Below are 57,671 nucleotides of genomic sequence, written 5' to 3' on the forward strand. Positions count from 1 at the left end.
ATCTTTATTTGGCGAAAACATTTATGTGCCAGCGGAGTCTCTACCGGAATGGGGAACCTGGCTTGCAGTGTTCCTGTTAAGCCTCTCACTAGTAGCTATATTCCGCACGCGACCAAAACACATTCCCTGGGGCGTAGCTGCGGCATTTATCGCTTATGGGGCTTCGGTATGGAGTGCGGAGTTTATGGGGCCTGGCCTGAACACCTTCGTCGGCGCATTTGCTCTAGGTGTATTTGCTAACTTGTTTACCCGTATAGCTCACCAGCCCCACACCATAGTGGGTATGCATGGCTTAATCGTGCTGGTACCGGGTTCTAAAACCTATATCGGATTGAATTCGTTTATTTCCGGTCAGGATTTTGTTGCTGCAGAGCATGTGGGACAGGAAGTGTTCTTGATATTCATGTCTCTTATTGCAGGTTTGATATTTGCGAATGTTGTGGCACCAACGAAGAAGGCTTTGTAATTTATTCAGATTCGGGCGGTAAGGGTAAATACTGCCCCCCTTTTTCTGGCAGGAAAACTGTTAAGCAATACCTCCCCTTACCTTGTCGTTAATTCTATTCGATCTTAAATTCGATTCAATAGCGAATTAATCTTTCGCGGTCGTACCTGTGTATCAACGGATGGTACACATAAGGAATCTCAATATGGATGAGCAGTCAACTTCAACAGAAAACCTCAATTCCCTCCTTACCACCATGGGAACCCATCTGCCGGATGTACTTACCGGCCTTGCTATTTTTATTGCCCTGATATTTCTGGCGGGTCCCCTTTCAGGTTTGATCATTAAACCATTTCGTTATGTGTCTGCCAGTTCTTTGATCCGCTCTGTCACCCGCCGCACTATCAGCGCCCTTATCATGCTGTTCGGCTTGTACATCTTCCTTAAAATGGCAGGCCTTACGGAATTCGCTGTTGCCATTGTCAGCGGTACGGGGTTGATTGGTCTTATTCTTGGTTTTGCGTTTAAGGATATCGCTGAGAATTTTATTTCCAGCTTGCTGCTTACTGTGCAGCGCCCCTTTCGTATTGGCGATGTGGTGCAGATTGAATCTTATACCGGTGTGGTGCAGAAGGTGACATCCCGAGCCACCACGCTGGTCGATTTTGACGGTAATCATATTCAGTTGCCGAATTCTATTGTGTACAAGGGCATTATTAAGAACCTGACGGCTAACCCGAACATGCGCGGACAGTTTGTGATTGGTATTGGCTACGACAATAACATTGGTGAAGTGCGCGACCTCGCCATGGCCCTGTTAACTGAACACCCCAACGTGCTGACTGAACCAGAGCCGCAAGTGCTGATTGATACACTGGGTTCTGCCACCGTAAACCTGAAAGTGTATTTCTGGATTAATGTGGAAACCACCAGCGTGGTGAAAATGGCCTCTTCGCTGATGCGTATTCTGGTTGAGAGCTTTACGCAGGCAGGTATTTCCATGCCAGACGATGCCCGTGAAATTGTTTTTCCTGATGGTGTGCCGGTTCGCCAGATATCCGGGCAGGATCAGTCCGCGCAGGAACAGTCAGGGCAAAAGGAATCTGAGAACAGGCAGTCTGGTTCATCTGTGCCTTCCGTGCGGTCTTCATCATCCGGTTCATCGCCATCCCCTGCTCCGCCTGCGGCTAAACCGGAAAAGGTTGTTGTACCGGCGGCCATTGACCACCGTGAAGACGTGAGCAGTGAGAATGACGATATACGTCGTCAGGCAGAGCAGGCCCGTGATCCTGAAGACGGCAGTAATATTTTATAGAAGGGAATAAAAACCCCGCGCACAGGTCTCAATCGTTCCGGGCGCGGGAAAAGGCCTGAGCGATGAGCTTGTCAGGCCTGAGGGACTGGTGGTGAATTAACGTTTCACTGTATGTGCTTAGCGCAATAACTTAATAAGCGTTCTGCCAAGGCGCACGTTGAGCGCACCGGCGGCCACAGCTTCTGCTGAGTTTTCTACCACTTTGGCGGCCAGAGATCCGCTTATCTGATTGGCCAGTTCATCGGTAGCCATATCAAACAGGCTTTGTGCCGCCAGGTTCTGTGCCAGCACTTTAAATAATCGCCAGCTGCCGGCCGTGCCGGGGCGCAATCCGAATACTCTTGCGATACGCCGGATGGTACGAAAGCTTATCCACGCAATGGCCAGTGTCTGAATAAGATGGTTCGGACTGATAAACGCGAGGCTTCCGCTCACCACAGCTTCTTTACGTAACACTTCTTCGGCTTTTTTGGTTACCGGCACCGCGACCATGCTTTCATACAGGCCGGATACATCCGCTACGGTCATATCTGCATGCAATGCACTCTGGTACTGCTTGTAACATCTGGCGGCGTAGCTGTCTTTGCCGAAACGTTGGGCGTGCTCACGGATGCGTTTTTCAGCAACCGCGCGATCATCAAGTTCTGCCAGTGCGGGCAGATTCAGTGGCGTTTCAATACAGGCCTCTACCGCACGAAAGCCACGCCATTCTTTCACAATGAGCGCGATAAGCGCGGCCACAAAACCGCCGAGTAGTACGCCCAGCCCGGTGGAAATCAGCGGATACTCACTGAATTGTGTGACCAGAGAGTCGATGGCATCGAACACCAGAAAGCCGGTAACGGTAAGCGCACCGAGCACCAGAGTAATGACTTTCAGGGAAATGCCCTGCTGACCGTCGATATCCCATTCGGAGGTATCTATTTTCGCCGGCATCTGCTGGCTGGGAGCCTGCTGCTGCAGCGGCGTTTCGATGGTACGTGACCGGTATTCCGGCGCTTTATAATCGGTTTCACTCATGTTTAAACCTTTAACTAACGGGTTGTCAGTAAAAACTGAAACAGTTTATCCAGTCCCCTGCCGTTTAACATGCGGGGCAGATAGTCTGCGGGCACCGGCGGATACAACGCAGGATAATGCTCGTCTGCCGACATATCTTTAATGCGGGCCGGCAGAGGTTCGAACTGTACTTCCACATACTGTTTATGCTTGTTGGTGTAACGCAGCGCACCGGGCTTGCTACCCTCGTCGGTAGCCTGAATAGCTGACACCAGAAAATGCTCGTAAGGTACGTCTTCCCGTTCGAGCTTGGCGGTGGCTCCGCCGCACACGTCTTTCAGTAACGCCAGTAATTGCGGCTTTTCAGCGTCGGGGACGAGATCGGATTTGGTGGCCACAAACGCTACTTTGCCGATTTCCTGTTTACGTAACACGTGTTTCGAGAACCAGTCCTGCTCACCATACACAAACACATCTGCCAGGTGGCTTAAGGTTTCTTTTAACTGTGCCAGATGCTGTTTGCTGTGATTCAGCCCTTCAAATAAATCCACCAGAATGATTTGCTTATCTGCTTCACGGAAAGTACCGGCGCGGAGTGGTTTCAGCCAGTCTTGCTGAAATTCACTGAACCGTGCGTTGAATGCTTTGCTCCAGGGATGGGTAATATCACTGCTTATTTTTGCAGGCAGCGGCGTGAAGCCGGTTTCCCGCCAGTTAAACCCGCTGCCATCGAGCAAAAAACTGCCCGGTTGCAGCATGGCAATACCGGCCTGTTTCGCCCGCTTTAAATAATCGCGGTAGCTGCTTGTGAGCGTGAGCATGGCTTCGGGTGTGGGGTCGCTATCGAAATCGAACTGTTCCAGGGTGTGATGCCAGTCTTTGGCGTAGAAACGCTGGGGATCGGTCATTTGCTGGGCCAGCGCGGAATCAGACCACTGAGCAAAGGTTTTGCCGGCCATGGGTAAATCGGTGATCCACTCGCCTGGATAATCGATAAACTCAAACACCACATGGGTATGAGGAAACAGATACTTTTTGAACTGACCGGTTTGCTTTAACCGCACCACCATTTTAAACGCATACACGTTCTCGGTGGGCGCTGGCCATTCGCCCTTTTCCAGTGAGGCAATGTGATCGTCGATGGGGAATAACGGAAAGTCGTCTACCGGCTCCAGCCACATGCTGTCTACCAGCTCTGCGGGTAAGTGCTTAAGCAGCGGCAAACACTGATACTGATGTTCACTGCGATACTTCAGGATGGTCATTAAACTGGTGAACAGCATGGATTTACCGCTGCGGCTTAACCCGGTAATGGTAAAACGGTGATTTTCACGTGTGAACCAGTCGCCTGCCGACGTTATGCCATCAAGCAAGGGTTCCAGCGGTGATAACACATTCTTCAGAAAGCTCTTCATTGATACCCGTTATTCGCAACACATACCGGTATGATATGGGGATCACCGGTGAATTTAAAAGCAGTTGTCACATTTGGATACAAATGCACGAACTGTTCTTGCTGCCAGTTTCTGTTCAGGACGTTTCGTTGAATAATAATTAAACACCCTTCAATATGATTGATGCTATTATTGATGCACTAAATCATCAAAATTAGTATTGAGATAGATAATGCGAACTACCGTGACGATCGACGATGAGCTGTACACAACAGCGATGGAACTCGCTGAGCCTGGCATGAACAAGGCTGACTTAGTCCGCGAAGCGATATGCACGTTTATCAGAGTGCGAGCTGCTGAAAGGCTATCGTCTTTAGGCGGTAAAGCACCTGATATGGCGGAAGTGTCGCGGCGAAAGGAAGTGCCGGAGTCTCAATGAAAGTCCTGGTTGATACCTCAGTGTGGGTTTCTCATTTCAAAAAATATAACAGCGACCTGAGCGCTTTATTGCTATCAGACCGGGTAGTCACCCATCCTTTAATTGTTGGTGAACTGGCCTGCGGTACACCGCCAGAGCCAAGAGCTAGAACATTCGCTGATTTGAAAAGATTGAAGTGTTGCCCGGTGGCGAGTTATGAGGAAACGTTGTATATGATTGAACATCACAAACTGTACGGTCGTGGCTGTGGTTGGATAGATTTGTCGCTGCTAGCTTCTACAATGATTACTCCGGAAGTAGCCCTCTGGACGCTTGATAAGCGGCTCAATCTACTCGCAGACCATTTCAACATTTCGTATGATTGATGTAGCTGCCACCTCTTTCCTACCGTAGAATCATTCCCTCCTCCTCATGTTACGTGTAACATCACCGGCATAAGAAACGTAAAGAGAGACGTTATGCCTGCCAAACGCCCCACACTTCAGGATATTGCCGACATTGTTGGTGTGACTAAAATGACGGTAAGCCGCTATCTGCGGGCCCCTGATTCTGTGGCACCGGCTACGCAGGCCAAAATTGCAGAAGCTTTAACGTCGCTGGGGTACATTAAAAACCGTGTACCGGCCATTTTGTCGAAATCCTCCAGTAAGACCATCGGCATTATTATTCCTTCGTTATCGAACCAGGTATTTGCTGATTTGGTGCAGGGCGTTGAGAACGTCACCGCCGCCAACGGCTACGACACCCTGATTGCTCACACGGGTTATAACCCGCAAACCGAAGAAGACAAGATTGATATGATGCTGTCGTATCAGATTGACGGCCTGGTACTCACTGAAACCCAACACACACCGCGCACAAGGCAGATGCTGAAAAAGGCTGCGATTCCGGTGGTGGAAACCATGGAAGTGCCCGGCGAGCCGTTGGATATGGCAGTGGGCATGAACCACGAGCAGGCCGCTTATGAGGTGGTAAAGCGGATGCTGGATTCAGGCAAACAGAATACGGTTTATCTTGCCGCCAGGTTAGACAGCCGTACCCTGCTGCGGCAACAGGGTTACGAACGGGCCATGAAAGAAATGGGCTTACAGCCGGTAACGGTGTCCACTGCGGAGCATTCCAGTTTCACCCGTGGCGCACAATTGATGGCGCAGGCGTTGTCGTTACATCCGCAAACGAACGGCGTGTTCTGTACGAACGATGATATTGCCATTGGCGCGATGCTGCATTGCCGGCAAACAGGCAAACAGATCCCTGCAGACATGGCAGTAGTGGGATACAACGGGCTGGATATCGGCGGCGCAACCACGCCGGTATTAACCAGCGTACTTACTCCACGGGAAGAGATGGGAGAGCAGGCAGCCCGCCTGTTGCTGGCGTCGTTGCAGGGAGAGGCGGTAGCAGAGAAGCTGATCACCTTGCCTCACAGCCTGACGGCAGGGGAAACACTGTAAGTTAGTAAGCGCCAACCAACAATCTGATTAGATGCAGTTTCGCGCTTTTAAACGCTCTGTTACCCGGCTGACAATTTCCTGCGGCGTGCTGTCGATGGTGACTGTTAATACATCCTGTTCGCTGATGTCCGGCCGTTCCAGCGCATCGAACTGACTGTCGAGCATATCCGGCTTCATGAAATGCCCTTTTCTGGCAGCCATCCGCTCTAAAATCACATGCTTAGGCCCGTCGAGAAACACGAACACCAGGTTTTTGTTATCTTTGCGAATTGCGTCGCGGTAGCGCTTTTTCAGTGCCGAGCACACAATCACGCCCTTGCGGCTGCGCTGCTCCAGGTTATATACCGCATCATTGATGCGTTCGAGCCAGGGCGCACGGTCTTCATCGTTAAGCGGGGAGCCCTCTCCCATTTTTTTTACGTTGGCTCTGGGGTGTAAATCGTCGCCGTCGATGAAGGTGGCCTGCATATCTGCCGCCAGCATCTCAGCCACGGTGGTTTTACCTGAACCACTTACGCCCATGACCACCACAGAGAAGCCTGCCGGCGGTTGTTTGCTCTCGCTTTTACTCATAATGTTGCAGCCTGCTCCACGGTTTTGGTGTTAAATAATTGTTTACCTTTTTAGCGTAACATGTACCATGTTACCGGTAACGTTACTGATTGTGAATGGCTTTAAAGCGTAATTTTTTCTGCCGGCTTTCAGTAAACGCTTCTGAACCTGTAAAACGCTGTGAATAAGAGAACGTGCTATGGATGTTGGAACCGACCCTACTCACCTGTTGCTTACCGGCCTTGGCGCGGTGGTGCTGCTGGTACTGCTCATTATAAAAATGCGGGTGCATGCATTTGTGGCATTGATCCTTGTCAGCGTATTGTCGGCTGCCGTAGCCGGTATTCCGGCTGATGACATTGTGCCGGTGATGATGAAAGGGTTTGGTGGCACGCTGGCCTCTGTGGCCTTGCTGGTAGGGCTGGGCTGTATGATTGGCAAATTACTGGAAGTCACCGGTGGTGCCAGAGTGCTGGCCGATGGTCTGATTAACCGCTTCGGTGAGCAAAAAGCGCCGTTTGCGCTGGGTGTTGCGTCATTACTTTTCGGCTTTCCTATCTTTTTTGATGCCGGACTGATTGTGATGTTCCCCATACTGATGAGTGTGGCGGCTAAGTTCGGTGGCTCGACAATCAAATACGCGTTTCCCGCAGCCGGTGCGTTTGCGGTAATGCATGCCTTTGTGCCACCTCATCCCGGCCCGGTAGCAGCCGCTGATTTACTGGGGGCGGATATTGGTCTTCTGTTGCTTATTGGTTTGCTGATTGCCATTCCCACCTGGTATCTGGGCGCGTATTGCTTTGCCCTGTATGCGGGCAAGAAAACCGTACTCTCCCTGCCGCCGCTGTATAAGAACACTGATTCTTCCACGTTAACCACCCCACCGGCATTCAGTACGGTGCTGGCTGTTCTGCTAACACCGGTGCTGCTGATATTTATGGATACCGGTTTGAACACGTTGCAGGTATCCGGCGTGATAAGCGGCGATGCTTTATGGATTGATATTCTGCGTATGCTGGGTAAAACCCCGGTCGCGCTGTTGATCACACTGATCCTGTGTTTATTTCTGTTTACCCGGGATCTTGGTCGTGAGAAAACCGAAGCGCTTTGCGGAGAATCGCTGGCGCCCATCTGTGGTGTGATTCTGGTTACCGGTGCCGGAGGCATGTTCGGTGGTGTACTGCGCAGCAGCGGGATTGGTGAAGCGCTGGCAGGCTTATTACAGGACACAGGATTACCGGTGATTGTGGCCGCGTTTGTGATTTCAACCTGTTTACGGGTAGCACAAGGTTCTGCCACAGTCGCACTTACCACCACAGCGGCTCTGATGGCGCCCATCGTATCGGCCACCACCGGCCTTTCGGCGGTAGACATCTGCTGTATTGTGATTGCCATTGCCGGCGGCGCAACGGTGCTGTCGCACTTCAATGATTCCGGCTTCTGGCTGGTATCCCGCTTGCTGGATATGGATGAAAAGACCACCCTGAAAACCTGGACGGTAATGGAAACCCTGCTCGGCAGCATTGCATTCCTGCTGGCCGCGTTAATCAGTGTGGTGTTTTAGAAAGTTGCCCCGCCAGCACATTTTCTGGCATGCTAACCGCTAATTTCTGTCATCAAACTGATGTATTTTCTGCATGAATACAGACCCGTTGCGATTTTGCCCGAACTGCAAGAGCGATGCTTTTTCATTATCTGAAAACCGCTATTTTTGTGAAGACTGTAGCTTTACTTACTTCCTGAATGCTGCCACGGCGGTAGCGGGTATTCTGGTGTGTGACGGCCACTTGCTGTTTACCGTGCGGGCGAAAGCCCCGGGTAAAGGTAAGCTGGGTCTGCCGGGCGGATTTGTAGATTTTCACGAGTCGCTGGAACAGGCACTGATGCGGGAAACCCGCGAGGAACTGGGTATTCATGTTGCTGACTGGCAATATTTGCTGTCTGCACCAAACACCTATGATTATGCCGGTGTGCGTTATCACACCTGCGATGGCTTTTTTATTGCCACGCTGAAAAAGCGCCCGGAATTTTCGCTTCAGGCAAGCGAAATTGCCGGTGTAAAATGGCTGAAACCGGATGATATTAATCCGGATAATATTGCTTTCCCTTCTATGCGCCGCGCGGTGAAGGTATACATTGATTCTGTCAGTTAAACTGCCTGCTCATTTAAGGATAAGAGTATGAAGCGTTTTTTCCTGTCACTGGGTGTCGTGATTGTTCTGTTGATTGGCGTACTGATTTTTAACGCCATGCGTTTCACGCCACAGGAGCCTGCCCCGTCTGCAGACATCACGTTGATTCAGCCTGACGATGAATTGCTGGCTAAACAGCTGGCTGAGGCACTGACCTTTAAAACCGTTTCGTATGAAAACGGCAATCCTGACAACTACGCCAGCTTCACCGCGTTTCAGGAATGGCTGGCCGCCACCTATCCGCTGGTATTCGAAAAAGCAGAACTGGTGCGCCTGAATACTCACACCTTACTGTTCCGCCTGAAAGGTCAGGATGCTGCGTTAAAGCCGGTGCTGTTTTCAGCCCATTACGATGTGGTACCTGTTAACCCGGGTACAGAGCGTACCTGGACGTATCCACCGTTCGGCGGCGTCATTAAAAACGGTGAAGTGTGGGGTCGTGGCGCACTGGATGACAAAAATTCTGTCATCACACTGATGGCTGCTGCCACACACTTGCTGGAAGAGAACATCGCCACACAGCGGGATATTTATATTGCCCTTACCCATGACGAAGAGATTGGCAGCACAGACGGTGCGATTGCAGTCACGCAGTGGTTTAAAAATAAAATGATCACGCCTGCCTGGTCGCTGGATGAAGGCTCTTATGTACTGGACGGCATTGTGCCGGGTATCGATAAAGGCATTGCCAGTATCAACCTGTCGGAAAAAGGGTATTTAACACTGACGCTCACCGCAGAAGGTGAAGGCGGGCACAGCTCCATGCCACCACAGGATACTGCGGTAACCATTCTGGCCGCAGCGCTGATGAAGCTGCACGACGCGCCGTTACCCGGCGGGCTGGAAGGCATTAGTGAAAAGATGTACAGCGACATAGCCCGGCATATGGATTTCACCAAGCGGTTGCTATTTGCCAATATGTGGCTGTTTAAACCCCTGTTGAATTCTGTTGTAGGCAGCAGTACCAGCGGTAATGCCATGCTGCGCACCACCACGGCTCCCACCATGCTGTCAGGCAGCGTGAAATCTAACGTATTACCCGCCACCGCAACGGCCACGATTAATTTCAGGCTGCACCCGCGGGATTCGGTGGAATCTGTGACAGAATGGGTGCGTGAAGCCATTAACGATGACCGGGTAACAGTGGAAGCGGGAGAATTCACCGAGCCTTCACCGGTAGCATCCAGCAGTAACGAAGGTTTTTTACAGATGGTACAGACCACACGGGCTGTTTATCCGGATGCCATTATTACGCCGGGCCTCACCATTGCCGCTACAGACAGCCGCTTTTACAGCGAAATAACCGACAGTTACCGCTTTGCGCCTATGGTGTTACGCTCAGAAGATCTTGGCAGTATTCACGGCACCAATGAAAAGATATCGGCAGCGAACCTGGTAAAAGCCGTGCAGTTTTATACGGCATTGATGGCGCAGCAATAAGATAGGAATACGGAAAGAAAAAGCCCGCCTGCCCAACCACAGGCGGGCAGGCTGTTAACGGGAAACTTCCATCATTAACCCGTTAACGAGCAACACAGGGTTGTCCGGTTTGACCGGCGCGGGAATGGTGGTTTGCTCTGTCCACGCATTCTCCCATTCAATGAGTGCCTGCTGCTGTGCCTCATCATCAAAAGATGACTCAGACACCACTGAAGCACGAAGTGCTGACAAGTACTGCGACCAGCGCGGCAGGTAGAAATCTTTGTACATGCCCTGCCAGGCTTTAGACGCATAGTCTTTCAGTTTAGGACCGCCCCACACGGTAATTTGCTGGCGGGCGTTCTTCACATAAAAGTCAGATTCTGCTTTGTTGTCACCGTAAGCCGCTGCATCTGACAACCAGGTATGCAGAGACTCCTGGTGCCATCCCATCAGCGCGTCCAGTTGTGTAACCAGTCTGGTGATTTGTGCCGTCAGCGCATCGCCTTTTTTAATGTCTTTTGCCTGATAAGCAGATACGGCTTCCTGCAACATTAAATCCACATGTAGTGATACTGACTGCTTTGTCACGTCCACCAGATCGTAGATAAACAGCGGGGAATCTGCGTATTCGTCAGCCAGAGACAGCAGTTCCATGATGGCTGCGTCGAGGCTGGCGAGATCGCCCGGGCTACCTTCGAATTCAGTGATATTTGTTGTCGGTCGCTTGAACAGTAAGTAAGCACCTGCTGACCCTTCCCACCAGCGGGTCGTCCAGTAACGTACCGAGTACACACCGTCGATAAGCTTATCCCAGGCATTCATCAGCGCCGGAGACGATTTACCGTACCGCGCGTTGGCGTAGGTGGCTATCCAGCTTTGCATGTCCGGTTTTGCCTGCCAGGGTAAATCGAACAGGAACTCATAGGCCACAGAGTTATTGTGAATACCTTCAGGGAATACACCGAAACCGGTTAACGCACCTTTATTTTCTGAATGCGTTACCACATCCAGCTGTTCTGTGTAGTCTGCAAAGTCAGCGTAAACAGGGTCTGATCCGCCGTAGTTATGAATGAATCCGAAGATCCACGGCTTACCTTTAAAGCCTTCTGTACGCTGCCACACATGATAACGGTCGTTGCCGATATCGTGGATCATGGCTTTGCTGTCCGGTACATCTTTCAAGAAGGCTTCAATGGATTCCAGATCCCAGAACTCTTCATCAGCACCGAACATCCAGCCCTGCATCACCCAGGTAGCATCCGGCGCAGCCTGTTGAATAGACTGGTAAATACGCTTTCCGTAGGAAGCCAGGTCGGCGTAACGGTTGTCTTCTGACACCGGCGGCAGCATTTCATTAAACGCATCAGATAAATAGTATTCGTGTTCGCCGTAGGTGGCGGTGTAGATTTCAATAAAGCGTTTTGCCACTTTATCGAATAAGGGATCTGCCGGGTCCAGCCAGTAGGTTTCGTGTTCGAACCCTGTCCATTTCGGCATTTCGTAAATTTTTGCATCGGGGAAACGTTCGGTGAACGCTTTGGGTACATACCCGCTGAACGCCGGAACAACAGGCTTCATGCCGAGCTCGTCCATACGTGCCAGAATTTGTTTCTGCAATTTGTGTTTCTTTTCAATCCAGCTTTGCGGTAACGGGCCTTCATGGCCTTCAATGTTACCCATGCGCTGCCAGGGCGTAAACGCAGGTCCTGAAAAATACGTATCCAGTTCGCTGTCTGTTACACCGAACTCTTTCCACAGGGCTTGCCACACAAACTCCTGACCTTCCATTGCCACGGGGTTATTCACACCGTGTAAGGCCATCCAGTCTATTTCCTGCTCCCAGCGCGCCCAGTCCCACCAGGGAGTGGTATAGCCGTAGGCACACACATTCAGATATGCGCGCTGATCAAACGGTGTAGCGATTTTCGCCCCGTCGAAGTCAGCAAAATGGTCGGGCATGGCTACGCGGTTGCCTTCCCAGCTTACCGATAACGCGCCCTGCTCCCGCAGATACTGATATGCACCGTATGCCATGGCAGCATCGCTGTTGCCACTGATTTCCGCCTGTCCGTTTGTTACATTCACTTCGTACCACTCAGGTTCGTTGTCGGTAACTTTACGGGTGGAAATGTGCCCTGCCTGACCACCGGTGACCCGGCTGAGGACGGCCTGCACAGGGGTTTGCACGGCTACGGTTTCACTTTCACTGGCGCGGGGTTGCTCTGCCGGTGTTCCGCAGCCACTTAAGGCAAACGCCACTGCCAGACACAGCGCACTGACCGGCATAGACATAGGTTTACGCATTGATTTTATCCTGTAAAAAACGTGCGCTGCGTTAACAGGCAGCGCACACCGCGTTTTTAAAATGAGTACATTGCACTCAGGTAGTAGCTTGTACCCAGTACACTGGTGGTCTGCCAGACCGGCTTCTCATCGGTGTAGTAGGCTTCTTCATCGTTACCGTTAATATTCAGCGCGCCGAAACGCAGGTTCAGTTCTTCAGTCACGTTGTAGCTCAGTACCACGTCTATCTGATCGCGGCCATCTACCACGCGGCCTTCACGGGCGAAGAACGCATCGTTGCTGTCCTGAATATACGGGCTGCGGTGGTTCAGTGCGACCCGCGCGCTGAACACTTCGTTTTCCCAGTAGCCGATGAAGTTCCAGGTTTCTTCAGAAGAATTGGTCAGTACAAAGTCTTCACCGTCTTCCGCATCAATAAAGGTATAGTTTGCTGAGAAACCGAAACCTTTGATGGGCAGCCATTCGTCCAGTCCCTGGTTCCAGCCAAGCTCATAACCTTTGATGGTGGTACCGGAGTCATCGTTGTAGGTGCTGGTAATCTCATAAATATTACCTTCATTGTCGGTACAGTCTGCTGCCGTGCCGCTCAGCGCCACACCGTCGTAACTGTCCGGACAAACAAACTCGGTGACAGAGCCGTTTTTAATTTCTTTCCAGAACAGGGTTAACGCCAGGCTGTCACCTTCACCGTAGTACCATTCCAGACCTAAATCTGCCTGGTCTGCGGTCATTGCCTTCATTTCCGGCTGACCCAGATCGATGGTGTAGGTAGTCGTACCGAAGGAGTTAGACGCTGAGGTTTCTGATGCAGCAATTTGTGTATTGGACGTCAGAATAGGACGCACCAGCACTTTTGCTGCAGCAAAACGGGCCTGTACTTCATCGGTGAGCTCTAACACCAGGTTCATGCTGGGCAGGAAGTTGGTGTAGTCATAATCGATATCGTATTCACCCACCACCATGCGAATTTCTTCGTTATCCGGATTCTGCTCACCGGTGAGGTAAGTATTGATAGTCCGGTCTGTGGTTTCGTAACGGCCGCCGAAATTACCGCGGAACGGGAAATCACCTAACATGGTGTCGAACTCAAGCTCGGAATAGAACGACAAAATGTCACGTTCGATACCGTAAGACGACTGGGCCGCAAAGAAGGTAGGAATAGTTACGCCTTCTGCCACCAGCGCATCGCGGTAAGCCTGAATATCCGGTGCAATCCAGGCATGCTGAATTGACATCTGATTATCGAGGAAGTCGGTCACCATGAAGTTATATTCAGACATCAGCGGTAAGTCTGCAGGGTCTGCATCACCAATGGCGAAACGGTCTGTACGGTATACTTCGCGGTTAAACTCTTCCTGACGGTACTTCACGCCGAATGCGAAAGACGTGAAAATGTCGCCATCGAGAATGCGTTCAGCATCAAATTGCAGTGCCTTTTCGGAGGTATCCACAATACGTGTTGCACCGTTGGGATATTCGTTACGGGGCATGTCGTAAGGATACAGCGCCGGGTCGGTGAGATCTTCATCCACATCAAAAATAACATTGCTGCTGTCGGAAATATCCATGGTGGCAGACACGGTGGTTGCCAGAATAGCGGCTTCTTCGCTTTCTGTAGCATCACCGGCGGTATAGTGCGCCACGCCTGAGATTATCCAGTTTTCCGTTTCGTATTTAGACTGCAAGGTAAAGGCTTTACTGGTTGCGCCTTTTTCCTCGATTTGACGGTTATTTTCCAGCGTGAAATCATCAATTCTCACATTGGTGTATACGCCGCCAACCGGCTCGCCAAGCAGGGTGATGTCATCACGGTCGAACAGGAATACCTGCTGGTTCAAATCCTGATAAGTATCGTCGTCGGCATAAATGGCAGTAAAGGTGGTTTCAAAGCTGTCAGTCGGACGCCACTGCACGGCACCGTTCATCAGATAACGCTTGGTTTCGCGGTCGATACGACGGTAACGGGGACGGCGTGGATAATCATTGCCTTCGTCGTCCTGGAACCAACGGCCCATCCAGAAGTTATCTACGCGGTCATCCAGTTCCTGATAACCGGCGTTCAGGAAAATACCCACAGTATCGTCAGCAAACTGGTCGATATAGGTAATGTTTCCTTTCGGCGTAACATCGTCAGTAGGTGAAAATTCTGAATACTGACCTTTTACCGATGCCACAATTTTACGCTCGCCGTAAGACAGCGGCTTGGTAGTATCGATGTTGATTGTGCCGGATAACCCACCGGTGTCCATGTCAGCGCTGGGAGATTTGATCACCGAGATGGCTGAAGCCAGTTCTGACTGAATAATGTCGTAACGGAAACCGCCGGTGAAATCGGCGTTTGCCATTGTCTGACCATTAACGGTCGTCCGCGCATATTGCGCACCTAAACCACGAACACTGATCGTGGAGCCGCGACCGTTAATGTTGGAGATCTGTACACCGGGAATACGCTGAATCGCTTCAGCAATGTTCTCGGTAGGGAATTTACCGATATCTTCTGAGGTGATGATATCGGCAACTTTGGTTTCATCCCGCTTGATAGCCGCTGCCTGCACAAGGCTGGAGCGGTAAGTCACGTCGATGCGTTCAATCTGGTCTTCATCAGGCGTTGCAGTTTCCTGCGCAAAAGCAACAGGGTTCAGAGCACAGAGCAGCGCGCTGGCAATGAGGGTTTTCTTCGGAAGTGCATAGTTCATTTGCGTTTCCCATCAGTTCAACACTTTTATCGTTTCAGCTTCAGGCAACGTCGCTGAATATGTTTTCTTTTATTTTTGTTTTACGGTGATTTTTTCATCATCCTGTTTTTGACGCTATCACCGCGTGTCAACGTTGTCAAACATCAAAATGAAAAATTTATGACACGGTTGTTCCGGAATATCAGGAAATTAATTCAGCGGCGCAGCGGAATCCCTGACCACCAGTTCGAGGCTGAAGCCTTTAGATTCCACGGTGTGAACATCTTTCGCCTGCATCATCTTGATCACCATTTCGGCGGCGGAAGCGGCGATATCAAAATTTGGCTGATTGATGGTAGTGAGGTGTGGCCAGGTTTGAATTGAAAACGGACTGTTCTCGAATCCGGCCACGGAAACGTCTTCCGGAACCCGCAACTGATTCAGGCGCACCATGAACACTGCGCCGGCTGCGATTTCGTCGTTACATGCAAAAATAGCGGTGGGTTTATTGTCATTACTGAGAACCTGTTTCGTCATCGCCATACCCGAATCAAAGGTAAATTCGCCGTCTACGATGAGGTTCTTATCCACTGCCAGCCCCCGTGCTTCGTGGGCTTCACGGAAACCACGCAGGCGGCCGAGGCTGGATTCATGAGAGGCATGATAGCCCAGAAACGCAATACGCTTGTGTCCGAGATCAAGCAGGTAGTCTGTCATTTTACGGCTGGCCTCCACATCGTCCACATGAACCACCGGTGCAAGTGTATCCGGCGCTTCTGAACCGGACAGGATGCGTACAACCTTGGCATCCCGGTTCAGCAGAAAAGTAACCAGTTCACGGTTTTCGGATAACGGCGGCGTAAGAATCACCCCGCCTATCTGATTTGAACCAATCATGGCCGCCAGTTCTTTACCCACTTCTTCGGAACGGGAGTCGGTGGGATGAATAACCAGTTCGAACCCGCGCTTGCGGCACTCTGAAATGATGCCGTTCTGCATTTCAATCACATAGTGACTGTTCGGGTTGTCGTACACGAACGCCAGTGAGAAAGGCGCTTTACGCATAGTACGTGCGGTGTGATTAGGCTGATAATTCAGTTTGTGAATACATTCCTGCACTTTGGTGCGTACTTCATCGCTGACGCTGGCTTCGTTGTTGACCACACGGGAAACGGTTTTAAAGGAAACCCCCGCTAACTTGGCCACATCCTTAATTGTCGGCTTCTTCATAGTGACTGCCATGATCAAAAAAATTCCTGTCTTTCAGGAGCATAAAGGCTATGGAGACGGCCCGCAACATTCCTGTCCTGCCATTCCCCTGTCTTATCGTATTTTATTCCACCAAAATAACATTTGACAACGTTGACAAAGCAAGGTTAACGTAAAAACCCTGATTACTAAAGAAGCAGTTGATCATGACAAACACGGCTGATAACACCGAAAAGAAAAACCGTTTATTGTCGCTGGACGTATTCCGCGGCCTGACCATCATGGCCATGATTGTGGCAAACAGTCCGAATACCTATGGTGAGTTGTCCCACGCATTCTGGGATGGCATTCACTTTGCCGACCTGATATTTCCCTTTTTCATCCTCATTGTGGGTGTCGCAATCAGCCTGGGCTTTAAGAATATTCATGCTGATTCCCCCAATCTGAAACCTGTGCTGCAAAAAGTGTGGAAACGCACCTGCATTATGTTCGCACTGGGATTAGTGGTGAACCTGTTCTACACCCACTTCGAGCAGGTTCGTATTCTTGGCGTGTTGCAACGTATCGCACTGGTGTATCTGGTGTGCTGCTATCTGGCGGTTTACTGCTCTGTACGTACGATTATTAAAACCGGCATTGCCCTGCTGGTACTGTACTGGCTGTTTGTGCTGTTTGTGCCGGCTCCGGGTTTACCCGCCGGTCACCTGGAACGGGGCGAGAACATTATTAACTGGTTCGACAGATTCATGCCCGGCATGTTGTGGCGTGGTGAATGGGATCCTGAAGGTTTACTCAGCACCTTCCCTTCTGTGGTTACCGGCATCATGGGTATGCTCATGGGCCGCATTATCATTGCCGCCAAAGGTGAGTTAAGAGACGCCGTGATGCATCTTTTCTTATTCGGCTTTCTCACCTTTTGTGCCGGTTGTGTGTGGAGCCTGGGCTTTCCGTTCATCAAGCAAATCTGGTCCAGTTCTTTCGTGCTGGCCACCGGCGGGATTGGCGCAATGATTCTGGCGGTGATGGTGTGGTATACCGATATTAAAGGCCACCGTGCCGGCACGGCCATTCCGGTCATCTTTGGTGCCAATGCGATTACCGCCTATGTGCTGCACGTCATTATCGAGAAGTGCCTGGACTGGGAAATAGCCGGTACATCCGTTCACGCTTCATGGGTTGAGTGGTCTTTGCAGGCAGGCTTCAGCGAATTTGCCAGTGCCACTACCTGGGTAGTGATGTTTGTGGGTATTTGTTTTATTCCCGTGTACTGGCTCTACCGCAAACAGATTTTTATCAAAATCTGATCTTACAACGTTTTTTATTCTCTATTTTATCTATCCAACAGCAAGGAACCCGTGAGTGATTCAGCAACAGTATTTTCTTGGTATCGATGGCGGCGGCACTAAATGCAAAGCCCGCCTTGAATCCCTGAACGGCGAACTGCTTGGCGAAGGGCTTTCCGGCCCGTCAAATCCTGCACAATCTGCAGAGACCGCGTATAACTCGGTGAATGCCGCTGCCATGCAAGCGGTAAAGGAAGCCGGACTGCCGGCAGATGCACTGTCTCAGGTGCATGCCTGCCTGGGACTGGCCGGGGTGAACATTCCGGCCTACCGGGAAATTGCAGAAAAGTGGCAGCTTCCCTTCGCCAGTACCATGATTACTACCGATTTACACATTGCCTGCACCGGCGCACACGGCGGCAGCGAAGGTGCCATTTTAATTACCGGCACGGGCAGTTCAGCCTTTGCCAGCGTGAATGATGTGCATACCTGTATTGGCGGTCACGGATTCCCGCTGGGCGATAAGGCCGGCGGCGCGTGGCTTGGCTGGCGGGCAATCAGTCACACCCTGGAAGCGATGGATGCGTTACAACCGGTTTGTGATTTCACGGCGGCGGTGTGTCAGCAACTTAACGTAATAACACCGGAAGATATTGTTGCGAAGGCCCTGCACTACCGCTCCGGTGATTACGCCGCACTGGCCCCGCTGATACTGGACTTTGCGAAGCAGAATAACGCCGGTGCGCAGGCCATTATTGACGAAGGTACTGTGTACCTAACCAAAATGCTAACAAGATTACAGGCGCTGGATGCACGGCGTATCACCATGATTGGCGGACTGGCATCGTACTGGAGCAGTCAGATCCCTGATACTATTCAACGGCTGCTGAGCCCCGCATTGTGTTCCCCTGAATACGGTGCGGTTTCGCTGGCACGGCAGGCATTTAAGGAGGCCTGAATGGCACACGCAACAAAAATGGCTGCTGAAGCGTCGCAGACCCCTGACGTTTTCCGCACACAATTACGTGACAACGCGGCGCAAATCACCGCGCTGGCGGCAGCAATTAAGCAAAAAGACCCGGAATTTGTGTACATGATTGGCCGTGGTACATCTGACCACGCCGGTGTCTTCGGTAAATACCTTATTGAAACAGAGCTGGGTTTACCGGTAGCCGCCGCAGCACCGTCGGTGAACAGTGTATTCGGCAAGTCACTGCGTTTACAAAAAGCGTTAGTGTTCGTGATTTCCCAGTCTGGCCGCAGCCCTGACATTCTTGCTCAGGCAAAAATGGCAAAGGAAAAAGGCGCTCTGGTTGTTGCGCTGGTTAACGATGAAAGCTCACCGCTGGCAGATCTGGCCGATTTCTTTGTGCCCCTTAAAGCCGGCCCGGAAGTGGCAGTAGCTGCCACGAAAAGTTATCTCGCCAGTTTATATGCTTTGCTGACCATTGTGGCGGCGTGCTCAGACAACCAGGCACTTCGCGAAGCACTGAGTGCGTTGCCTGACCGGCTTGACGACACCATTGCACAGGCACCTGTACTCACTGCTGAGGTACTTCAGCCTATGGAGCGCTGCGTCGTACTTGGCCGTGCATTTGGTTATGCGGTGTCCCGCGAAATTGCCCTTAAAATGAAAGAAGTACTTGGCGTTCAGGCCGAAGCGTTCAGCAGCGCAGAGTTCCTGCACGGACCGGTAGCCTTGCTGAACCGTGGCGTAGCCATTATTGACGTACACGTGCCGGATGCTTCAGCCAGTTTTCACAGCGGACAAATTGAAGAAGTGAAGCGCCGTGGCGCGCCGGTATTTCCGCTTTTGAAAGTAGATGACGAGGTGCATCCGCTGGTTGCACCGCTGCTGATCATGCAGCGTTTTTATCTGGATATCGAAATTGCAGCGAGAACCCTTAACATGGACCCGGATAATCCGGTAGGCTTGAAGAAAGTCACGGAAACGGTTTAATTCATGGGTTATTTTGCTTCACAATTTTTTGATGGCTACCGCCTGCTAAACAACGTGGCATTCACGGTAGAAGACGGGCGCATTACGTCGGTGACACCTGATGCTGAGCCGGGGCAGCACGACGTGCTGGATGGCCTGATCATGCCGGCCATGGTAGATGTTCAGGTTAACGGCGGCGGCGGTGTGCAGTTTAATGAAGCGCCGGTGGCAGATTCGTTGTTGCAGATGTCCCGTGCATACCTGACTACCGGCACAGGCAGTATTATGCCTACGCTGATCACCGACGATATTGCCGTCATGTCTGCCGGTGCTGATGCTATTGCTGAAGCGCATAAGGCTGACCCTGCCGCCATTCCGGGCGTTCACTTTGAAGGCCCGCACCTGTCTGCGGCGAAAAAGGGCATGCACAGTGCGGCGCATATCCGCCCCCTGAGTGACGATGAGTTTGCCCTTTTTACCCGCAAAGACTTAGGCCGGGTGTTACTTACCGTCGCGCCGGAAACCGTATCTCCTGAAGACATCACCCGTCTGGTGAACGCCGGCGTTATTGTATCAGCCGGTCACACCAACGCAGATGCAGACACCTGCTTTAAAGCCTTTGATGCCGGCGCAACCGGCGCAACACACCTCTACAATGCCATGTCAGCCCTTACCAGCCGGGAACCCGGCGTGGTAGGCAGTGCGTTATACCGTGATGATGTGTACTGCGGACTGATAGTTGATCATCAGCATGTGCATCCGGTAAGTGCCACTCTGGCCATCCGCCTGAAGGGTGACGACAAGCTGATGCTGGTGACCGATGCCATGGCTCCGGCGGCCAGCGATGCTGACCACTTTATGTATCAGGGCATTAAGGTGCTGCGTCAGGGACCAACGCTCAAACTGGCAGACGGCACACTGGCCGGTTCGGTGCTGACCATGGAAGAAGCCATTCAGCATACCCGTTTTGATTTAGACATTGCGCTGGAAAGTACCCTGAAAATGGCCACTTCAACACCGGCAAATTTTCTTGGGCTTTCATCAAGTATCGGCACATTACAAACCGGCTCGCAGGCCAACTGGATTGCGGTAAACGACGCCTTGCAGGTTCAGCGCGTCTGGCGTAACGGAGTTTGCATGTCGTAAGGCTTGCAGGGCCCGTCCCTTTTAATCTGAAGGAAATAATAATGACAACAGGTAAAACCTCTTCTTCCGGCAGTGCAGTATTGCTGCCCATGGCCATTATCGGCACCTTGTTCTTTGTGTTTGGTTTCATTACCTGGCTGAACGGTGCACTGATCCCTTTTCTGCAAATTGTGTGTCAGTTGTCGGGCATGGAAGCGCTGCTGATTGCATTCAGCTTTTACATTGCGTACGTCGTCATGGCTCTGCCCATGTCGTTTGTGTTGAATAAAACCGGTTACCGCAACGCTATGTCGCTGGGTCTGGTGATGATAGCCGCCGGTTGCTTTTTGTTTGTGCCGGCTGCAGAGACCCAAACCTTTGCCCTGTTTATCACCGCACAGTTTATTGTGGGTTCAGGACTGACTATTCTTCAAACGGCATCAAACCCTTATCTGGTAAAAATCGGGCCCTCAGAAACCGCTGCAGCCCGCATATCGATAATGGGCCTGCTGAATAAAGGCGCAGGCTGGCTGGCACCGGTGGTATTTACCGCATTGGTACTGGGTGAATTCTCCGGCGTAACGGCGCAGAGTATTGCTGCTTTGCCGGAAGCAGAAAAGGCTGCGCAAATTCAGTCTCTGGCTGACAGTCTGGTAACGCCTTATATCGGCATGGCCGTTGCGCTGTTGTTACTGGCGGTAGCGCTGCGTTTTTCCGGATTGCCTGAGTTGGATTTAGATAAAGAAGATGAAACCCTTGATGCCAGTGGCATGAAAAACGGCTCTATTTTACAGTTTCCCCAGCTGGTGCTGGGTGTGGCTGCATTGTTTTTCTACGTGGGCGTAGAGGTCATTGCCGGTGACACTATCGGGCTTGCCGGTTCTGAACTTGGCGTAGAAGGCGCATTGGGACTGACCTCCTATACCATGTTCTTTATGGTAATCGGTTACACCCTGGGTCTGGTACTGATCCCGCGGGTACTAACCCAACATCAGTTGCTTACCCTGTCAGCGGTACTGGGCATGTTACTCGCGGTTGCCATTCCTTTTACAGACCCTGCCAGTGACAGTATTTCTGCTGTTATCTGGGGTTGGACCGGTGTCACCACGCTGCCGGATCCGCTTGCGTGTATCGCCCTTCTGGGCCTCGCCAACGCCATTGTCTGGCCGGCGGTGTGGCCCCTGGCACTGGAAGGCCTGGGTAAATTCACTGCACGTGGTTCAGCTCTGTTGATCATGGGTATTGCCGGTGGCGCAGTGTTACCAATGGTTTTCGGCGCGATTGCTGATGCATATGGTGTTCTGAATGCTTACTGGATGACTATACCCTGCTATGGCTTCATACTGTTCTATGCGCTGAAAGGTTGCCGTATAAAGCACTGGTAACTTATTGATGCGGAGCTGGAAGGCTCCGCACTTTTCTCCTGAAAAAGTGTATTTTAACCATTGCTAAATTTGCGAAAAACACGATAATTCAGAGAAAATTTTTGCATATTACGCATAAATGAATTTATTGAATCAAGTCACACTCCGAACTCTTAAGCTATTCATCGCGGTTTATGAAGCCCGCAGTTTGTCAGCCGTCGCCAGGCAGGAAGGGGTTTCACCGTCTCTGGTTTCCAGAGCCATTCAGCAACTGGAAGATGCCACAGGGCAGCCGCTGTTTTATCGTAATACCCGTTCACTGGCTCCCACCGAGCAGGGAAAAATATTCTTCCGCTATACATCAGAAATTGAAAAATCTTTGATGGAGATGCAGCAGCATTTACAGGACTTCGATGGCGAACCCGGTGGCATACTGAGAATAAACGCACCGGTTCAATTCGGACAACATCATGTTGCCCCGTTTCTGGCGGAGTTTTCCGAACTGTTCCCGGATGTGCAGGTGGAGCTTACTTTAACAGATGCGTTTATCGATCCTCATGCAGGTGACGCCGATGTGATTATCCGCATAGGTGCCCTGCCGGACTCTTCCCTGCGGGCAAGAAAAATCTGCGAACAACGTTACTTTCTGGCGGCATCACCGGCTTATCTTAAGAACAATACACCGCTGACATCCCCGGCTGATTTAAAACAACACCGGTGTCTGGTGTATAAAGGTTTCAGCGGGACTAACCCGTGGTTTTTCCACGAGCCTGATTCGGGCTGGACACAACAACAATTTGTACCGCTGATGACGTCTAATAATGCGGAAGCGCTGCTGACGGCTGCGCGGGAAGGAATGGGACTGGTTTTATTTCCTGACTGGCTGGTAGGAGAGAGTGTGCGGGAAGGCAAACTGATCCCTGTGCTGGATGCGTATAAACCGGCTATCCGGAAGTCGCCGCAGGATATTCACTTTGTCTATCCGAAATCACAGCACACGCCGGTAAGCGTGCGCCATTTTATTGATTACATGCTGTCGATATACGGCGATACGCCGTACTGGGCAGTCGACTAGTGCTTTGCATTCATGTAGGACACGGCGCAAATAAGCCCGCGCAGTTCTGCAAGACCTTTCAGACGGCCAAGGTAGGAATAGCCGGGTTTCAAATCCGCTTTGCCCTGCTCATCACTTAATGTGTGGCCATGGTCAGGGCGCATTGGAATTTGACATCCCAGGCTGGACTCGCACTTCAGCAGCGCCTGTACCAGCCCCACCATATCATTGTCGCCGTCGAGATGGGCGGCTTCATAAAACGAACCGTCATCTTCCCGTTTTACATTGCGTAAATGCACAAAGTAAATCCGCTCTGCAAACTCGTTAACCATGGCAATAAGGTCGTTGTCGCCTCTGGCACCGTAGGAGCCGGCACACATGGTGAGTCCGTTTGCAGGGCTAGGCACTGCTTCCAGGATCTTCCTTGCATCCTGTTGGGTAGACACCACTCTGGGCAACCCAAAAAGAGAAAACGGCGGATCGTCAGGATGAATACACATTTTCACCCCGGCTTCTTCTGCTACCGGAATGACAGCTTCAAGGAATTCAAACAGGCTGGCCCGTAAGCCGTCTTCGCCGAGATCGATAAACTGCTGAATGGTATCTCTGATCCCTTCGCGGTTGTAAGAACCTTCACCACCGGGTAATCCGGCAATGATATTTTTCTCCAGCATTTCCCGTTCAGCGTCTGACATGGCATCAAAACGTGCTTTCGCCTTGTTCAGCATATCAGAAGAATAATCATTCTCAGCACCCTGACGCTGCATTACAAACACATCGTATGCAGCGAAGTCTGAATATTCAAAGCGTAGTGCATAGCTTTTATCAGGAAGTTGATAAGTCAGATTCGTGCGGGTCCAGTCCACCACCGGCATAAAGTTGTAGCACACGGTCGTGACACCGGCAGCGCCGGCATTGCGCACCGACGTTTTATAGTTTTCGATAAGCTCACGATAATTGCCGGTACGACTTTTAATGTCGTTATGCACAGGAATACTTTCAATTACATCCCATTGCATGCCGGCATCTTCGATCATCGCTTTACGGGATTTTATCGTTTCGAGTGGCCAGGCCTCACCGGTGGGCACATCATGCAGCGATGTTACGATACCGGTCGCGCCTGCCTGGCGGATTTTTTCAAGCGTAATGCTGTCGCCGGGTCCGAACCAGCGCCATGTTTCAATCATCTGCAACCTCAAATTTGGTCATGCCAATTATAGAGAGATTACTGCATAAGCGAGTAAAAGACAATTAAAAACCCTATTTGGCCTTACCAAAATATTTATATATGAAACTTAATCTGTCACCAGGTTGCGGGACGTGAATTAAGCGCGGGCTTCTTTGATCATGGTTGCCGTGCGGCGAAAAGAATAATGCAGGCGGGTGAAGATACCGTCTATGAGAGCCAGATTTTCTTCCGGCGCACCTTCAGCTTTTAATGTATCGATAATCCGCTTATTTACCGGGGCAAGAAGGTCTGTATCGTCCCCTTTTGATGCAGCCAGAAATGAGGCCGCCAGCGCTTGCTGCCACTCCTGCTCAAGACCAGTTAGTGAGCGCTCACTCAAACCACTCATTAAACGCCGGATCCGCATAGAAGCATGTCCGAGGTTCAGGCCTGTCAAGCCCAGGTCGGTTAGTGTCCGGTAACCTGAGGTTACATTCTGCTCGTAACTGGTGAGCCGCAGAAGCCGGTCACACATCCGCGCATTGAACCAGTCTTCATCATGACCGGGACTGCCAATTTTAAGTAAATCCTGATAGGTCACTGAAAGCAGACGTGACTGGATCCAGTTCGCGCCGGGCCCGGCAAATAACTTAAATATCCAGTATAAAATCATCACGCCGCTGAGGATCGCCAGTGCACTGCTGGTGGTGTAATCCACAGAAAGTGAACGGCTCATGTCGTTGGCCGGTTGCACCAGGATCACAAACGGAATGCAAAAGCCGATGCCGTAGGGCAAAAACGCACGGTGCGACAGCAGCATTAAACCTAAAAACAGCGGGCCGGATAAAATAAGCACCAGAATGGCGAAGTCACCGCTACTGGCGGCTATCAGGTTCAGGGCATAGAAAATGGCGACAGGAATAGCAAAGCAGGCACCGATGAGTACACCACGTATGGCCCTGGTGACCACCACGGGCGCGAGTCTGGCGAACATGATGGAAAATATCACCGGCAAGATCATCAGCATGATGGCTGCCGGTGAACCTGTGCCTACCCATAAAAATGCGCCTGTGCTGAAAACCAGACATGTGCGAAATCCTGTGGTCACCGCTACCAGCCAGTCGCGGTGCGGTTTAATGCCAGAGGCTTTAAGGGTGGATTTTTCTCCCCGCTCCAGTGCCCGGTAAGCACGGAGTATGACCACTAAATCTGCCACCATTTCCTGCGCGGTGCGGCACAAACGGAATTCTAATGTGGTCAACTGGTCAGACTGGAAAAGCTTGCTCCATTTGCGTCTTTGCTTCTGTGCCAGCTCATAGCATTCATCGAAACTTTTCAGGCTGCCAATGAGGCCCACATCGTTTCTCAGTTGAGTGAGCAGCGACATCATATTCTCTGACAGCAATTCCGGATTATTCCGTTGCAGCCGGCCAAATATTTGTACCACGGCAATTAACGACAGGATTTTATTACAGATAACGGTTGCCGCGCGTGATTTCCCCGGCCCGTCCGGACCTTCAAAAACCACGGCACTGGAGTCGTCACTCAGCGCCGTTAAAGACTGTAAGGTATCGTCGATGTGCTTGTGCCGCTCATCGTGAGAACCGTCTGGGTCTAATTCTACCGACAGATAAGCCATCGTCTGATTTATGGTGTTTTTAGCATGATCAACCAGCACCTTCTCTACCCGCTGGGGCCATAAAATCAGCGAAACCAGCATGGCGCACACCGACCCCACGATAAGCTCGCTGACCCGTGACTGGGCGATATCAAAAATGCTCTGGCTGCTTACTGCGGAAGGCGTTGCCATGGTCAGCAGAATAATAATACAGGGCGTGACGCAGGCCATGGCAAAGAAGTAAATAAAGTTCACCCGCCGCACCAGCGATGACAGGCCCGAATTCAGCCAGGTCCACAGCGCCAGGCAAAACAGGGAAATCCCTGAATAGGCATGAAAATAATGCAGCACCACCATGGCGAAGGCACCGCCAATGAGGGTGCCGAGGATCTGACAAACGGTTTTTTCCAGCACCATGCCGGCTTCCGGACGCACCTGCAAAAAAACCGCAGAGACCAGCGCCCAGTAGGGTCGCTCCAGGTCCATCCACATAGCCACGTACATTGCCATCGCCATGGAGATAACCCCTTTGAGGGCAAAAATTAACGAAGCGCGTGAAGGCCTTAAGTAGACAGCCATGAAGGCAGGCAACGAGATTACTCCCCGTCTGTGGCTAACCGGACCGACGCCGACATACCGGCGACCAGACGCGTATTTTCCGGCACCTTGTCCAGTTTAATGTCTACCGGTACTCGCTGGGCCAGTCTTACCCAGTTAAAGGTTTGCTGCACTTCGGGAAGCAACTGGCTGTTTGTGGAGGTATTGGTGTCGGCAATAGCGTGTCCAATACTGGATACTGTGCCCGACAACGCTTTACCGCCGCTCATCAGGTGAATAGTGGCTTTCTGACCTTCATGAATGAGAGGAAGCTTTGTTTCTTCAAAATAACCGGTAACGTACAGGGTATTATCAGCAACCACAGAAAGCACCGGCGTGCCCTGATTCACGTAGTTTCCTTCCCGGAGGGTCAGGTTCACTACCCGCCCGCTCACCGGCGCAGTCACGGTTGCCCGTTCAAGATCGATTTCCGCACTGGCAAGCTGTGCCTTTGCTACATCCAGTGCAGCTTTGGCCATATCGGAACTGATCCGGCTGCTTTCCAGCTCCTCGGCACTGATACTGTTACGCTCTCTGAGTTTTTCACGGCGGGTGAACTCATGCTGCGCGAGATCCAGCGCCAGTTGTTTACTGTGCACCTGCGCGTTTAACTCGTCTACCGCAGCCTGATAGCGTTTCACATCAACGCGAAATATTACATCGCCCTTTTGTACTTTCTGATTATCTTTCACCGGCATGGCTGTTACCCATCCGGACACATCAGGTGCAACAGTGATAATATCAGCCTGAACGCGGCCGTCCCGTGTCCAGGGCGAATAAAGATAATGATCCCACACCCAGCGTCCGGAGAAGACAGCGACGGCGATAACCAGAAGTGTCACAATGATGCTCAGTACTTTTCCCATGTTCAACCCGCCAACATCTTCACCGTCGCCGCGAGGTAGCAAATAAACAGAGCGACCTCGAACCAGGGTGGTTTCCACAATTTTTGATATAAACCGGTGGCATATAACCCGTAACGGGTTAATAACGACAACAGAAAAGCCAGCGGAATCATCACCACCATCGGGCTGAAAAGCATGCCGCCAAGGGAAAGTTCGCTAAGCACTGTTACTCCGGAATATTTGCTATGTCCTTAATCTGATTATTAATTGTAGAGCAGAAAAGATCATTCGCCTATCGTGATTATCCGGTGGTTTGCAGCGGATTAATTTCTTGGGTGCTATAGCCCGTATTGTAATATCATCAGAGTGCCTTTGCTTCGCCCCTCTGCCACTAAGGAGCCTTCGATGTTTTATGTGTTGAAACGCTTGTTGACCGTACTCTTCATTCTGACCGCAGCGCTGAGTTCTGTGACCCGCGCCGCAGAGCCTGTTCCGGTAATTTTTGACACCGACATTGGCAGCGATATTGATGACATGGTAGCGCTGTCGCTTATTTTAAAAAGTCCGGAATTAGATTTAAAACTGGTAACCACGGCATCGGAAGATACACGGTACCGGGCGCAGGTGGCGGCGAAATTTCTGACAAAAGCAGGAAGAACAGATATTCCTGTTGGAATGGGTGAGCGTTTTGAAGGCAAAGCAGAATTTCATAAGCCCTGGGTAGCTGACTTCGCACTGTCTGATTACCAGGGTGACATTATCGAAGACGGTGCCGGTGCAATTATTCAGTTGCTTAAGCAATCTTCAGATCCCGTCACCATTATTGTTGCCGGCCCTATGCATAATATTGCTGCCGTGCTGGAACGTGCGCCGGAACTGGCTTCGAAAATGCGTATTGTGGGCATGCATGGCAGTATTTACAAAGGATACGGTGATGAGCCTTCTGCCGAGTACAACGTGCAAAACAATGTACCGGCCTTCCGGAAAGTGCTTCACGCGCCTTTACACAGTTTCACCATTACGCCTCTTGATACCTGCGGCGATATGATTTTCGACGGTGAACAATATCAGCAACTGAAAAACAGTACAGATAAACAGCTCGAAGTCATTTTTGAGAACTACCCCATCTGGGCGGGCCTCGTTACCTGGGAAAATGCTGATTATCTGGCATCCCGCAGTTCAGTCATGTACGACGCCGTTGCTGTATACCTTGCCCTACCCGACCACAGCTGGCTACCCGCTGAGCCCATGCACTTATCTGTCACCGGAGACGGATTTACTGTACCGGCAGACAGTGGCCCGCAGGTTAACGTCGCCTTAGAATGGGCCAACCGTGACGCATTCAAACAATGGTTCGTAGAAAGGATGCTGACTTCAGCTGATTAAATCATGCATCCAGTTCAGTGACGGTAGCTGTCTGTCGGGTTGATAAAACAAACGGTTCAGGCGTCCGAGCAGATTTACCGTTCTGCTGGGATCGTGATTTTTTACCCGCGACTCACTTTCTGTCAGCATAAACTCCCAGGGTTGCAAATTGATGCTCTCAATTTCTTCTGTGGTTACACCTAAGGATTGTAAGGTGGATAAAATCCGTTCTGTCTTACTTTCATTTACCGGAATAGCATCCTGACCGTACAAATCATTCAGCGGCGCATTTACGGCCTCAAGGGTATGATTGATGGCATTCCACACTGTGTCGTGATCGAATTTCCAGTCCCGTGGCGCGTAGTATCCCTCAATTTCCCATTCCAGTTCAGCATTGCTGACCGCGATAGAGCTTTCCGCTTCCGGCGAATAAGATAAATCAGGCCGTGCGCCGATATTGTAAGCATCGACACTGAGTGCCACGCATATCACTAAGTCACCGCACACCGCCTTATTTTGATAAAGTGCTTCAAAAGCAGCCCGTTTTACTCCCATCCAGCCATGTACGAGGGAAGGTTGTTCAACAAAGTCCCGCACATCATCGGGTAAATCTTCGCCGTAGCGGTCAATTAATAAAGGTAACGGGCTTTGTTCCGGCGCTTCATCAGGCATCCAGACTTCATATTCCTGGCGGTTATCGCCTTTACCCCGGCTTTTAATGCCATAAGACAGGTTTACCGGCCGGCAAATACTGCGATCCTCATCCACCCGGTGAAAATACTCAGAGCGCATCCGCTTAATAAAGGGCGCATCCAGGCCAGCCAGTGCAGCGGTAGGATAGCGGTAGCCGATTTCACTGTGAGTCACCATGCTTAGCCCGGCAACCTGCTCTGCCAGTTTTGTTTTCACCCCTTTGAGGTGATGTACGTTGGGCAATACGATGCTGCGTTCCGGCTCAATGGTAAGCCTGCGACCATCTTCAGTGACAAATTTAGGCGTTTTGTGAAACGCGTAATGGGTTAATCCCAGGGCCTGAACGGCCTGATCACGATACTGCGACATTTCGCTGAAAAGCGCAGAATGATTACGAATATGCTTGAACAACGGGCGATATAGCGTCATTAACTTCTTCCATGCAGCGACATTAACTTCAGTCTGCCACAAAAATGCGATGTGGCGAATCCTTGTTTGCTACGAACGGTTACTCATATGGGGTTTACCCATAATGTAATTTTTCCGGAAATGACTGAAATACGCACTCAGGCTGGCCGCAGCTTGTGGTTCGCCCGCCAGTTTCAGTACTTCGATACCTACTTCTGCCGTGCATAGCTGAAAATCATGAGAGGCTTCGCGGAGGGCGTAATCTGACAGCGCTTCAGGCTGAATGCCCAGTACAGGAAAAGACTGCAAGTAAGCACTTTTACGGAACATGCGGCCGGCTTCACGCCACGTGCCGTCGAGCATGATAAACAAGGGGGTTTTACCTTCCTGCACAGGTACGTCATACAGCCGCCTTTCGGGTGCCGCATTCTCATGAGGAAAGATAATAACCGGCATGTAGCGTTCGTCATTTAACAGCGCCAGCAACGCTGGCTGAGGTTCTGTCCGCGACCAGGTAAAGGCATAATTGTGTTTAGCCACATCCGCGATTAACCGGCCTGTATTCGACGGTTTGTAGCATTCACCTTTATACATCAGAAACAAAAAGGCACTTTCAGCCACAGGCTCCGGTACAGCATCACAAATACAGTGCACCGCCGGCAGCAGACAACCTTCGCAGCGTTTTACGCGACTACCCCGCGTTACAAAAGGCCGCGTTGATTTAGCCAGTTCCTGAATACGCAGTGCCAAAACTGAATTATGCAAAACCAAAATCACTGTTAAGAGGTAAGGCGCGCAGTTTACCCGACCAGCGCGCCGGTTACGATAAGCCATCATGGTAAAAATGCGATATATTCAACCAGGTTTCCAGGCCTGCTTTTCAAAAGGAGTTATTTCATGTCGCACCCGGTTGTTGCGCAACTGCAAGCTGTGCTGAGCCCCGAACATATCGCTACAGATCCTGCCGCTACCGAACACTATCGTTCCGGCTGGCGTTCAGGGCAAGGTAAAGCACTGGCCGTGGTATTTCCGCAAACTCTGGTTGCACTCTGGCGCGTACTGGAAGTGTGCGTAAACAATAACTGCATCATTATTATGCAGGCCGCAAAAACCGGACTGACGGAAGGCTCTACACCGTCCGGCGACGATTACGACCGGGAAATTGTGGTGATAAATACTCTGGCCATGGATGATCTCATCATGCTTGAGGATGGCAAACAGGTCATCAGTTTCCCGGGCGCCACCCTGCACAAGCTTGAAGATCAGTTAAAACCTTTTTCACGCAGTCCCCATTCCGTTATCGGTTCATCCTGTCTGGGCGCGTCCATTGTGGGCGGTGTAGCAAACAACTCTGGCGGCGCGCTGATTAAACGCGGCCCTGCCTACACCCAATATGCCTTGTATGCGCAGGTTAATGAACATGGCGAGCTACACCTGGTTAATCACCTGGGTATTGAATTGGGGTCAGAGCCTGAAGAGATCCTGACAAACCTGGAAAACGGCACATTCGATAAGAACAGTACGGATAACAGTAAGTTTGCCAGCGCGCAGGATTACGCAGACATCATTCGTGATGTGGATGCCTCAACCCCCGCCCGCTACAACGCGGACCCCGGCAAACTTTTTGAGGCCAGTGGATGCGCCGGTAAGCTCGCGGTATTTGCAGTAAGGCTCGATACCTTTGCCAAGCCCGAAAGAGAACAAACCTTTTATATTGGCGTGAATGATCCGGCGCTTCTGGCGAAGTTGCGCCGGCACATGCTGGCAGAGTTTACCCACTTACCGGAAGTCGCAGAGTACATGCACCGTGATATTTTCGATGTCGCTAAAGACTACGGCAAAGACACCTTTCTGGCTGTTAAGCACTTGGGTACCGGCAGGCTGCCTAAAATGTTTGCAGCAAAGGGCCGCATTGATGCGCTGCTGAACAAGCAGTCCTGGCTGCCTTCGTTTCTTTCAGACCGCATTATGCAATCTGCCGCCAGGCTGTTTCCCAATCATCTGCCCGACAGTCTGATGCAGTACCGGAACCAGTATGAGCATCACCTCATTCTGAAGATGAGTGATGAGGGCATTGAAGAAGCAGACGCTTTTCTGAAATCATTTTTTGCCGCAGAACATGGTGGCAACTTTATGGTGTGTTCACCGGACGAAGCGTCTGCCGCATTCCTGCACCGGTTTGCCGCAGCAGGCGCTGCACTGCGCTATCAGTTACTGCACGAAAAAGAGGTGGGCGACATCCTCGCGCTGGATATTGCGCTGCGCCGCAACGACATGGACTGGGTAGAAACCTTACCGCCGGAGCTTGACGCAAAAATTGAGAAGAAACTCTATTACGGACACTTTTTCTGTCATGTATTCCATCAGGACTACATTCTTAAAAAAGGTACTGAGGCAAAGCAGGTAAAAGCAGAGATGCTGGCCCTGCTCGATAACCGCGGAGCCAAATACCCGGCAGAACACAACGTGGGCCATCTATATGATGCAGAAGATACCCTGAAAGCCTTCTACCGCTCATTGGATCCGACCAATACGTTCAACCCCGGCATCGGTCATATGGAGAAAACGAAACGCAACTGTGCATGTTGTTAGGGAAACGGCCCTTTAGTTATAGCAGCGATGCGAGAAATTGTGTAAAAGGCACAATATCCTGCTTAACGCTGGCTGCTTCTAATGCCTGCATGTACTCATCCCGTCGCTCAACCGGCACAATTGTCCATGGGTAACCACCAGACGCCATCATCAGATTCATGATAAATCTTCCCATTCTGCCATTACCATCAAAGTAAGGGTGGATATAGACGAAGATGAAGTGCCCCAGTACAACTCTGACTGCTGCATTTTCCTCCTCTGCAAGCAGGTCAAAGAGTGCCGGCATCATCTCGCGAACCGCTTCACGGCCGGGAGGGATGTGCATACTCTGGCGAATATAGACAGGACCTGAACGATATCCGGCAAGGTCCGCTTGTCTGACGATGCCCGCGGCCACACCCGGGCCAAATAAAGCAAGATACCAATCACTGTGGGCTTGTTCTAACAGGTCCCCCGGATTGTTACCTTCTAACACCGCTAATACTGCTTTTTTAACTTCCTGAAATGCATCCCAGTAGCCTTTAGCAGCCATGGCGTCCAAATGCTTTTTGTGCCCGTCAGATTCATCAGCTCTCCAGCTGCCTGAGCGAACCAGTTCAATTAACTCACGAGTCACCCGATAACCTTCAATGGACAGCGAGTGGTAAGCATCAGAAACGTATTTTTCTTCCACTTCGGCCATATAGGTTTCTATATTGATGCCTTTGCCTGAGGGTGATGGAAAATGCGCTATAACATTTTCACGCATTTGCGCCCACATTAACCGCATGCGATTTACATAGGGTGACATATCACGACGACCAAAACTTACCTGCACTTTCTCTGTAAACGGATCTTCTTCATGGGCTTTCAAATCGGCCGCTTGCATGCCCTTTAATATATTGTCAGCAATCAAATCCCGTCCAATATTTCTAAAAGCGCCTGCTAACCGCCCTGCAATCACACTGTGGTTTCCGGCAAGTAAAACCGACAATACGTCGGAAGAATCAGTCACCATCGACAGAGCTGTACGCATTTGAACAGGCGCATTTTTAAACTGGTTCGCGGAAGAATAGACAAGCGCTGCCGCCAGACTGTATACATTGAGCCCTGCAAGGTTTTCAATGTATTCCGCGGAGGGCAAATTCAATCTGACATCAAAAATTGAAGTGTTGTGAAGGAAGGTGGTGGGTTTGTTATTTCCTTTGGGTGAGCGCACGAGTAATTGTCCAGGCACAGTTCTGTCGCCGGTATGCAAACTTAGAGATTGTTCAGGCGACAGGCACCAGGATTGATCAAACCGTTCCGACAAATAGGCTCCGCAAAAATCCCAGAAAGAGGTATACCACGATGTACTGTCGCCTGGTTTTTCATCTGGCATTGCCGGAATGTACCAGCCCCGGATAACTTCGCGAATAAACCCGTGCTTCAGTAGCCGCTCCCGGTGCAACCTGCTGAGTTGCTTCGATTGGATAGCAACAACCCCTGACTCCTGAAGCTGCTGTAATTGCTCAAGAGAAACAGCCAGTTTTTGTGATATGTCATTCATACTCGCCCCATCAATAACACGTGAAATTCGTCCGCTGCCAAATATCACATCCAGGTTTTAGAGTTATATCACTTATAGGTTTTAATGTCTCACGACTTATAGGTTTTAATGTCTATATTGCAAGAGAGGTAGTGATGAGAAGCATAAGCGGGCTTATAGAACTAAGTACGACAGATTAGCGCTATTTCGGAGAAATCTAAATCAGGCCATCCCCCGGGGATGGCCTGTTAAGACAGGATGAAAAACCCTAAATACGTATTAGTCAGAACTTATACAGAAATGCGGTGTAGGCAAACTGTGAGTCATCAGGGTAATCCCCCTGCTCAAGAGCACCGCCTTTCATCAGGTAGGCACCGCCAAACTCAAGACGCAGTTCCGGCATGACCTGATAACGCCATCTGACTTCTAACTGGTTACCCATGAAGTCCTCTTCGCCCTGCTCTACTTTGTGATACCACAGGGCTTTGTAACCCACCATGATGTTATGCACACCACCGATTTTGGTTACGCTGCGTAACCCCGGCGCAATAATGTTGCTGCGCTGAAAGCCCTGATATACATCCGTTGGACCGAAGTCGAAACGCCGGACACCATAGAGGCCGTCGAAGGCGTTAATCTCATCGTCGGCGCTGTCATTGTCGCCGGTGGCGAAGTCAATCTCCGCCCGTAAGAATGTGCTCTTGGTGACTTGCTGGCCTAAATGGGCGTGTACCATCCATGCATTCACATCTAAATCAGTAAGATCGCTGGCTGATGAGGACGCTCTTGCCGTACCCGTTTGCCCAATCACTTCAATGTTGCTTTTCCAGTCACCGGCAAAGCTTTCTGAATAATCCACAGACAAGGTGTAAAGGTCGCGATTTTTCGTCGCCAGTTCTTCAGAGTCACTTTCTTTGAACCAGTAATTCTGAATCTTCCATTTCTCATCCGGAGACACGGCATACAGACCGAAGTACTTACGCTCACTGAAGCTCTTATCGAATGCACGCTTATTATCTTCTACCAGTTGGGATTGAGTAGGAAAGCGGCTTACCGGCAGAAAATAGAATCCGCGGACATCCCAGTCTTTGACGACGGTATCAACCATCACACCGTCGAAGGCATTGATGGTATTGCGATACACACCCTTCGCCATCAAACGACGGCTGCCATGGTCAACGGCCATACGGCCAACGGTAATGGCTTTTACGTACTCGTTGAAATCTTTGTAGCGGATAAAGTACTGCAGCGGCTCAAGGGTGTTTACCTGAGACGACTTTAGCGTCGGATCGTTATCATCTAAAAATGCCCGTGAATCCTGGATTTCCAAGGTGGCATTCCAGTTTCCGTAATTTGCCTCACCTTTCAACAAAACCCGTGAAGAAATACGGTCGTTGGACTGAGTACGCTGGGCTTCAGTGGCCGGAAAAATCGGGTTTTTCAACGTTTCGTAACGCATTCTCCAGGAACCGCTGAAATCAAATTCAATATCCTGAGCGAGAGCCTGAGGAGTAAGTAAAGACCCCAAAGCTGCGATAAGCGTTGGACGGATAAATTTACGCATTGACAGAACCTTAGTCCTTATTGGTACTAAAAATTGAGTGTTCCGGAAAGTCGAAATGCATCCGGATGTTTTATTGACTACATTATAAATGGTGTGAATATGAGAAAAGCTGCTACTGATTAGTCCAATAATTTATAATTCAGACCTGAAAAAACATTTTGTCAACTGTACATTGCCAATCACCACATAAAGAAGGCGTTATGTTCAACTTCGAAAATATGACCGTTCGTCAAAAGCTGGCAGTACCACTCAGCTTTGTTGCACTGCTTATTCTGGTAGTCAGTTTTATAAGCATATCCAACAGTCGCTCACTGGCGCACAATACTGAAACCCTGTCTGCCACATTCACAGAATCAATCAGTACGGCATTGAACGCAGATCGCGATTTGTATCAGGCGCACTCTGCGCTGCTGGACCTGATGCTGGCTGAAGAACTGGAGATCAGTGGCGCAGCAAGCCTGATAGAAGATTACGAAGAGAATGCTCAGCAGGCTAACGACCGTATGGCCAAAGTGCTTTCACTCACGAAAGATTATCCTGACGTGGTTAGTCAGGCAAAGCAGTTCCGTCGGGATTTTGATAACTGGATCCAGCTGAATCAACAGGTCATGATGTTAATCGGCCAAAAAAACGTGGGGCAAGCGGCCGCAATTTATCATCAGCAAGGGATGCCTCTGTTTGAAGCCTTGCGGGGCAACTATGACCGCATTGGCGAAGCAGTGAAAAATCAGTCGGACAAAATCACCCGTGACAGTCTTGCAGCCAGCAACCAGCAAACCGTGTATCTGATCATTGCCGTGGTGCTGGCCGTTGTTGCCTGTGCGGTGAGTATTATTATCGGTCCGCGCCTTATTACCCGCCGCATCAATATGTTGCGCGATGTGCTTGATTCAATCAGTAAAGGCGAAGGTGATCTGACTCAGCGGTTAAGTACACATGGCCGCGATGAAATCACCGGTGTAGCACTGGCATTTAATGCGTTGATGGACAACCTTCAGCGGCTTATCAAGCTGATTAAAGCTGACGCTGTGTCGCTGAAAGACGCGGAAACCTCTATGCGCTCATCGTCAGACGATGTCAGACATATTTCCCACGAGCAACGTGACAACCTTGATCAGATTGCTACCGCAATTAACGAACTCAGCTATGCGCTGAAGGAAGTTGCCGACAATACTCAGGATGCGCTGAGCGATACCCGCACTGCCAATGAAGATGCAGCTGATAGCCAGGCAGCCGTTTCTACCTCCGCAGCAACGGTATCCAAAACCTCGCAGGCGATCACTCATGCCAGCTCTGTGATCCAGAAGCTGGAAAAAGAAACACAACAAATTTCTTCACTGCTGGATGTGATCAGCGGCATTTCTGAACAAACCAACTTGCTGGCACTGAATGCGGCAATTGAAGCGGCCAGGGCCGGTGAACAGGGTCGCGGTTTCGCTGTGGTTGCTGATGAAGTCCGCTCGCTGGCTAACCGTTCACAGCAGGCCACCACAGACATTAATGAGATGCTGCTGAATCTTAACAAAGGGGTGTCTGAGGCTGTATCGGCCATTGAGTCCGGTTCGTCACAGATGGCGGAAGTGGTAGAAATTTCAGCATCGCTGAATGAAAAACTGAATAAAGTATCGTCGTCGGTCACCGGTGCCAACGACCGTATCTATCAGATTGCCACCGCCACGGAAGAGCAAAGCCAGGTAGTGATGAACCTGAATGAAACCGTATCTGCGCTGAACACGCTGAGTCAGCAGGTTATCGCAACCGTTGAACAGGCCGGTGCCGCCAGTCAGCGGGTCAGTGATGTATCCCGCAATATCGACGGTAACGTAAACCGCTTTAAAGTTTAGGACTGAAAACAGCCCTGTAACTTATCAATGAGTGTGACCAGCTGGCGGGCTTCGTCAGCGGTCATGCCCTGAAATTTACATAACATCTGCGCAGGTACGGCTTCTGCTGTGGTCTTCGCCGCCCTACCCGCTTCTGTCAGCAGGACTTTCTTCACCCGCTTATCTTTTTCATCCTGCTTCACCGTAAGCAAGCCCTTCTGCTCCAGCTTTTTCAGAATTAACGACATGGCGCCGCCGTCTATCAGGGTTTTATTGAGCAGGCCGGCAATCGTCACATCGTCCTGTTCCCACAAAGCCATCATCACCACGTATTGAGGATAGGTGATATCCAGCGCAGCTAAGAGCGGCCGGTACGCACGGGTAAATGCATTCGACAAAGTATAAAAACGGTGACAAAGCTGGTTTTCTAACTTCAGCGCTTCAGACATAACGGCCTCCGGAACAAGATTCAAATATTTTGCATGCAAAACACTTGATCTGCAAACCTGATCTCTGTTAATTTATTTTGCATACAAAGTATTTGATTGTATTACGACAACACTGAGGAGATCTTTATGCACAAATTAGATAACGTGATTTATACAGGTAAAGCCACTGTAACCGGCGGCCGCGAAGGTAAAGCAACCTCTGATGACGGCAACCTGTCTGTCACACTGACTACCCCGAAGGAGCTTGGCGGCGCTGGTGGTGAAGGGACGAACCCTGAGCAAATGTTCGCAGCCGGTTATGCCGCCTGCTACATCGGCGCACTGAAGCATGTAGCCGCAGCAGAGAAAGTGAAGTTGGGCAAAGACATTTCAGTAAAAGGCGAAGTAGGCATTGGCCCGATTGAGGGCGGCTTTGCTATTGCTGTGAAGCTGATTGTTGACCTGGGAGAGCTTGATAAGGCTACTGCGCAATCCATCGCAGACAAAGCACACCAGGTGTGCCCGTACTCCAATGCGACCCGTGGCAACATTGAAGTGGACATCACGGTAGTATAATACGGCTTACGCTGTTTCCGGCGACGCTTTATCACGGGTTTCCTGTCTGAATTTCAGCGGTGACAACCCGGCCTTTTTGGTAAAAAACTTGGTAAAGTGCGCCGGATCTTTAAAGCCAATCCGGTAAGCGATTGAGGTAATGCTGAAATCCGCGAACATCAGATGCCGCTTGGCTTCCACCAGCAGATGCCGGTGGATCATCGATAGTGCATTCACGGACGCATGTTGCTGACAAAGCTGATTTAAGTGCGCCGCTGATACGCCGATTTTTCCTGCATACCATCCAACCTGGTGATGCGTTGTGCCGAACTGAGCGATCAGCGCTTTAAACTGCAGAAACTTTCTTTCCGCCTTGGAATACTGACCGGGCACATCTTCGTGTTGCGATGTACACCTGGCAATATGTACTACCATCTGCCTTAAAAGCGCGATGGTCATTTGCTCTTCAAACTGTCCGTGGCCTTCGGCCTCCCGCTTCAGTTGTTTGCAAATGAGCTGTAAATCTTCGCAGGTTTGCGCCGGAATATCCTGCAAAATAGCGCCTTCCTGAAACGCAGCCTGATAGGCTCCCGGTGAGATTTCAGAAATCGCCGCAGACACAATTGACAGTACAAATCCTTCAGACCCGGGTTCCCACTGAAAACCGTGCATGTGGCCTTCAGGAATAGACAATAATACCGGCGCGGATACAGCTAATTGCTGCTCATCCAGCTGAACTTGCCCGCCACCTTTGACGACGAAAAAAATCTGGTGCAAATCCCTGTGACGGTGAGGCTGAATCATCCAGTCGTGGCGTTCACTGCGTGTGGTCAGCGGCTCACAGTACAGAATGTGTCTGTGTTCCACCTGTTCGTTATCACCATAGAAATCCACCGCGTCCAAAGAATTCAACATAATTTTCACTTTCTACAAAATTGACAATTAAGCACCTTTTTTATGCATTAACTATGCATTCAATCTATATAAAATACAATAAACAATGTTAACAGAGGTTTCACAATGAGCTGGCAACCCAAAGATTATGACGATATTCCGGGCACCTATGTGTTCGACGGACGCGCAGCCAACCCGGCCTATGCGTTAAACAAGTTACTGTTTTCTTTTAATGAAGAAGCCAACCGCCTTGAGTTTGATCAGGACCCGGCCGCTTACTGCGACAAAATGGGTGTGAAAGACAAATATAAAGATGCTGTGGTGAATCAGGATTTTCTCGGCATGCTGCGAATGGGTGCAAACATTTACTTCATGGCCAAAATGGCGATTCCCCGTGGTACATCAGTACAGGATGCCGGCGCGGCGTTTCAGGGCATTACGACTGAAGAATTTATCGCGAATTTACAAAAACGGGCCGAGAAGCTCGATGAACTGATTAAGGCAAAAGGAGACTACTGGAATGGCTAAGCTTTTAGGCGGTATCACCAGCTCACATATTCCGGCAGTGGGCGCTGCAATATCCAACAATTTAACGCAGGAGCCTTACTGGAAACGCTTCTTTGACGGCTACGGTCCGGCCAAAGCCTGGCTGGAAGAGAAGAAGCCCGACATCGTGATTGTGGTTTATAACGATCACGGCCTGAATTTCTTCCTCGACAAAGTGCCCACGTTCGCGCTGGGCTGTGCTGACCAGTACTTCAATGCCGACGAGGGCTGGGGCCTGAAGCCTGTCGCACCTTTCACGGGTAACGCACCTTTCTCATGGCATCTGGCGGAATCACTGGTAGAGCAGGAATTCGACATTTGTACCTGTCAGGAAATGAAAGTCGACCACGGCTTTGTAAACCCTATCCGCGCGCTTTACGGCGACCATGAAATCTGGCCGGTTCAGGCCATTCCTCTGGCGGTAAATACCGTTCAGCACCCTGTACCGACCGCCCGCCGTTGCTACAAACTGGGCCAGGCGTTAGGCAAAGCTATCGCCAGCTTCCCGGACGATCTCAGCGTGGTGATTCTGGGTACCGGCGGTATGTCTCACCAGCTACAAGGTGAGCGCGCCGGCATCATTGATGTGGAATTCGATTTAGAGTGTATGGATAAAATCGCCACTGATCCTGAGTGGTTTGCAGACCTCTCGAACACTGAAATCATGCGCCGCTCAGGCTCTGAAGGTATTGAAACCATTATGTGGATGGTAATGCGCGGCGCATTACGCCACGACGTGGAAGTAGTGCACAAACATTACCATGCCCCGATATCCAATACCGGTGCGGGCGTAATGGTACTGGACAATCATCCTGAATAATCACTTCAGGTATATTTTGCTTTAGTTAATTAACCGGAGGCATCAGGCCTCCGTTTTTTTATGCTCACTCTTACGGACGCGCTGGCTTTTACCTGCAACCGGGGGCAACATAAGCTTACTCACATTAATGCAGGTGTACTATGCGCTTCTTGTTGTCCCGGCATCTCGCCCAGTTTGTAGCAATTTATGATAAAGGCTCGTTGCGGGCGGCATCGGAGGTACTGAATGTGTCCCAGCCTGCGCTGTCGAAGAGTTTGAGTCAGTTTGAAATGCTACTGGATGTGAAGTTATTCGACAGAACCGGAGGCCGTTTAAACCCCACTCCCTTCGCAGATATTCTCAGGACCAAAGCCAATATCATCCTTAAGGAAGCGGAGATAACCACCCGTGAAATTGAGAAAATTAAGCAGAACTATTACAAACCTCTCACAGGCAGCGCCGGCCCCGTCTGGTTGTCTGAGATTTTGCCGGATGTATTGCCTTCGCTGTATCACCAGTTTCCTGGCTTGAACATCGGCATTAAGCTTGAATCCGCAGACGTTGCCATTCCCAAAGTACTCAATGGTGATTCTGACATGTATTTTGGCTTGATCCCCGCCGGGGATCTTGCTCACGGACTCAGCGCCATTCCGCTGTTAAATCTCGAAAGCATGCTGTTCGCCCGCCGCTCACATCCTATCCATGCCCTGCCCGCGAACGAACGCGCAACGTCCCTGTGCGATTATCCCTGGTCTGCATTCGGGATCTGGGAAGGTGCGATAAACATTTCCATGAAAGAGAATCTGCAACGCAAAGGCATTCCTTTTTCCGGCTTCACCTACGGTATCGAATCTTTACTTGGCCTTGCCCGTATCGGCCAGCAAACCGACCATATCATTATGTCTGTGGATGCAGTGTCAGAAACCTTTGCACAGTACGATTTAATTCCTGTAGAGGCAATTTCACTGAATCAGACGTTCTCGTCCGGCATGGTATGCCGCACCAGTCTGACAGATTTCGAACCGGTGAATTATCTGCTGGAAGCGCTGAGAACCCGATATAATCAATCGTAATTTCCCATAAGTTATAGGTTGATAATTTAATATCAATTGTAGTTATCACAAGACGCGTGCAACATTAACCTTAAGTTAACCTCCAGTTAACAAAGAAGAGTAAACAGATCCTGTCTGTTTGTAGTTTCTTTCCGGACAACGACTTTTGATTACTGAGAGCACGATGACACACACAAAAAACAGATGCCTGAAAAGCACATTAGCAATCGCCATTGCCTCCACCTTTTGCAACCCCGGTTTTGCTCAGGACACGCCAACTGATGATATGGAAGTCATCGCTGTTACCGGGATCCGCCAGAGCCTCACTGAGGCCATGGGGATTAAAAAAGAATCCTCCACCGTTGTTGATGCGATTTCTGCCGAAGATGTAGGTAAGTTCCCTGACATTAACGTTGCGGAATCCCTTCAACGTATTACAGGTGTCCAAATCAACCGCTCCCGCGGTGAAGGCTCCTCGATCAATATACGGGGCCTGCCTTCCGATTTCGTGCTTGTCCGCATGAACAATGTGGCGTTACCAAATGCGTTAACGGATACCGGTTCAGATACCAGCCGCAGCTTTGACTTTACTTCTTTACCCAGTGAATTTGTCAGAACCCTGGAAGTACATAAAACGCCCACGGCGTCTCTTGAGGAGGGTGGCCTGGCCGGCTCAGTGGTGATCCGCACTCCCCGCCCCTTCGACTTTACTGAGCGCCAGCTTGCGCTGTCAGTGCAGGGCAGCAAGGAGTCAAACGCGGAAGATATTGGTCCCCGTGTTACTGCTTTCTACAGCGATGTTTATGGCGACGGTGATTTCGGTCTGACACTGGGTGTGTCTTACATGGAGCGGAATTCCGGCACCCAGGATTTTCTAAATTTCGGTTATACCAGCTTTTCTGAAGCTGAAGGTTTCACCAGCGGTTCTCAACAGTTTGGCGCTTTTACTGAAGACGGGATTGCCAATCCGGAGATCTGCGACGGCTCTGTGGCCTCACGGGACTTATGTAGCGGACAGGACTTCAACGGTAATGGCGTACTGGATGATGGCAGTGTAGCCATTCCCTACATTACCTTTCACACGATGTACGACGAAAAACGTACCCGCACCAGCGCAATTTTGTCAGCCCAGTGGGCGGCATCGGACAACCTTGAGCTGACGGCTGACGGCTTTTACACAAAATATGAAGTCGACAGCGCGCGGGCAGAATTCCTCGCTTTCCCCTATAACTCACTGGGGCCGTACTATCCTGACGAGTCTGAAATCCGCGACATTGACGGACGTGCAGTGGCAACGACGTTCCGCGCTGATAATGTGGATACCCGTGCCGGTAACCGGATAGAACAGCGGGAAGGTGATACCTGGTCGATGACGTTGCTGGGTAAATATCTTACTGATAACTGGACAGTTAACGGTCAGGTAAACCGCTCCCGTTCTTCACAGCTGGCAGACAACCTGAATATTGTGAACAGTACGCTGGTGGATTTAACGCTGCAATCTGAACAGGGCGATGCGGTTACCTCAACCACTTATATGAACGGCTCTGAAGACCGTGTGCTGGACCCGCAGAACTATCGCCTCGTCGGTGTTAACGGTGCCTACAATCAGGCATCATCGGAAGATTTACTGGATATAAAACTCGACGCAGAGCGCTATCTGGATTTCGGCAATATTACGAAATTCAAAACAGGCTTCCACTACGCTGACCGTAATAAAGTGGGTCAAAGTGCCCGACTGACGATGAATGTGGCCCAAATTGAGTCACTCTTTGGCGACCAGCCTCCGGTGGAGTTGTTCGAACAACTGGGGATCACAGGTACATCTTCTGCCGCTTTCCTGCTACAACCGGTATCACCACTGAACGGCGCCTATCTTGAAAACTATCCGGGCCTGATTCAGGAGCGGCTGGCCATTGATACCCGCAGAATGCTGAACAGCTTTTCACGGGAAGAGCTGATTGCTGCCGGCAATTACGGTATCGATCCCACCCTGTCGGAGGATGTATCCGAAGAAGCGACAAATGCCTATGCCGAAATAGCGTTTGAAAGTGGCGATGGCAATCTGTCGGGTAACTTTGGCGTTCGTTTCACCCGCACAGAGCAATTGTCCCGTGGTGCCGGCGCTGACTTAAATCAGATTACCTTCAATCCTAACGGCGGGTTAACCACAGTGGCACCGCTGGGGCTAATCGAGGAATCCAACAGTTACAGTGAGTGGCTGCCGAGTCTTAACCTTCGCTATAACCTCACAGATGAGCTGATTGCGAGATTTGGTGCCAGCAGAACCATTGCCCGTCCGCGCTTTACAGACATTTCGCCGGTAACGGTAGCGAACGTGGAAGCCAACAGTATTACAGGCGGTAACCCGACACTGGATCCGTTTAAATCGAATAACATTGATGTGGCTCTGGAGTACTACTACGGTGACACAGATATGGTATCTGCAACGTTGTTTTACAAAGATCTGGTGTCTCTTATCCGCTCCGGCTCTACGGTAATAAACCTGCCTGTGACCAATGCATTGACCGGGGAAGTCTTTACAGCCCAGTTTATCGACCGCAGTCCGTCCAATGGCGAAGGTGCCAAAATTCGTGGTGCAGAGCTGGCCGGTCAGCATAGTTTCGTTTCACTGCCGGGCTTGCTGGCCAATACAGGTGTCAACGCCAACTATACCTTTATTGATAACAGCGACCCGGAAGCCATTACCGCCGGCTCAAAGCACAACTTCAACGTGGGCGGATTTTACGAGGATGATACCTTCGGCGCGCGTATCTCCTATACCTGGCGCGACAAATTTCTGTCTCAGCTTGTAGCATTCGGTGGCAGAGGCGCGGTTACTCAGGCATACGGCACGTTAGATGCATCGGTGAATTATAACGTATCGGAGAATTTCACCGTTGTCGTGGAAGGCGTGAACCTGCTTGATGAAGCGGTAGAAATTAAGTTCACCGACGGCCTGCCCTATCAGGTTGTAGACAATGGTCGCCGGTTGTTTGCGGGATTCCGCGCCACGTTCTGATTTCCAGTGAGTGCCCGGCCAATCCCTCAATACCCCGATATTACGGCCGGGCCTTTTTTCTCCCCTAGTTTAAGGAATTTACCAGTGAGCTATGTAACTACATTGCTGGCAGCTTCTGCCCGCGTTTCACTTATCACCGCATTTTCGCTGGCAGGGCTCAACAGCGCTATGTCAGCCCCGCAACCGGAGCAACCCAATATCATCGTGATGATGGCTGACGATATGGGCTACGGAGATCTAAGCACCTACGGGCATCCCAATATTGTGACTCCCAATTTAGATGCAATGGCCACAGAAGGGATCAAACTCACCTCGTTCTACGCTGGTCAGGCAGTATGTACACCCTCCCGTGCGGCACTGATGACAGGGAGATATGCCATCCGCTCCGGTATGCAGCAGGTATTGATGCCTGATTCAGATCGCGGCCTGCCCCAGTCTGAATTTACGATGGCTGAAATGCTTAAATCTCAGGGCTATCAAACTGCTATGGTAGGAAAATGGCATCTGGGTGATAAAGCCGGATTTTTGCCGGTGGACCATGGCTTCGATCAGTATTTCGGCTTGCTTTACAGCAATGATATGACTGATCCCTGGGTGACAGCAGAATTGATGGGCAGAGAAAGTATGTCTCCGCTGCAAATGTTCCGTAACGACAAGCCTGTGGGCGTGATCAAAGACCAGTCTGTACTCACCACATCATACACCGAAGAAGCTGTTGCCAATATAGGCGCATTTTCTGACGACAAACCTTTCTTTTTATATATGGCCTGGTCCATGCCCCATTTACCGGTGGCAGCACCGGATTTTCAAAAGGGAAAATCCGCAGGCGGATTGTATGGCGATGCGGTATCAACGATTGACTGGAGCGTTGGTGAAGTACTGAACGCACTGGAAGAAAAAGGCGTAGCGGACAACACCATTATTGTATTTTTCAGTGATAACGGCCCGTGGCAAAACCTGCCGGACAGAATGGTTCAGGGCGGTGTGGAACGCTGGCATGTGGGCAGCGCCGGCACGTTAAAAGGTTCAAAAGGCACAACCTATGAAGGCGGTTCCCGTGTCCCTGCCATCATTCACTGGCCTGACAGCAAAATTAACGGCTCGGTCAATTCAGAATTGATTTCTGCACTGGATTTATTCCCGACATTCGCCACATTAAGCGGCGCAACTTTGCCTGAAGATCTCACACTGGACGGCGCGGATCTGTCGGATTTTCTGAAAGGTAATACTCCGCATAGCAAAGACAATTACTTCTATTATTTCCGTGGTGATGTGGCTGAAGCCGTCAGAGATAAAAAATGGAAACTGCGCCTGTCTCCTTTTGATGAATTCAGCGGTGAGATGGCCAGTGCCAGTGATACCCGTGTTCAGCCTGAACTGTATAACCTTAAAGATGACCCGTCAGAGCGCTTCAATGTGGCTGACTCTCATCCTGAGATAGTTGACCGGCTGACGAAACAACTGGCGCGGTTTGCTGAAGAGACACAGTCACAAACTTTTGCCGGTAAATGAGATTTCACAGCCAGGCGATGCAAACCGGATTTCAACATCCGGTTTGCTTATTACAAAATCCGTTGTCTGCGGTGTCTTTTACTACTGACGTGCATGCAAGCCAATGGTGGTGCCTACGAATCCCCCGGCCTTTTGTGTGCTTAACAGAGTTGCATCAAGAGTATCGCCTGCAGAGATCCACTTTCCGTTTTCTTTGTAAGAAAAAGCGATCTTGCTTCCCTTGCCCTCAACTTTCAGGGTTACCGGCTCACCCGCAGAGGTAGTAAGCTGTCGCTCTGAAATAACGCTTACTTTGCCGTCGGCTACTTGCTCAATGAAGGCAGAATACTTGCCATTTTTCCCATGCAAGCCGAAGAAATAGTGGTAGTCCGCACTCTGAAAAGCAGCGAGACCTGCGGTAGCCGTTGAATCAGCGGGTATCGTCACTTCAGTGGTCGCAGAAAAATTTGCCGCAGCCTGATGGGTTCCTATATAGCTTACTTTTTCCTTACTTGAGAGTAAGCCCGGCAACGGTGTGATATTCAGCTCACCATTTCCGGTACTCAACCAGTCGCGGTCGAACTCGCGCAAACCTTGCCAACGGAAACTAAGCTTCTTGTCATCAAAGCTGTCTTTCCATGAATAAAAATCGGTCCCCTGTGCAGCCCGGGTACCAGCCGGACGAGTTACCGTAACCGGTACAGGCGTTTCAGGTGGCAGGATATGGGGCCATTCGTTTAGCCACTCCACAGGTAACAAAAAGGTATCCCTGCCCGTGTTGTACAAGTCGAAATCGTACGGCCGCGTGCCAAGAAACACCGCCCACCATTCGCCCTCTCCGGTTTGGATAAAGTCTGCGTGCCCGGCAGTATCCACAGGGTTGGCACGGGGATAGGTTAAATCCCTCTGTGTCAGAATCGGATTATTTTCATAGGGTATAAAGGGGGCATCCAATGAACGGGAGCGAAATACGACCTGCGAGTGTTGCGGACCTGTACCACCTTCAGCACACGACAAGTAGTACCAGTCACCGATTTTATAAATATGCGGAGCTTCAATCCATATGGGCTTCTTAGATATATCTACACCACCATTCACAAGTAACTGCCGGCTTTCAGCTAATACTTTTTGAGACTGAGGGTCATATTCCCACATCCAGATTGCACGATGCCCCTGATAAAGAGGTTCTCCGGGAGGCGCGTCATTATGGGTGATGTAAACCCGCCCGTCTTCATCGAAGAAAATATCCGGATCAATTCCCCCGACTTCAGGCAACCAGATTGGTTCAGACCATGGCCCTTCCGGGTTTTCAGCTGTAATAATAAAGTTTCCTCCATTATCGACTGACGTAGTGATGATATAAAATAAACCGTTATGGTAGCGAATGGTGGGTGCAAATATTCCCCTTGAGACCGACGCACCTGCAAACTCCATCTGTGACTTGCGATCGAGGGCATAGCCGATAAGGGTCCAGTCTGTAAGGTTCTTACTATGTAATACCGGTAAACCGGGCGTGTAACTGAAAGAAGATGTTGTCAGATAATAGTCCTCCCCCCTTTTGGTGACAGAAGGGTCAGGATAAAAACCTGGTAATACCGGATTCAAAAATTTCCCCTCCGGCGCTTCTCCGGGTCCTCCCGGAGTTGAGTACTCAAACCAGTTAAAAGTTACTTTACCTGAAGTGTGGTCAGCATTTATTGCAGTACCGGATGTGACTGACTGTGAATTACATCCCGCCAATACAAGACCGGCAATAATAGAACAGATGAATGTTTTGCTTTTCATGAAATAGCCCGGGTTGAAGTTTAATTTGCATTACATGTGATAGTAAAAGCGGCTTCAATCCTGAGGAGTTATGAAAAATCTTAAACCCGATTGCGTTTTTGTTAACACAAAGAAACAAACATTACTTTTTAGTTACACCGCAGTTACGTTTATTAGTATTACCCTCGCAATTGCTCTTTTTCTCCCGGAGTATGGGGCTTACCTGGCAAATTGATATTAAGGGAAAGACGGGTGAGTACGGGTAATTGTTACAGATATTTTTTTTCTTATCTGATGTGTGTATTTTCGTCCGTTACACTGGCTGCTCACAATCCTGTAGTTAACATGGATTTACCTGACGTTTCGGTGGTGCAGGCCGGGAATAAATACTACATGAGCAGCACAACAATGCACTTAAGCCCCGGGCTGCCAATTTTAAAATCCGATGACCTGGTCAACTGGGAAATCGTGAGTTATGCCTACGACCGGCTCGTGGAAAACGAAGAAATCAACTTGCAAAACGGTAAAAATGCTTACGGCAAAGGCTCATGGGCAAGTAGTCTTCGCTACCACAATAACCGTTTCTACGTATCAACATTTTCCGCTACTTCAGGAAAAACCCATACTTATTCTACTACTGATGTAGAAACCGGCGACTGGCAGTCACACAGTTTTGAACCGGCATTACATGATAATTCATTATTTTTTGATGATGATGGCCGTGTTTATATGATTTACGGAGGTGGTCAGATAAAACTAATTGAACTGGACGAAGATGCTACTTCGATTAAACCTGAAGGTCTTAATAAAATACTGATAGATAACGCAAACCTTGTATTTGGCGAGCACGATGCTGGCGGCCTTCCTGCTGAAGGTTCACAGATGTTCAAGATTAACGGGAAGTATTATCTGTTCACAATAGCTTCTCCTGAAAGCCACTGGTCACGCACTGTCATCGTTCACAGAGCAGATGAAATAACAGGCCCCTATGAAAGCCGCATAATGATGCAAGACCGTCAGGTCGCTCAGGGGGGACTGATTCAGGCGCCGGATGGCGCATGGTACGCAATGTTATTTGGCGATCGTGGACCTGTAGGACGCATTCCTTTTCTGGTTCCTGTTAGCTGGCAAAACAACTGGCCTGTATTAGGGGTAGAAGGTAAAGTGCCAGATATACTGCCTCACCTTCCTGCCCGCGCAGGATACAAAGGGCTGGTCAGTTCTGATGATTTCGAAAGAAAGGAAGGCGACCGGCTACTCCCGCTGGTATGGCAATGGAACCATAATCCAGATGACAAAAACTGGACTCTACTAAGTGATCCCGGACGCTTAAGAATTTCCACATCACGGATAGATAAAAACGTACTTCACGCCCGAAATACATTGACCCAGCGCACTTTCGGGCCAACCAGCTCTGCGAACACGCAAATAGATGTCAGCAACATGAAAGATGGAGATGTTGCAGGCCTGATTGCCCTGCAAAAGGAATATGGCTTTATTGGTGTGAGAGCAGAAGGCGACAACAAAATTATAATTGTTGAACAGGCTGCTCCCGGTTCAGACAAGCCTGTTCCTCCAAAGTCATCTGTAGGGAGTCAGGCATCAGTGCCCCGGGGTCAGGAAGCAGTTTTTTTACGAATAGACTGCGACTTCCGGACAAACGTCGCCTCTTTCTACTACAAATTCGGCGATGAAGACTGGATACCCCTGGGTTCGAAGTTGCACATGAGGTATACAATCCCCGAGCACTTCATGGGATATCGTTTCGGTCTGTTCAACTACGCGACAAAAACCCCGGGCGGCTCGGTAGACTTCAATTACTATCAGGTTGGGAAACGTTCAGAAATATATTAACCGGAAATACTCAGAAATCTTCTGTATCAATATCTGCCTGTGCACCTGCACCATAGCGGGCACCCTGCACGGTTTGACGGTTGATGATGTCATCAGCCTGTGCAAATACCTGCTTATCAAGAGACACTGCGCTGGCCTTTAAATCTTCCGTTAAATGCGCTTCTGACTTCGTGCCGGGCAAAGCGTGAATATGGTCACCTTGTGCCAGAACCCAGGCGATAGCCAGTTGAGCCGGCGTAACACCGTTTGCTTCAGCAAGGGCTGCAAACTCAGCATAAAGCTTTTGATTCGCTGTCCAGTTATCACCCTGAAAACGTGGCATGCCTTTACGGATATCGCCATTTGCCAGTGCTTCCGGGTTGTCGATACCACCAGCCAGATAACCACGGGCCAGCGGGCTGAAAGCCACAAAATCGATACCCAGTTTCTGGCAGGTTTCCAGCACAGCAATTTCTGCATTGCGGGTCCACAGAGAGTATTCTGTTTGCAGGGCAGCAATGGGGAACTCTTTATGGGCTTTCTGCAAAGAGTCTGCTGACACCTCAGACAAACCAATGGCACCGATTTTACCGGCTTTCACCATGTCACCTAAGGTACCCACACTTTCTTCCACTGGCACATCTTTGTCGATTCTGTGCAGGTAGTACAGGTCGATGTGATCGGTCTGCAGGCTTTGCAGAGCGGTATCCAGAGTTTTTACCAGGGTCTCCGGGCGACCATCGATGACACGTTTGCCGTCAACGCCTGTCATGCCGCATTTACTGGCCAGAAAGATGTCTTTACGAAAACCTTTGGTGGCTTCACCCACCAGCTTTTCGTTGCTGCCAAAACCGTAAAGCGCGGCAGTATCGAAATGGGTAACGCCCTGTTCAAAAGCAGAAGCCAGCAACTTGCTGGCCTCCTGCTGAGAGACTGAAGCGCCGTAAGCGTGGTTGAGGTTCATGCATCCAAGGCCGATTTCGGACACCAGACGACCAGCCAGCTTTCTTTGTTTCATTCTCTCTCTCCCGTTAACTTTTATACCGCTTCCGCATCATGCCGGATACGCTGGCTGTCGTTGCCTGACGTTGTCGACACACGATACGGAAGACTAGCAGCATCAGCTGTTAAGTTGCTGCTCCAGATCGTGAAGCACTTTATAACAGTTAATGACTTTGTGAACACTACTGTTCGGATCGCGGCCTTCTTTGATGGCAGACAGGAACTCGCGGTCCTGAAGCTCGATACCATTCATCGACACATCGACGTTGGACACATCAATGGCATTTTCGCGGCCATCCACCAGGTCATCGTAACGGGCAATGTAAGTGCCGTTATCGCAGATATAGCGGAAGAATGTACCCAGCGGGCCATCGTTATTGAACGACAGTGACAGTGTACAAATTGCACCGTTTTCAGCCTGCAGCTGAATTGACATGTCCAGTGCGATACCCAGTTCAGGATGGATTGGTCCCTGAATCGCATTCGCTTTAACGATAGGAGAACCCGCCTGATATTCGAATAAATCCACAGTGTGGGCAGCATGGTGCCACAGCAGGTGATCGGTCCAGGAACGGGGCTCACCTTTGGCATTAATATTCTTACGACGGAAGAAGTACGTTTGTACATCCATCTGTTGAATATTCAGCTCACCGGCAGTAATTTTGTTATGCACATACTGGTGCGAAGGATTAAAGCGGCGGGTATGACCAACCATGCAGACTTTGCCCGTTTCCTGTTGGGTTTTCACTACCGCTTCTGAATCTTCCCAGCTGTCTGCCAGCGGAATTTCGACCTGTACGTGTTTGCCGGCTTTCATACATTGAATAGATTGCGCAGCATGTTGTTGTGTAGGGGTACAGAGGATTACGGCATCAGCATCGGATTCCAGTGCATCGTCCAGAGACGTATACACATTCGGAATACCGTATTCGTTTGCCACGGCTTGTGTCTTTTCTAAATTACGGCCAACCAGACCAACAACTTCAGCGTCATCGATATTTTTCAGGCCATCAAGGTGTTTGATCCCGAACGCACCGGGACCCACTACGATTACTTTCATTTTATTCTCCCAACTCATTTCTGTTCAGCCAGCCAGACCTGCATCATTCCTGAAGGCACCGGCGGCGATGATTAATCCGCCCAGTAAAGGCGCATGGGGTTATCAATTAATAATTTACGCTGCAATGCTTCCGTGGGGGCGATTTTGGGGATCATATCCACCAGGTGCCCGTCATCCGGCATATGTGTTTTCATGTTCGGATGCGGCCAGTCTGTTCCCCACAGCACGCGGTCTTCAAAACGGGTAACCACTTCCCGGGCGAACGGCACGACGTCTTCGTAGCCACCTTCCGGTCCCACAATGGACAAGCGCTCAGGACAACTTACTTTCGACCAGAAGTTTTTATTCTCTTCCAGCAGTTTCAGAAACAGGGCAAACTCAGGTCCGTCTACCGGTTTTGTTACGTCAGGGCGGCCCATGTGATCAACCACAACAGTGGTAGGCAGGCTGGTGAAAAAATCATACAGCTCAGGCAGTTCCTGAGATTCAAAGTAAATAACGATATGCCAGCCAAGTGGCTTAATTTTCTCAGCAATAGTGCCCAGCGAATCGAAGGGCAGCGCGTCTACTAACCGCTTTACGAAGTTAAATCGAACGCCCCGTACACCAGCGGCATGCAGAGCCTGAAGCTCCTCATCAGTAATATCCGCTTTTACGGTAGCAACGCCGCGGGCGAGACCATCAGAGTGATTTAGTGCGTCAACCAGTGCGCGGTTATCAGCGCCGTGGCAGGTAGCCTGAACAATGACGTTGCGGCTGAAACCCAGATAATCACGTAGCGCCCACAACTGGTCTTTAGACGCATCGCATGGCGTGTACTTGCGCTCCGGCGCGAAGGGGAATTCATTACCGGGACCAAACACATGGCAATGTGCATCAACAGCACCTTCAGGAACCACAAACTTCGGCTTCGACGGTGACTCGCACCAGTGCAGCCAGTCGGCATCAACAGTAAAACCACTCATTAATTCATTCTCCTGCTGACAGTGAAAGGAGCGCAAAATATTTCGGGCACCGGATTTCGCTGTCAGAAACGATTCAGTTGCGGCGTAATAACTACAAGCCGTTTCAGGGCTAACAGTATGCTACCGCGAATCAACAGATGCTGTTAAGAAATGCGACGACAGACATTAGTTTTTTCTATAACGATACGAAAAATACAAGTAAAAAAGCACTATTTACAATTCAGCCTTTTAAATAAGAATTAAAAGGCTTTCGCCCCTTTCATCAGCATTCAAAACAGATTTTACAGCCATAAATAAATTGTCATAAACAGATACCAGTGCAGCAGAACGTTTACAGCTCGCTCCGGCGTCTGAATTCCCCCGCCGTAGTACCTTCCGCCTGTTTAAAGAAACGACAGAAATAGCCGGTATCTTTGAACCCTAACGTATCAGCAATTTCATCCAGCGATTGCCGGGTGTAAATCAGTCGCCGCTTCGCTTCATTTACCAGCCTTTGGTGGATCAGCTTTTTCGGGGTGGTATTAAGATGCTGTTGACATATGCGGCTAAGGGTAGAGACAGAAATGTACAATTTCGATGCATAATCATTCACATTCATATGTTGCTGATAATGCTTGTCGATGAGCTCACGAAAGCCCAACAATACTCTGGAATCCCGGCCCGATGTACCGGCAAGATTACGGGCTGTATTTTGTTGCCTGGCAACCAGCACAAACAGAAGTTTAAGCAACATATGGATGCTCACTGTGGCGCCGGGATCATTGCTGCGCATTTCACCGGCCAGCATATGCAGATAAGCAACGAACCGTTCAGACTGATGCTTGTCCTGAAATTCAATAGCCTGTGAAGACCATACTGCACCGGTAAAGTCCGCGATAGCGCTGTCACTGCGCAATGCATTTACCACATCGGCATTAACGGAAAGCACGTAGCCGTTTGTGTCCGGCGCAAAGGTAAATCCGTGCACTACGCCGGGCGGTAGTGTCACTACCCAGTCTCCCTGAAGCGTCAGCTTTTCATCATCCCGTTGCACTGTCCATTCATCATCAAACACACAAATAAGCTGGAATAATTTGCCGTGGCGGTGAGGCGAGATCTCCCACCCCAATCCCGCACTGCGGGCGCGGATATCTTCCAGATGAACAAAATCAGCGCTTAGCTTTAAAAACGACTCACCATATAAATCATAGAAGGGGATTTCATCTGGCTTCACGGCTAAAAACTGCTTCACGAAGGAAAATTCTGATTAAAAAGTACAACAACTGTTTACAAAACCCAAGGTTTTTTACGTATCGCAAGCCATTCAGGACTCACAAACAATCATTTTCAATCCATAATAATCATATTTGATATTTATATTTTCGATATCACGTAGAGAATTGCCCCACGGGAAAACCTTACTCTGCCTGACCTCACAGGGCATGCATAGTCTGAACTAATACATTATTAAAAATATAGTATTTTACTTTTGTATATGCATTGTTAAATCTTGGTAACAAATTACACACCTGTCGGTTAATACTGAGAGTTATAACGATGAAAACACCCATGCCACTACACAAGCTTTCTCTTGCTGTTATTGCAGGATTAAGCGTTTCAATGAGCGCCACTGCCATTGCACAGGACACACAAACAGAAGACGAGGAAGACGTTGAAGTCATTTCCGTTACCGGTACGTTGATCGAAGGGGTTAATCCCGTCGGTTCCAACGTGATTGGTTTGAATCAGGAAAAAATCATTGAGCAGGGTGTGACCTCTGCGACCGATTTGCTTCGCCGTATTCCACAAATGGCAGACTTCAACGCCGTGCCGGAAAATACCCTCACAGCCTCAATTCCTTTTGAGCCACCACAAATTCGCGGTATTGGCGGCTTGAGCGGAATGGCGACTCTGGTCATGTTGGGCGGTAACCGCCTCGTACCGGTTGGCCCGATGAACTGGGTGGACTCGTCGATGATCCCGGCAAGTTTGCTTGAGCGCGTAGAAGTGATTCCGGACGGCGGCTCGTCTATCTATGGTTCTGATGCTGTTGCCGGTGTCATCAACTTCATTCCTAAGAAAGACATGGAAGGCGGTGAACTTAGCGTACAATATGGTATGGGTGCAGGCGACTACGACCGCATTGATATTTCCGGCGGCTTTGGCACAAGCTGGGATAAAGGCACACTGGTCACTGCATTCTCTTACGGCGACCGTTCACCGATGTACGGTAAAGATCAGGACTTCATTAAAGAAGATCTCACCGGTGTTGGCGGTGCAGATTACCGTTCTACGTCCTGTACGCCCGGTAACATTCTGTTAGACGACACCTTATATGGTTTGCCCGGTGTAGATGCATCATCACCGAACTACTGTTCTACCTACGACGACCAGTCTTATTATCCGGAAGAAGACCGTTATTCACTGTTCGCCAACCTGACTCAGGAACTGTCCAGCCGTTTAAGCCTGGATGTGCTGGCGTACTATTCACGCCGTGAAGCCACAGATTACGACCCTTCAGATATTCGTGCTTCCGCAACGATTACCTCTGACAACCCTTATTTTATCGCTGTGGGTGATGAGACCTCTAACACGGTTTCATTCTCTTACGCGGATGTGTGGGGCAGCGCCGGCGCAAACCCGTCCATGTATGAGCAATGGCAGGTTACGCCCACCCTGACTTATCAGCTCACCGATACGTGGAAAATTAAAGGTACCGTGAACTACGGTAAGAGTACGTCGTACTATCATGACTATTCTATTAACGCTGATGCTCAGCTTGCAGCACTTTCTGCCAGTACCACTGAGACGGCACTTAACCCTTATGACGTGTCACAAACCAGTGCATCAGTACTGGCAGGCATTAATAACTGGCTTGACGACACCAGTACTGATCAGGATTTAACGGAATTCAAAGTCATTGCCAACGGCGACATGTTTGAAATTGCCGGGGGTATGATGCGGGCAGCGGTAGGCTCAGAATACCGAGAAGAATCCTTCTATCAGTCGGTAACGGCTGGCGAAGTGGGTAACCCTTCTACCTCTTCAGTACGCGACATCGACCGTAACGTTAAGTCGGTATTTGGTGAAATTTACATCCCCCTTGTTGGTGATGACAATATGATGCCGGGTATCCAGCATCTGGACGTGTCTATCTCCGGCCGTTACGACAAGTACAACGACGTAGGCTCAAGTTCAAACCCGAAAATTGCGGTGACCTGGAACCCCACCGAAGACGTTACCGTTCGTGGTACCTGGGGCACATCATTCCACGCCCCGGCACTGGCTGACTTAGCGGCACCGCTGCAGTATGAACTGTTCCTGCCAATCAGTCCGCTGCGTTCATCAGACAGCCCCTTCGTCCCTGATTTCTTTAAGCCGTCATTTACTTTAGGCGGTGCGTCAGAAGGCATTAAGCCTGAAACCGCAGAAACTATGTCATTAGGGACTGATTGGTACGTCACCGACTCCACGAAGGTGTCACTGACGTACTGGAGCATTGCGTACGAAGATCGTCTGGATCAGAACGCAGGCTTCTTCTTCGGCCCGGCGTATTATGATGCAGAAGTGAATGAAGACTACTACATTGTAAACCCGTCATCGGTGGAAGAAATCATCGCGAAATTTGGCGACTTCCCGACTCAGGGTTACGAAAGCCTGCAAGCCATGGTCGACATTTACGGCTTACCCTATGTGGTAAGCGACCAGCGTAAATCGAACATGGGCGCTTACGAAGTTGATGGTCTGGACTACTCAGTGCAATGGTTTGGCGATATCGATTTAGGTGAGCTGGACTTCTCATTAAGCGGTACCTACATCATGAACCGTGACAAAGAGAACGTAAAAGGCGCCGGCTTTAACGACACGCTGGCACTGGGTGACTTTAACGAAGCCATTTCAGCGTTCAACAGTGTGGCCACTTTAGGCTTACGTCGTGACGACTGGTACTTCTCCGGTACAGTTTATTACCGTGGCAGTGCTGATGTGGCAGAGGAACATATCGATTCCTACACCACCCTGTCGCTGTTCGCCAGCTATGACTTCAGCATGGATACGCAGGTAACGTTCAACATTGATAACGTGACGGACGAAGATCCTCCGTTCCGTAACATCGATGAGGGTGTGGCTTATAAGAGCATGGGCCGCTTCTTATCTGTTGGCTTCAGAACCCGTTTTTAATTAATCTTCCTACGCGGAGGGCTGCCACGAGAGTGCCAGCCCTCATTATCATTTTTAAGGGGCAAGTTTATGACCAAACCCGTAAAACCGTATCTGTTCACATTATCCAAAGTGGCGCTGGGCCTTTCTCTGCTTTCATTTAACAGCGCTGCAAGCACACTCGAAGATGACTTCATCACCCCGCCTCAATCTGCCAAACCTTTAGTGTGGTGGCACTGGATGAACGGGAACGTTACCCGTGAAGGGATAGAAAAAGATCTCACCTGGATGAACAAAGTAGGCATTGGCGGCGTGCAGAACTTTGATGCCCAGTTAATGACACCGAAGATTGTTGATACCACACTGGAATACATGACACCGGCCTGGAAAGACACCTTTGAATATGCGCTGGGCGAAGCGAATAAACACAATTTTGAATTCGGTATCGCCGCGTCGCCGGGCTGGAGTGAAACCGGGGGTCCCTGGGTGAAGCCGGAACAAGGCATGAAAAAGCTGGCGTGGAGCGAAATTACCATCGACGCCAGACAGAAAAAAGCCGTTCGGGTGCCCCAACCGCCCACCAATACCGGCGTTTTTCAGGATTTTTATGGCTCAGACGAAATCTTTGCTGATCCGGCCCATGGTCACAAAACTTTGCCGGTACATTACGAAGACATCGCCGTACTGGCGGTACCGGTGCACGACCGACGCATTCAACCGGTTTCTGTAAGCACCAACAATGATGACAAGCTAAATTTAGCGGTATTAAGTGACAGTTCTT

At 50.2% G+C, this 57,671-nt stretch carries 47 protein-coding genes (1 of these 47 running past the window's edge); 26 read left to right on the forward strand and 21 right to left on the reverse strand.

Annotated elements, in window-relative coordinates:
• On the forward strand, positions 1–466 hold a 466-nt coding region (locus AC4PME_RS13505; RefSeq protein WP_491529630.1), incomplete at its 5' end, for a threonine/serine exporter family protein.
• Between the two features lie 184 nt (positions 467–650).
• Positions 651–1,760, forward strand: a complete 1,110-nt coding sequence (locus AC4PME_RS13510) for a mechanosensitive ion channel family protein (RefSeq protein WP_491044735.1) — start codon at positions 651–653, stop codon at positions 1,758–1,760.
• A 117-nt stretch (positions 1,761–1,877) separates the two neighbouring features.
• Here AC4PME_RS13510 and AC4PME_RS13515 read toward each other — a convergent pair whose 3' ends face one another.
• Positions 1,878–2,780, reverse strand: a complete 903-nt coding sequence (locus tag AC4PME_RS13515) for a DUF697 domain-containing protein (RefSeq protein WP_491044734.1) — start codon at positions 2,778–2,780, stop codon at positions 1,878–1,880.
• A gap of 14 nt (positions 2,781–2,794) precedes the next feature.
• The gene (locus AC4PME_RS13520; RefSeq protein WP_491044733.1) at positions 2,795–4,174 is read right to left on the reverse strand and encodes a YcjX family protein; all 1,380 of its coding nucleotides are present in this window, start codon (positions 4,172–4,174) and stop codon (positions 2,795–2,797) included.
• 211 nt (positions 4,175–4,385) lie between these two features.
• Between AC4PME_RS13520 and AC4PME_RS13525 the strand changes: the two genes are divergently transcribed.
• The 3 genes from AC4PME_RS13525 (at position 4,386) to AC4PME_RS13535 (ending at position 6,046) form a co-directional block, all read left to right on the forward strand.
• Positions 4,386–4,592 (forward strand): type II toxin-antitoxin system VapB family antitoxin, encoded by a 207-nt coding sequence (locus AC4PME_RS13525; protein WP_119499706.1) that lies wholly within the window; start codon positions 4,386–4,388, stop codon positions 4,590–4,592.
• Complete coding sequence (locus AC4PME_RS13530) at positions 4,589–4,957, forward strand: type II toxin-antitoxin system VapC family toxin (RefSeq protein ID WP_119499705.1); 369 nt, start codon at positions 4,589–4,591, stop codon at positions 4,955–4,957. Before AC4PME_RS13525 ends, AC4PME_RS13530 begins: the two co-directional genes overlap by 4 nt.
• Before the next feature lie 93 nt (positions 4,958–5,050).
• Complete coding sequence (locus tag AC4PME_RS13535) at positions 5,051–6,046, forward strand: substrate-binding domain-containing protein (RefSeq protein WP_119499704.1); 996 nt, start codon at positions 5,051–5,053, stop codon at positions 6,044–6,046.
• Between the two features lie 27 nt (positions 6,047–6,073).
• On the opposite strand, the gene AC4PME_RS13540 is transcribed toward AC4PME_RS13535, so the two are convergent.
• Positions 6,074–6,619: a gluconokinase gene (locus AC4PME_RS13540; protein ID WP_119499703.1), complete on the reverse strand. Its 546-nt coding sequence runs from the start codon at positions 6,617–6,619 to the stop codon at positions 6,074–6,076.
• 178 nt (positions 6,620–6,797) lie between these two features.
• On the opposite strand from AC4PME_RS13540, the gene AC4PME_RS13545 reads away from it, so the two are divergent.
• The 3 genes from AC4PME_RS13545 (at position 6,798) to AC4PME_RS13555 (ending at position 10,230) form a co-directional block, all read left to right on the forward strand.
• Positions 6,798–8,162, forward strand: coding sequence for a GntP family permease (locus AC4PME_RS13545; RefSeq protein WP_119499702.1), 1,365 nt, complete (start codon positions 6,798–6,800; stop codon positions 8,160–8,162).
• A 73-nt stretch (positions 8,163–8,235) separates the two neighbouring features.
• Complete coding sequence (locus AC4PME_RS13550) at positions 8,236–8,751, forward strand: NUDIX hydrolase (protein WP_491044732.1); 516 nt, start codon at positions 8,236–8,238, stop codon at positions 8,749–8,751.
• Between the two features lie 27 nt (positions 8,752–8,778).
• Positions 8,779–10,230, forward strand: coding sequence for a M20 family peptidase (locus tag AC4PME_RS13555; protein ID WP_491044731.1), 1,452 nt, complete (start codon positions 8,779–8,781; stop codon positions 10,228–10,230).
• Positions 10,231–10,284: 54 nt separating this feature from the next.
• Here the strand turns inward: AC4PME_RS13555 and AC4PME_RS13560 are convergent, their stop codons facing one another.
• From AC4PME_RS13560 to AC4PME_RS13570, 3 genes are all read right to left on the reverse strand, one after another.
• Positions 10,285–12,516: an alpha-N-acetylglucosaminidase gene (locus tag AC4PME_RS13560; RefSeq protein ID WP_491044730.1), complete on the reverse strand. Its 2,232-nt coding sequence runs from the start codon at positions 12,514–12,516 to the stop codon at positions 10,285–10,287.
• Between the two features lie 56 nt (positions 12,517–12,572).
• Positions 12,573–15,212 (reverse strand): TonB-dependent receptor, encoded by a 2,640-nt coding sequence (locus AC4PME_RS13565; RefSeq protein WP_490709353.1) that lies wholly within the window; start codon positions 15,210–15,212, stop codon positions 12,573–12,575.
• A gap of 189 nt (positions 15,213–15,401) precedes the next feature.
• A complete protein-coding gene (locus AC4PME_RS13570) occupies positions 15,402–16,433 on the reverse strand; it encodes a LacI family DNA-binding transcriptional regulator (RefSeq protein WP_491044729.1) in 1,032 nt (343 codons plus the stop codon).
• Between the two features lie 173 nt (positions 16,434–16,606).
• Here AC4PME_RS13570 and AC4PME_RS13575 point away from each other — a divergent pair, with 173 nt between their 5' ends.
• The 6 genes from AC4PME_RS13575 (at position 16,607) to AC4PME_RS13600 (ending at position 23,186) form a co-directional block, all read left to right on the forward strand.
• Positions 16,607–17,704, forward strand: coding sequence for an acyltransferase family protein (locus tag AC4PME_RS13575; RefSeq protein WP_491044728.1), 1,098 nt, complete (start codon positions 16,607–16,609; stop codon positions 17,702–17,704).
• A 55-nt stretch (positions 17,705–17,759) separates the two neighbouring features.
• Positions 17,760–18,641 carry a glucosamine kinase nucleotide-binding domain-containing protein gene (locus AC4PME_RS13580; protein WP_491044727.1) on the forward strand — a complete coding sequence of 294 codons (882 nt, stop codon included), beginning with the start codon at positions 17,760–17,762 and terminating at the stop codon, positions 18,639–18,641.
• Positions 18,642–19,643 carry a glucosamine-6-phosphate deaminase NagB-II gene (nagB-II, locus tag AC4PME_RS13585; protein ID WP_491044726.1) on the forward strand — a complete coding sequence of 334 codons (1,002 nt, stop codon included), beginning with the start codon at positions 18,642–18,644 and terminating at the stop codon, positions 19,641–19,643.
• Positions 19,644–19,646: 3 nt separating this feature from the next.
• Entirely contained in the window at positions 19,647–20,768 is a 1,122-nt protein-coding gene (gene nagA / locus AC4PME_RS13590; protein WP_491044725.1) for an N-acetylglucosamine-6-phosphate deacetylase, read from the forward strand.
• Between the two features lie 41 nt (positions 20,769–20,809).
• On the forward strand, positions 20,810–22,132 hold the full coding sequence (locus AC4PME_RS13595) for a sugar MFS transporter (RefSeq protein WP_491044724.1): 1,323 nt from the start codon (positions 20,810–20,812) through the stop codon (positions 22,130–22,132).
• Between the two features lie 118 nt (positions 22,133–22,250).
• Positions 22,251–23,186 carry a LysR family transcriptional regulator gene (locus tag AC4PME_RS13600; protein WP_491044723.1) on the forward strand — a complete coding sequence of 312 codons (936 nt, stop codon included), beginning with the start codon at positions 22,251–22,253 and terminating at the stop codon, positions 23,184–23,186.
• On the opposite strand, the gene uxuA is transcribed toward AC4PME_RS13600, so the two are convergent.
• The 4 genes from uxuA to AC4PME_RS13620 form a co-directional block, all read right to left on the reverse strand.
• Positions 23,183–24,352, reverse strand: coding sequence for a mannonate dehydratase (gene uxuA, locus AC4PME_RS13605; protein ID WP_119499692.1), 1,170 nt, complete (start codon positions 24,350–24,352; stop codon positions 23,183–23,185). The genes AC4PME_RS13600 and uxuA overlap by 4 nt on opposite strands.
• A 138-nt stretch (positions 24,353–24,490) precedes the next feature.
• A complete protein-coding gene (locus tag AC4PME_RS13610) occupies positions 24,491–26,530 on the reverse strand; it encodes an FUSC family protein (protein ID WP_491044722.1) in 2,040 nt (679 codons plus the stop codon).
• A 17-nt stretch (positions 26,531–26,547) separates the two neighbouring features.
• Positions 26,548–27,414 carry an efflux RND transporter periplasmic adaptor subunit gene (locus tag AC4PME_RS13615; protein WP_491044721.1) on the reverse strand — a complete coding sequence of 289 codons (867 nt, stop codon included), beginning with the start codon at positions 27,412–27,414 and terminating at the stop codon, positions 26,548–26,550.
• 2 nt (positions 27,415–27,416) lie between these two features.
• A complete protein-coding gene (locus tag AC4PME_RS13620) occupies positions 27,417–27,617 on the reverse strand; it encodes a DUF1656 domain-containing protein (RefSeq protein ID WP_119499689.1) in 201 nt (66 codons plus the stop codon).
• Between the two features lie 181 nt (positions 27,618–27,798).
• Here AC4PME_RS13620 and AC4PME_RS13625 point away from each other — a divergent pair, with 181 nt between their 5' ends.
• Positions 27,799–28,779, forward strand: a complete 981-nt coding sequence (locus AC4PME_RS13625; protein WP_491044720.1) for a nucleoside hydrolase — start codon at positions 27,799–27,801, stop codon at positions 28,777–28,779.
• On the opposite strand, the gene AC4PME_RS13630 is transcribed toward AC4PME_RS13625, so the two are convergent.
• Entirely contained in the window at positions 28,768–29,880 is a 1,113-nt protein-coding gene (locus tag AC4PME_RS13630; protein ID WP_491044719.1) for a hypothetical protein, read from the reverse strand. The two genes, AC4PME_RS13625 and AC4PME_RS13630, sit on opposite strands and share 12 nt — an antisense overlap.
• 69 nt (positions 29,881–29,949) lie before the next feature.
• Positions 29,950–30,609: a tRNA-uridine aminocarboxypropyltransferase gene (locus AC4PME_RS13635; RefSeq protein ID WP_491044776.1), complete on the reverse strand. Its 660-nt coding sequence runs from the start codon at positions 30,607–30,609 to the stop codon at positions 29,950–29,952.
• A 147-nt stretch (positions 30,610–30,756) separates the two neighbouring features.
• Here AC4PME_RS13635 and dld point away from each other — a divergent pair, with 147 nt between their 5' ends.
• Positions 30,757–32,451 carry a D-lactate dehydrogenase gene (dld, locus tag AC4PME_RS13640; protein ID WP_491044718.1) on the forward strand — a complete coding sequence of 565 codons (1,695 nt, stop codon included), beginning with the start codon at positions 30,757–30,759 and terminating at the stop codon, positions 32,449–32,451.
• Positions 32,452–32,467: 16 nt separating this feature from the next.
• Here the strand turns inward: dld and AC4PME_RS13645 are convergent, their stop codons facing one another.
• Both AC4PME_RS13645 and AC4PME_RS13650 read right to left on the reverse strand, forming a co-directional pair.
• Positions 32,468–34,027, reverse strand: coding sequence for a Fic family protein (locus AC4PME_RS13645; RefSeq protein WP_491044717.1), 1,560 nt, complete (start codon positions 34,025–34,027; stop codon positions 32,468–32,470).
• A 214-nt stretch (positions 34,028–34,241) separates the two neighbouring features.
• Positions 34,242–35,522, reverse strand: a complete 1,281-nt coding sequence (locus AC4PME_RS13650; protein WP_491529632.1) for an alginate export family protein — start codon at positions 35,520–35,522, stop codon at positions 34,242–34,244.
• A gap of 200 nt (positions 35,523–35,722) precedes the next feature.
• Here AC4PME_RS13650 and AC4PME_RS13655 point away from each other — a divergent pair, with 200 nt between their 5' ends.
• Positions 35,723–37,366 carry a methyl-accepting chemotaxis protein gene (locus tag AC4PME_RS13655; RefSeq protein WP_491044715.1) on the forward strand — a complete coding sequence of 548 codons (1,644 nt, stop codon included), beginning with the start codon at positions 35,723–35,725 and terminating at the stop codon, positions 37,364–37,366.
• On the opposite strand, the gene AC4PME_RS13660 is transcribed toward AC4PME_RS13655, so the two are convergent.
• On the reverse strand, positions 37,363–37,794 hold the full coding sequence (locus AC4PME_RS13660) for a MarR family winged helix-turn-helix transcriptional regulator (RefSeq protein WP_119499682.1): 432 nt from the start codon (positions 37,792–37,794) through the stop codon (positions 37,363–37,365). The genes AC4PME_RS13655 and AC4PME_RS13660 overlap by 4 nt on opposite strands.
• Positions 37,795–37,920: 126 nt before the next feature.
• Here AC4PME_RS13660 and AC4PME_RS13665 point away from each other — a divergent pair, with 126 nt between their 5' ends.
• Positions 37,921–38,349 carry an organic hydroperoxide resistance protein gene (locus AC4PME_RS13665; RefSeq protein WP_303573443.1) on the forward strand — a complete coding sequence of 143 codons (429 nt, stop codon included), beginning with the start codon at positions 37,921–37,923 and terminating at the stop codon, positions 38,347–38,349.
• 6 nt (positions 38,350–38,355) lie between these two features.
• Here the strand turns inward: AC4PME_RS13665 and AC4PME_RS13670 are convergent, their stop codons facing one another.
• Positions 38,356–39,243 (reverse strand): helix-turn-helix domain-containing protein, encoded by an 888-nt coding sequence (locus AC4PME_RS13670; protein WP_491044714.1) that lies wholly within the window; start codon positions 39,241–39,243, stop codon positions 38,356–38,358.
• 105 nt (positions 39,244–39,348) lie between these two features.
• On the opposite strand from AC4PME_RS13670, the gene AC4PME_RS13675 reads away from it, so the two are divergent.
• From AC4PME_RS13675 to AC4PME_RS13695, 5 genes are all read left to right on the forward strand, one after another.
• Positions 39,349–39,750: a protocatechuate 3,4-dioxygenase gene (locus AC4PME_RS13675; protein ID WP_119499679.1), complete on the forward strand. Its 402-nt coding sequence runs from the start codon at positions 39,349–39,351 to the stop codon at positions 39,748–39,750.
• Entirely contained in the window at positions 39,743–40,588 is an 846-nt protein-coding gene (locus tag AC4PME_RS13680) for a class III extradiol dioxygenase family protein (protein WP_119499678.1), read from the forward strand. Before AC4PME_RS13675 ends, AC4PME_RS13680 begins: the two co-directional genes overlap by 8 nt.
• Positions 40,589–40,728: 140 nt before the next feature.
• The gene (locus AC4PME_RS13685; protein ID WP_119499677.1) at positions 40,729–41,640 is read left to right on the forward strand and encodes a LysR family transcriptional regulator; all 912 of its coding nucleotides are present in this window, start codon (positions 40,729–40,731) and stop codon (positions 41,638–41,640) included.
• A 163-nt stretch (positions 41,641–41,803) separates the two neighbouring features.
• Positions 41,804–44,638 carry a TonB-dependent receptor gene (locus tag AC4PME_RS13690; RefSeq protein ID WP_491044713.1) on the forward strand — a complete coding sequence of 945 codons (2,835 nt, stop codon included), beginning with the start codon at positions 41,804–41,806 and terminating at the stop codon, positions 44,636–44,638.
• An 84-nt stretch (positions 44,639–44,722) separates the two neighbouring features.
• Positions 44,723–46,150, forward strand: coding sequence for a sulfatase family protein (locus tag AC4PME_RS13695; protein ID WP_119499675.1), 1,428 nt, complete (start codon positions 44,723–44,725; stop codon positions 46,148–46,150).
• Positions 46,151–46,231: 81 nt separating this feature from the next.
• On the opposite strand, the gene AC4PME_RS13700 is transcribed toward AC4PME_RS13695, so the two are convergent.
• Positions 46,232–47,914 (reverse strand): glycoside hydrolase family 43 protein, encoded by a 1,683-nt coding sequence (locus tag AC4PME_RS13700; protein ID WP_119499674.1) that lies wholly within the window; start codon positions 47,912–47,914, stop codon positions 46,232–46,234.
• Between the two features lie 273 nt (positions 47,915–48,187).
• On the opposite strand from AC4PME_RS13700, the gene AC4PME_RS13705 reads away from it, so the two are divergent.
• Positions 48,188–49,747, forward strand: coding sequence for a glycoside hydrolase family 43 protein (locus AC4PME_RS13705; RefSeq protein WP_491044775.1), 1,560 nt, complete (start codon positions 48,188–48,190; stop codon positions 49,745–49,747).
• 10 nt (positions 49,748–49,757) lie between these two features.
• Here the strand turns inward: AC4PME_RS13705 and AC4PME_RS13710 are convergent, their stop codons facing one another.
• The 4 genes from AC4PME_RS13710 to AC4PME_RS13725 form a co-directional block, all read right to left on the reverse strand.
• Positions 49,758–50,744 carry an aldo/keto reductase gene (locus tag AC4PME_RS13710; RefSeq protein ID WP_491044712.1) on the reverse strand — a complete coding sequence of 329 codons (987 nt, stop codon included), beginning with the start codon at positions 50,742–50,744 and terminating at the stop codon, positions 49,758–49,760.
• Positions 50,745–50,846: 102 nt separating this feature from the next.
• Positions 50,847–51,788 (reverse strand): Gfo/Idh/MocA family oxidoreductase, encoded by a 942-nt coding sequence (locus AC4PME_RS13715; protein WP_491044711.1) that lies wholly within the window; start codon positions 51,786–51,788, stop codon positions 50,847–50,849.
• Positions 51,789–51,859: 71 nt separating this feature from the next.
• Positions 51,860–52,753: an amidohydrolase family protein gene (locus tag AC4PME_RS13720; protein WP_119499672.1), complete on the reverse strand. Its 894-nt coding sequence runs from the start codon at positions 52,751–52,753 to the stop codon at positions 51,860–51,862.
• A gap of 331 nt (positions 52,754–53,084) precedes the next feature.
• Entirely contained in the window at positions 53,085–53,984 is a 900-nt protein-coding gene (locus tag AC4PME_RS13725) for a helix-turn-helix domain-containing protein (RefSeq protein WP_119499671.1), read from the reverse strand.
• 317 nt (positions 53,985–54,301) lie between these two features.
• Between AC4PME_RS13725 and AC4PME_RS13730 the strand changes: the two genes are divergently transcribed.
• Together AC4PME_RS13730 and AC4PME_RS13735 are read left to right on the forward strand one after the other, a co-directional pair.
• The gene (locus AC4PME_RS13730; RefSeq protein WP_161599067.1) at positions 54,302–56,911 is read left to right on the forward strand and encodes a TonB-dependent receptor plug domain-containing protein; all 2,610 of its coding nucleotides are present in this window, start codon (positions 54,302–54,304) and stop codon (positions 56,909–56,911) included.
• Between the two features lie 69 nt (positions 56,912–56,980).
• On the forward strand, positions 56,981–57,671 hold the 5' portion of the coding sequence (locus AC4PME_RS13735) for a glycosyl hydrolase (protein WP_491044710.1). It continues 2,648 nt past the right edge of the window; the window shows 691 of its 3,339 coding nt (coding positions 1–691); its start codon is at positions 56,981–56,983; its stop codon lies beyond the right edge, outside the window.

This window comes from Alteromonas sp. (assembly GCF_984505615.1).

Bases quoted from the DNA above. Each gene is read 5' to 3' on its own strand.
- AC4PME_RS13700 (WP_119499674.1), bottom strand. From the start codon at position 47,914: ATGAAAAGCAAAACATTCATCTGTTCTATTATTGCCGGTCTTGTATTG.
- AC4PME_RS13600 (WP_491044723.1), top strand. From the start codon at position 22,251: ATGAATTTATTGAATCAAGTCACACTCCGAACTCTTAAGCTATTCATC.
- uxuA (WP_119499692.1), bottom strand. From the start codon at position 24,352: ATGATTGAAACATGGCGCTGGTTCGGACCCGGCGACAGCATTACGCTT.
- AC4PME_RS13720 (WP_119499672.1), bottom strand. From the start codon at position 52,753: ATGAGTGGTTTTACTGTTGATGCCGACTGGCTGCACTGGTGCGAGTCA.
- AC4PME_RS13555 (WP_491044731.1), top strand. From the start codon at position 8,779: ATGAAGCGTTTTTTCCTGTCACTGGGTGTCGTGATTGTTCTGTTGATT.
- AC4PME_RS13730 (WP_161599067.1), top strand. From the start codon at position 54,302: ATGCCACTACACAAGCTTTCTCTTGCTGTTATTGCAGGATTAAGCGTT.
- AC4PME_RS13705 (WP_491044775.1), top strand. From the start codon at position 48,188: ATGTGTGTATTTTCGTCCGTTACACTGGCTGCTCACAATCCTGTAGTT.
- AC4PME_RS13515 (WP_491044734.1), bottom strand. From the start codon at position 2,780: ATGAGTGAAACCGATTATAAAGCGCCGGAATACCGGTCACGTACCATC.
- AC4PME_RS13630 (WP_491044719.1), bottom strand. From the start codon at position 29,880: ATGACGCTATATCGCCCGTTGTTCAAGCATATTCGTAATCATTCTGCG.
- AC4PME_RS13680 (WP_119499678.1), top strand. From the start codon at position 39,743: ATGGCTAAGCTTTTAGGCGGTATCACCAGCTCACATATTCCGGCAGTG.
- AC4PME_RS13520 (WP_491044733.1), bottom strand. From the start codon at position 4,174: ATGAAGAGCTTTCTGAAGAATGTGTTATCACCGCTGGAACCCTTGCTT.
- AC4PME_RS13650 (WP_491529632.1), bottom strand. From the start codon at position 35,522: ATGCGTAAATTTATCCGTCCAACGCTTATCGCAGCTTTGGGGTCTTTA.
- AC4PME_RS13545 (WP_119499702.1), top strand. From the start codon at position 6,798: ATGGATGTTGGAACCGACCCTACTCACCTGTTGCTTACCGGCCTTGGC.
- nagA (WP_491044725.1), top strand. From the start codon at position 19,647: ATGGGTTATTTTGCTTCACAATTTTTTGATGGCTACCGCCTGCTAAAC.
- dld (WP_491044718.1), top strand. From the start codon at position 30,757: ATGTCGCACCCGGTTGTTGCGCAACTGCAAGCTGTGCTGAGCCCCGAA.
- AC4PME_RS13530 (WP_119499705.1), top strand. From the start codon at position 4,589: ATGAAAGTCCTGGTTGATACCTCAGTGTGGGTTTCTCATTTCAAAAAA.
- AC4PME_RS13690 (WP_491044713.1), top strand. From the start codon at position 41,804: ATGACACACACAAAAAACAGATGCCTGAAAAGCACATTAGCAATCGCC.
- AC4PME_RS13570 (WP_491044729.1), bottom strand. From the start codon at position 16,433: ATGGCAGTCACTATGAAGAAGCCGACAATTAAGGATGTGGCCAAGTTA.
- AC4PME_RS13670 (WP_491044714.1), bottom strand. From the start codon at position 39,243: ATGTTGAATTCTTTGGACGCGGTGGATTTCTATGGTGATAACGAACAG.
- AC4PME_RS13510 (WP_491044735.1), top strand. From the start codon at position 651: ATGGATGAGCAGTCAACTTCAACAGAAAACCTCAATTCCCTCCTTACC.
- AC4PME_RS13535 (WP_119499704.1), top strand. From the start codon at position 5,051: ATGCCTGCCAAACGCCCCACACTTCAGGATATTGCCGACATTGTTGGT.
- AC4PME_RS13715 (WP_491044711.1), bottom strand. From the start codon at position 51,788: ATGAAAGTAATCGTAGTGGGTCCCGGTGCGTTCGGGATCAAACACCTT.
- AC4PME_RS13655 (WP_491044715.1), top strand. From the start codon at position 35,723: ATGTTCAACTTCGAAAATATGACCGTTCGTCAAAAGCTGGCAGTACCA.
- AC4PME_RS13665 (WP_303573443.1), top strand. From the start codon at position 37,921: ATGCACAAATTAGATAACGTGATTTATACAGGTAAAGCCACTGTAACC.
- AC4PME_RS13710 (WP_491044712.1), bottom strand. From the start codon at position 50,744: ATGAAACAAAGAAAGCTGGCTGGTCGTCTGGTGTCCGAAATCGGCCTT.
- AC4PME_RS13685 (WP_119499677.1), top strand. From the start codon at position 40,729: ATGCGCTTCTTGTTGTCCCGGCATCTCGCCCAGTTTGTAGCAATTTAT.
- AC4PME_RS13660 (WP_119499682.1), bottom strand. From the start codon at position 37,794: ATGTCTGAAGCGCTGAAGTTAGAAAACCAGCTTTGTCACCGTTTTTAT.
- AC4PME_RS13615 (WP_491044721.1), bottom strand. From the start codon at position 27,414: ATGGGAAAAGTACTGAGCATCATTGTGACACTTCTGGTTATCGCCGTC.
- AC4PME_RS13625 (WP_491044720.1), top strand. From the start codon at position 27,799: ATGTTTTATGTGTTGAAACGCTTGTTGACCGTACTCTTCATTCTGACC.
- AC4PME_RS13565 (WP_490709353.1), bottom strand. From the start codon at position 15,212: ATGAACTATGCACTTCCGAAGAAAACCCTCATTGCCAGCGCGCTGCTC.
- AC4PME_RS13560 (WP_491044730.1), bottom strand. From the start codon at position 12,516: ATGCGTAAACCTATGTCTATGCCGGTCAGTGCGCTGTGTCTGGCAGTG.
- AC4PME_RS13525 (WP_119499706.1), top strand. From the start codon at position 4,386: ATGCGAACTACCGTGACGATCGACGATGAGCTGTACACAACAGCGATG.
- AC4PME_RS13575 (WP_491044728.1), top strand. From the start codon at position 16,607: ATGACAAACACGGCTGATAACACCGAAAAGAAAAACCGTTTATTGTCG.
- AC4PME_RS13595 (WP_491044724.1), top strand. From the start codon at position 20,810: ATGACAACAGGTAAAACCTCTTCTTCCGGCAGTGCAGTATTGCTGCCC.
- AC4PME_RS13540 (WP_119499703.1), bottom strand. From the start codon at position 6,619: ATGAGTAAAAGCGAGAGCAAACAACCGCCGGCAGGCTTCTCTGTGGTG.
- AC4PME_RS13610 (WP_491044722.1), bottom strand. From the start codon at position 26,530: ATGGCTGTCTACTTAAGGCCTTCACGCGCTTCGTTAATTTTTGCCCTC.
- AC4PME_RS13550 (WP_491044732.1), top strand. From the start codon at position 8,236: ATGAATACAGACCCGTTGCGATTTTGCCCGAACTGCAAGAGCGATGCT.
- AC4PME_RS13675 (WP_119499679.1), top strand. From the start codon at position 39,349: ATGAGCTGGCAACCCAAAGATTATGACGATATTCCGGGCACCTATGTG.
- nagB-II (WP_491044726.1), top strand. From the start codon at position 18,642: ATGGCACACGCAACAAAAATGGCTGCTGAAGCGTCGCAGACCCCTGAC.